This window comes from Clostridioides mangenotii TR (assembly GCF_000498755.1).
GTDB classification, from domain to species: domain Bacteria; phylum Bacillota; class Clostridia; order Peptostreptococcales; family Peptostreptococcaceae; genus Metaclostridioides; species Metaclostridioides mangenotii_A.
On record NZ_AXUS01000004.1, the window covers coordinates 57,672 to 115,342 of the forward strand.

Annotated in this window: 58 protein-coding genes and 2 pseudogenes (2 of these 60 cut by a window edge); 25 read left to right on the plus strand and 35 right to left on the minus strand. The window is 30.7% G+C overall.

Translation table 11 applies throughout. The annotated features are described in order from the left end of the window. On the minus strand, positions 1–380 hold the 5' portion of the coding sequence (locus T473_RS0103095) for a hypothetical protein (protein WP_024620585.1). 253 nt of this gene lie to the left of the window's left edge; the window shows 380 of its 633 coding nt (coding positions 1–380); the start codon lies at positions 378–380; its stop codon lies beyond the left edge, outside the window. 74 nt (positions 381–454) lie between these two features. Beyond that, positions 455–1,054: a ribonuclease H1 domain-containing protein gene (locus T473_RS0103100; RefSeq protein ID WP_024620586.1), complete on the minus strand. Its 600-nt coding sequence runs from the start codon at positions 1,052–1,054 to the stop codon at positions 455–457. Between the two features lie 166 nt (positions 1,055–1,220). Between T473_RS0103100 and T473_RS19580 the strand changes: the two genes are divergently transcribed. Next, positions 1,221–1,445 (plus strand): hypothetical protein, encoded by a 225-nt coding sequence (locus T473_RS19580; RefSeq protein ID WP_330369346.1) that lies wholly within the window; start codon positions 1,221–1,223, stop codon positions 1,443–1,445. Continuing rightward, positions 1,415–2,035: a delta-lactam-biosynthetic de-N-acetylase gene (gene pdaA / locus T473_RS16065; RefSeq protein ID WP_330369358.1), complete on the plus strand. Its 621-nt coding sequence runs from the start codon at positions 1,415–1,417 to the stop codon at positions 2,033–2,035. The genes T473_RS19580 and pdaA overlap by 31 nt, the downstream gene beginning before the upstream one ends. Before the next feature lie 183 nt (positions 2,036–2,218). On the opposite strand, the gene T473_RS0103110 is transcribed toward pdaA, so the two are convergent. Then, complete coding sequence (locus T473_RS0103110; protein ID WP_024620587.1) at positions 2,219–3,034, minus strand: MerR family transcriptional regulator; 816 nt, start codon at positions 3,032–3,034, stop codon at positions 2,219–2,221. Positions 3,035–3,210: 176 nt separating this feature from the next. On the opposite strand from T473_RS0103110, the gene T473_RS19585 reads away from it, so the two are divergent. After that, complete coding sequence (locus T473_RS19585) at positions 3,211–3,474, plus strand: MATE family efflux transporter (RefSeq protein ID WP_330369347.1); 264 nt, start codon at positions 3,211–3,213, stop codon at positions 3,472–3,474. 14 nt (positions 3,475–3,488) lie between these two features. Continuing rightward, entirely contained in the window at positions 3,489–4,565 is a 1,077-nt protein-coding gene (locus T473_RS16070; RefSeq protein WP_334291439.1) for an MATE family efflux transporter, read from the plus strand. Positions 4,566–4,674: 109 nt separating this feature from the next. On the opposite strand, the gene T473_RS0103120 is transcribed toward T473_RS16070, so the two are convergent. The 3 genes from T473_RS0103120 to T473_RS19000 all read right to left on the minus strand — a co-directional run bounded on the left by T473_RS0103120 (position 4,675) and on the right by T473_RS19000 (position 5,829). Beyond that, the gene (locus T473_RS0103120; protein ID WP_024620588.1) at positions 4,675–5,325 is read right to left on the minus strand and encodes a Dph6-related ATP pyrophosphatase; all 651 of its coding nucleotides are present in this window, start codon (positions 5,323–5,325) and stop codon (positions 4,675–4,677) included. 76 nt (positions 5,326–5,401) lie between these two features. Continuing rightward, positions 5,402–5,686, minus strand: coding sequence for a DMT family transporter (locus T473_RS16075; protein WP_024620589.1), 285 nt, complete (start codon positions 5,684–5,686; stop codon positions 5,402–5,404). Beyond that, a complete protein-coding gene (locus tag T473_RS19000; protein WP_242825844.1) occupies positions 5,683–5,829 on the minus strand; it encodes a DMT family transporter in 147 nt (48 codons plus the stop codon). Before T473_RS19000 ends, T473_RS16075 begins: the two co-directional genes overlap by 4 nt. A 191-nt stretch (positions 5,830–6,020) precedes the next feature. Between T473_RS19000 and mnmL the strand changes: the two are divergent. Further along, positions 6,021–6,970, plus strand: a pseudogene (gene mnmL / locus T473_RS16080) (tRNA modification radical SAM protein MnmL/YtqA). 253 nt (positions 6,971–7,223) lie between these two features. Beyond that, a complete protein-coding gene (locus T473_RS0103135; protein WP_024620590.1) occupies positions 7,224–7,808 on the plus strand; it encodes a zinc dependent phospholipase C family protein in 585 nt (194 codons plus the stop codon). Between the two features lie 194 nt (positions 7,809–8,002). On the opposite strand, the gene T473_RS0103140 is transcribed toward T473_RS0103135, so the two are convergent. Together T473_RS0103140 and T473_RS0103145 are read right to left on the minus strand one after the other, a co-directional pair. Then, positions 8,003–8,779: an HAD family hydrolase gene (locus tag T473_RS0103140; RefSeq protein WP_024620591.1), complete on the minus strand. Its 777-nt coding sequence runs from the start codon at positions 8,777–8,779 to the stop codon at positions 8,003–8,005. Positions 8,780–8,795: 16 nt separating this feature from the next. Further along, on the minus strand, positions 8,796–10,055 hold the full coding sequence (locus T473_RS0103145) for a competence/damage-inducible protein A (protein WP_024620592.1): 1,260 nt from the start codon (positions 10,053–10,055) through the stop codon (positions 8,796–8,798). Positions 10,056–10,328: 273 nt separating this feature from the next. Here T473_RS0103145 and T473_RS0103150 point away from each other — a divergent pair, with 273 nt between their 5' ends. Beyond that, positions 10,329–11,228 (plus strand): D-alanine--D-alanine ligase, encoded by a 900-nt coding sequence (locus tag T473_RS0103150; RefSeq protein WP_024620593.1) that lies wholly within the window; start codon positions 10,329–10,331, stop codon positions 11,226–11,228. A gap of 87 nt (positions 11,229–11,315) precedes the next feature. Next, positions 11,316–12,764: an aminotransferase-like domain-containing protein gene (locus tag T473_RS0103155; RefSeq protein WP_024620594.1), complete on the plus strand. Its 1,449-nt coding sequence runs from the start codon at positions 11,316–11,318 to the stop codon at positions 12,762–12,764. Positions 12,765–12,932: 168 nt separating this feature from the next. Here the strand turns inward: T473_RS0103155 and T473_RS0103160 are convergent, their stop codons facing one another. From T473_RS0103160 to T473_RS16085, 3 genes are all read right to left on the minus strand, one after another. Beyond that, positions 12,933–13,460, minus strand: coding sequence for a flavodoxin family protein (locus tag T473_RS0103160; RefSeq protein WP_024620595.1), 528 nt, complete (start codon positions 13,458–13,460; stop codon positions 12,933–12,935). 170 nt (positions 13,461–13,630) lie between these two features. After that, complete coding sequence (locus T473_RS0103165) at positions 13,631–14,218, minus strand: TetR/AcrR family transcriptional regulator (protein ID WP_024620596.1); 588 nt, start codon at positions 14,216–14,218, stop codon at positions 13,631–13,633. A 137-nt stretch (positions 14,219–14,355) separates the two neighbouring features. Continuing rightward, on the minus strand, positions 14,356–14,871 hold the full coding sequence (locus tag T473_RS16085) for a flavodoxin family protein (protein WP_242825845.1): 516 nt from the start codon (positions 14,869–14,871) through the stop codon (positions 14,356–14,358). Between the two features lie 1,032 nt (positions 14,872–15,903). On the opposite strand from T473_RS16085, the gene T473_RS0103175 reads away from it, so the two are divergent. Together T473_RS0103175 and T473_RS0103180 are read left to right on the plus strand one after the other, a co-directional pair. Continuing rightward, positions 15,904–16,674: a M15 family metallopeptidase gene (locus T473_RS0103175; protein ID WP_024620597.1), complete on the plus strand. Its 771-nt coding sequence runs from the start codon at positions 15,904–15,906 to the stop codon at positions 16,672–16,674. A gap of 99 nt (positions 16,675–16,773) precedes the next feature. After that, positions 16,774–18,696 carry an ABC-F family ATP-binding cassette domain-containing protein gene (locus tag T473_RS0103180; protein ID WP_024620598.1) on the plus strand — a complete coding sequence of 641 codons (1,923 nt, stop codon included), beginning with the start codon at positions 16,774–16,776 and terminating at the stop codon, positions 18,694–18,696. 526 nt (positions 18,697–19,222) lie between these two features. On the opposite strand, the gene T473_RS0103185 is transcribed toward T473_RS0103180, so the two are convergent. The 3 genes from T473_RS0103185 to T473_RS0103195 form a co-directional block, all read right to left on the minus strand. Then, positions 19,223–21,412 carry an amino acid adenylation domain-containing protein gene (locus T473_RS0103185; RefSeq protein ID WP_024620599.1) on the minus strand — a complete coding sequence of 730 codons (2,190 nt, stop codon included), beginning with the start codon at positions 21,410–21,412 and terminating at the stop codon, positions 19,223–19,225. Between the two features lie 264 nt (positions 21,413–21,676). Continuing rightward, positions 21,677–22,264, minus strand: a complete 588-nt coding sequence (locus T473_RS0103190) for a DUF3867 domain-containing protein (protein ID WP_024620600.1) — start codon at positions 22,262–22,264, stop codon at positions 21,677–21,679. A gap of 120 nt (positions 22,265–22,384) precedes the next feature. Further along, on the minus strand, positions 22,385–23,278 hold the full coding sequence (locus T473_RS0103195) for a S66 peptidase family protein (protein WP_038300225.1): 894 nt from the start codon (positions 23,276–23,278) through the stop codon (positions 22,385–22,387). A 150-nt stretch (positions 23,279–23,428) separates the two neighbouring features. Here T473_RS0103195 and T473_RS19590 point away from each other — a divergent pair, with 150 nt between their 5' ends. The 5 genes from T473_RS19590 to T473_RS0103210 all read left to right on the plus strand — a co-directional run bounded on the left by T473_RS19590 (position 23,429) and on the right by T473_RS0103210 (position 26,775). Next, positions 23,429–24,142: a M20 metallopeptidase family protein gene (locus tag T473_RS19590; RefSeq protein ID WP_330369349.1), complete on the plus strand. Its 714-nt coding sequence runs from the start codon at positions 23,429–23,431 to the stop codon at positions 24,140–24,142. Positions 24,143–24,276: 134 nt separating this feature from the next. Continuing rightward, the gene (locus T473_RS19595) at positions 24,277–24,603 is read left to right on the plus strand and encodes a M20/M25/M40 family metallo-hydrolase (protein ID WP_330369350.1); all 327 of its coding nucleotides are present in this window, start codon (positions 24,277–24,279) and stop codon (positions 24,601–24,603) included. A gap of 11 nt (positions 24,604–24,614) precedes the next feature. Continuing rightward, the gene (locus T473_RS16095) at positions 24,615–25,340 is read left to right on the plus strand and encodes a M55 family metallopeptidase (protein ID WP_242825846.1); all 726 of its coding nucleotides are present in this window, start codon (positions 24,615–24,617) and stop codon (positions 25,338–25,340) included. A gap of 94 nt (positions 25,341–25,434) precedes the next feature. After that, entirely contained in the window at positions 25,435–26,007 is a 573-nt protein-coding gene (locus T473_RS19970) for a regulatory YrvL family protein (protein ID WP_077173558.1), read from the plus strand. A 141-nt stretch (positions 26,008–26,148) separates the two neighbouring features. Beyond that, positions 26,149–26,775, plus strand: a complete 627-nt coding sequence (locus T473_RS0103210) for a GntR family transcriptional regulator (RefSeq protein WP_024620602.1) — start codon at positions 26,149–26,151, stop codon at positions 26,773–26,775. A 103-nt stretch (positions 26,776–26,878) separates the two neighbouring features. Here T473_RS0103210 and glpK read toward each other — a convergent pair whose 3' ends face one another. From glpK to T473_RS0103225, 3 genes are all read right to left on the minus strand, one after another. Then, positions 26,879–28,405: a glycerol kinase GlpK gene (gene glpK / locus T473_RS0103215; RefSeq protein ID WP_330369360.1), complete on the minus strand. Its 1,527-nt coding sequence runs from the start codon at positions 28,403–28,405 to the stop codon at positions 26,879–26,881. A gap of 186 nt (positions 28,406–28,591) precedes the next feature. Continuing rightward, positions 28,592–29,251: a hypothetical protein gene (locus T473_RS0103220; protein WP_024620604.1), complete on the minus strand. Its 660-nt coding sequence runs from the start codon at positions 29,249–29,251 to the stop codon at positions 28,592–28,594. A 432-nt stretch (positions 29,252–29,683) separates the two neighbouring features. After that, on the minus strand, positions 29,684–29,893 hold the full coding sequence (locus tag T473_RS0103225) for a helix-turn-helix domain-containing protein (RefSeq protein ID WP_024620605.1): 210 nt from the start codon (positions 29,891–29,893) through the stop codon (positions 29,684–29,686). A 328-nt stretch (positions 29,894–30,221) separates the two neighbouring features. Here T473_RS0103225 and T473_RS0103230 point away from each other — a divergent pair, with 328 nt between their 5' ends. Together T473_RS0103230 and T473_RS0103235 are read left to right on the plus strand one after the other, a co-directional pair. Continuing rightward, a complete protein-coding gene (locus T473_RS0103230) occupies positions 30,222–30,647 on the plus strand; it encodes a helix-turn-helix domain-containing protein (RefSeq protein ID WP_024620606.1) in 426 nt (141 codons plus the stop codon). 355 nt (positions 30,648–31,002) lie between these two features. Continuing rightward, positions 31,003–31,458 (plus strand): hypothetical protein, encoded by a 456-nt coding sequence (locus T473_RS0103235; RefSeq protein ID WP_024620607.1) that lies wholly within the window; start codon positions 31,003–31,005, stop codon positions 31,456–31,458. 169 nt (positions 31,459–31,627) lie between these two features. Here the strand turns inward: T473_RS0103235 and T473_RS0103240 are convergent, their stop codons facing one another. Then, the gene (locus tag T473_RS0103240) at positions 31,628–32,179 is read right to left on the minus strand and encodes a cob(I)yrinic acid a,c-diamide adenosyltransferase (RefSeq protein WP_024620608.1); all 552 of its coding nucleotides are present in this window, start codon (positions 32,177–32,179) and stop codon (positions 31,628–31,630) included. Between the two features lie 241 nt (positions 32,180–32,420). Between T473_RS0103240 and T473_RS0103245 the strand changes: the two genes are divergently transcribed. From T473_RS0103245 to T473_RS0103260, 4 genes are all read left to right on the plus strand, one after another. Next, on the plus strand, positions 32,421–32,885 hold the full coding sequence (locus T473_RS0103245; RefSeq protein WP_024620609.1) for a MarR family winged helix-turn-helix transcriptional regulator: 465 nt from the start codon (positions 32,421–32,423) through the stop codon (positions 32,883–32,885). Positions 32,886–32,914: 29 nt separating this feature from the next. Further along, entirely contained in the window at positions 32,915–33,553 is a 639-nt protein-coding gene (locus T473_RS0103250; RefSeq protein WP_024620610.1) for an FMN-dependent NADH-azoreductase, read from the plus strand. Positions 33,554–33,776: 223 nt separating this feature from the next. After that, positions 33,777–34,196: a hypothetical protein gene (locus tag T473_RS0103255; RefSeq protein WP_024620611.1), complete on the plus strand. Its 420-nt coding sequence runs from the start codon at positions 33,777–33,779 to the stop codon at positions 34,194–34,196. Positions 34,197–34,303: 107 nt separating this feature from the next. Beyond that, a complete protein-coding gene (locus T473_RS0103260; protein ID WP_024620612.1) occupies positions 34,304–35,059 on the plus strand; it encodes a peptidylprolyl isomerase in 756 nt (251 codons plus the stop codon). A gap of 258 nt (positions 35,060–35,317) precedes the next feature. Here T473_RS0103260 and T473_RS0103265 read toward each other — a convergent pair whose 3' ends face one another. From T473_RS0103265 to T473_RS0103275, 3 genes are all read right to left on the minus strand, one after another. Continuing rightward, positions 35,318–35,746, minus strand: coding sequence for a CBS domain-containing protein (locus T473_RS0103265; RefSeq protein ID WP_024620613.1), 429 nt, complete (start codon positions 35,744–35,746; stop codon positions 35,318–35,320). A 257-nt stretch (positions 35,747–36,003) separates the two neighbouring features. Further along, a complete protein-coding gene (locus tag T473_RS0103270; protein ID WP_024620614.1) occupies positions 36,004–36,204 on the minus strand; it encodes a cold-shock protein in 201 nt (66 codons plus the stop codon). Positions 36,205–36,336: 132 nt separating this feature from the next. Beyond that, positions 36,337–37,560: an amidase domain-containing protein gene (locus tag T473_RS0103275; protein WP_024620615.1), complete on the minus strand. Its 1,224-nt coding sequence runs from the start codon at positions 37,558–37,560 to the stop codon at positions 36,337–36,339. A 219-nt stretch (positions 37,561–37,779) separates the two neighbouring features. Here T473_RS0103275 and T473_RS0103280 point away from each other — a divergent pair, with 219 nt between their 5' ends. Further along, positions 37,780–38,601, plus strand: coding sequence for a pyridoxamine kinase (locus T473_RS0103280; protein ID WP_024620616.1), 822 nt, complete (start codon positions 37,780–37,782; stop codon positions 38,599–38,601). Between the two features lie 155 nt (positions 38,602–38,756). On the opposite strand, the gene T473_RS0103285 is transcribed toward T473_RS0103280, so the two are convergent. From T473_RS0103285 to T473_RS0103300, 4 genes are read right to left on the minus strand one after another with little or no spacing between them, the layout of a single operon-like run. Then, the gene (locus tag T473_RS0103285; protein ID WP_024620617.1) at positions 38,757–39,440 is read right to left on the minus strand and encodes a hypothetical protein; all 684 of its coding nucleotides are present in this window, start codon (positions 39,438–39,440) and stop codon (positions 38,757–38,759) included. Positions 39,441–39,454: 14 nt separating this feature from the next. Next, positions 39,455–39,793: a hypothetical protein gene (locus T473_RS0103290; RefSeq protein ID WP_024620618.1), complete on the minus strand. Its 339-nt coding sequence runs from the start codon at positions 39,791–39,793 to the stop codon at positions 39,455–39,457. After that, complete coding sequence (locus T473_RS0103295; RefSeq protein WP_024620619.1) at positions 39,786–40,577, minus strand: DUF1700 domain-containing protein; 792 nt, start codon at positions 40,575–40,577, stop codon at positions 39,786–39,788. The genes T473_RS0103290 and T473_RS0103295 overlap by 8 nt, the downstream gene beginning before the upstream one ends. Further along, positions 40,570–40,902, minus strand: a complete 333-nt coding sequence (locus T473_RS0103300; RefSeq protein ID WP_024620620.1) for a PadR family transcriptional regulator — start codon at positions 40,900–40,902, stop codon at positions 40,570–40,572. The genes T473_RS0103295 and T473_RS0103300 overlap by 8 nt, the downstream gene beginning before the upstream one ends. 231 nt (positions 40,903–41,133) lie before the next feature. Here T473_RS0103300 and T473_RS0103305 point away from each other — a divergent pair, with 231 nt between their 5' ends. Then, positions 41,134–42,246 carry an MGDG synthase family glycosyltransferase gene (locus T473_RS0103305; RefSeq protein WP_024620621.1) on the plus strand — a complete coding sequence of 371 codons (1,113 nt, stop codon included), beginning with the start codon at positions 41,134–41,136 and terminating at the stop codon, positions 42,244–42,246. Between the two features lie 189 nt (positions 42,247–42,435). Here T473_RS0103305 and T473_RS0103310 read toward each other — a convergent pair whose 3' ends face one another. From T473_RS0103310 to galT, 3 genes are all read right to left on the minus strand, one after another. Then, complete coding sequence (locus T473_RS0103310) at positions 42,436–44,334, minus strand: type I glutamate--ammonia ligase (RefSeq protein ID WP_024620622.1); 1,899 nt, start codon at positions 44,332–44,334, stop codon at positions 42,436–42,438. Positions 44,335–44,523: 189 nt separating this feature from the next. Then, the gene (xth, locus tag T473_RS0103315; protein WP_024620623.1) at positions 44,524–45,276 is read right to left on the minus strand and encodes an exodeoxyribonuclease III; all 753 of its coding nucleotides are present in this window, start codon (positions 45,274–45,276) and stop codon (positions 44,524–44,526) included. A gap of 153 nt (positions 45,277–45,429) precedes the next feature. After that, positions 45,430–46,380, minus strand: coding sequence for a galactose-1-phosphate uridylyltransferase (gene galT, locus T473_RS0103320; RefSeq protein ID WP_024620624.1), 951 nt, complete (start codon positions 46,378–46,380; stop codon positions 45,430–45,432). Between the two features lie 285 nt (positions 46,381–46,665). Between galT and T473_RS0103325 the strand changes: the two genes are divergently transcribed. After that, a complete protein-coding gene (locus T473_RS0103325) occupies positions 46,666–47,868 on the plus strand; it encodes a pyridoxal phosphate-dependent aminotransferase (protein ID WP_024620625.1) in 1,203 nt (400 codons plus the stop codon). Positions 47,869–48,120: 252 nt separating this feature from the next. Here the strand turns inward: T473_RS0103325 and purB are convergent, their stop codons facing one another. Next, positions 48,121–49,566: an adenylosuccinate lyase gene (gene purB, locus T473_RS0103330; protein WP_024620626.1), complete on the minus strand. Its 1,446-nt coding sequence runs from the start codon at positions 49,564–49,566 to the stop codon at positions 48,121–48,123. Between the two features lie 124 nt (positions 49,567–49,690). Continuing rightward, positions 49,691–50,578, minus strand: coding sequence for a tyrosine-type recombinase/integrase (locus T473_RS0103335; protein WP_024620627.1), 888 nt, complete (start codon positions 50,576–50,578; stop codon positions 49,691–49,693). 179 nt (positions 50,579–50,757) lie between these two features. On the opposite strand from T473_RS0103335, the gene T473_RS0103340 reads away from it, so the two are divergent. Continuing rightward, the gene (locus T473_RS0103340; RefSeq protein ID WP_024620628.1) at positions 50,758–51,585 is read left to right on the plus strand and encodes an undecaprenyl-diphosphate phosphatase; all 828 of its coding nucleotides are present in this window, start codon (positions 50,758–50,760) and stop codon (positions 51,583–51,585) included. Positions 51,586–51,776: 191 nt separating this feature from the next. On the opposite strand, the pseudogene T473_RS19975 reads toward T473_RS0103340, so the two are convergent. The 5 genes and pseudogenes from T473_RS19975 to pgsA all read right to left on the minus strand — a co-directional run. After that, positions 51,777–51,908 (minus strand): annotated as a pseudogene (locus tag T473_RS19975) (helix-turn-helix transcriptional regulator); the annotation flags it as partial. A 231-nt stretch (positions 51,909–52,139) separates the two neighbouring features. Next, complete coding sequence (locus T473_RS0103350) at positions 52,140–53,918, minus strand: UvrD-helicase domain-containing protein (protein ID WP_024620629.1); 1,779 nt, start codon at positions 53,916–53,918, stop codon at positions 52,140–52,142. Between the two features lie 111 nt (positions 53,919–54,029). Then, on the minus strand, positions 54,030–55,568 hold the full coding sequence (rny, locus tag T473_RS0103355; RefSeq protein ID WP_024620630.1) for a ribonuclease Y: 1,539 nt from the start codon (positions 55,566–55,568) through the stop codon (positions 54,030–54,032). Positions 55,569–55,789: 221 nt separating this feature from the next. Then, on the minus strand, positions 55,790–56,854 hold the full coding sequence (recA, locus tag T473_RS0103360; RefSeq protein WP_024620631.1) for a recombinase RecA: 1,065 nt from the start codon (positions 56,852–56,854) through the stop codon (positions 55,790–55,792). Positions 56,855–57,225: 371 nt separating this feature from the next. Next, positions 57,226–57,671, minus strand: partial view of a CDP-diacylglycerol--glycerol-3-phosphate 3-phosphatidyltransferase gene (gene pgsA, locus T473_RS0103365; RefSeq protein WP_024620632.1) — the 3' portion only. Its footprint extends 97 nt past the window's final position; only the last 446 of its 543 coding nucleotides appear in the window; its start codon lies beyond the right edge, outside the window — the gene reads right to left on this strand; it ends in the stop codon at positions 57,226–57,228.

Sequence of the window (57,671 nt, forward strand, 5' to 3'; positions counted from 1 at the left end):
CCCTTTGAATCATAAGAAAAAATCTCTAATACATACACATTAACTTTAACAGTATCTTTATATTTTGTTATACTTTCAAAATCAAACTCAAACTTTCCTTCAAATGGCTTATAACCATTGATATCATTATTTGTTTTCTTTAAATCATTTCTAGCTATTAAATATTGCTTAAATTCATCAGAAGCTACTGTTGAAAAATTATTTTTCCCCCCATTAAAGTTATAATCTTCTTTAACAAAAACCTCTACTACATCTTTAATAGATTTTTTATCATTTACACTTAGATATTTTTTACTTTTATCGTTTACGATATATGCAATTCCAATAATAATTACAATAAGAGAAAAAAATAAAATTATTCTTTTTAACAAAATAGACATACTCTTTACTCCCCTAATAAAAATATAAGGAGTAGTAATTACTACTCCTTCTTAAGCTCTTTTACTTTTACATTTTATTTATCGATTGATTGTTTAGCAAGTCTATCTGCCTCATCATTGTACTTATTGCCACTGTGTGCTTTAACTTTTACAAATTTAACATTTAAATTATCTTTAATGCTATCGTAGTATTTTTTGTAATTGATAGTTCCTACTTTATTTGTCTTCCAAGCTCCTATACACCACTTCTCTATTCCCTCGTAGTCAAAGTACAGTATCAAGTTTTTTAAACCGTTTTCTATACAGTAATTCATAGCTATTTTTGAAGCCTCTATTTCACCTGCTACATTTCTCATATCTACTAAATCTTTATCGTTACCTTTTACACTAAAAGATGTTATTTCTACATCACCTTTTAGTATAACTACACCTGATCCGTACAATTTAATAGAGTGCTCATAACTTCCATCTACATAAGCTTCAACTGTATTTTCATCTATTTCAAATTTTTTCAAATCGCTTCCATATACGTAATCTTTAGCCTCTTCTAATGTCTTAAAGCTCTTGTATTCAGCTCCTTTAAAACCATTTACCTGTTTCTTACACTCATCCCAAGTATTAAATACCCCCGTTTTTTTACCGTTTCTAACGGCATAAACCTTTTTATTTGACAAGAATACGACCTCCAAATATTTTATTATAATTACTTATCTCCTAAAAAATTATAGTTTATGTTGTGTTAAAAGTAAAATTAAATTTTAAAGTTATCTATGAATAATTTTAACCTCAATAATCAAAACTATAACTAATAAATATGTACATTTTATAAGAGGTGATTTTGTGAAGGAGATAAATTATAAGAAATATATTTTCCTTGGGCTATTTGGATTAATTATTTGCGGAATGGTTTTTTTAGATTCTAGTTTTTTAAGCAAGACCAAAACGCAAATATCCGATTTAAGTACTACAGAGTACAATTGGTACTTTAACCCGAGAGAAGATGGTAAACAGCCAACACCGATTAAAGAGGCTGAATTTTTAAGAAATACGACTCATATTACGTAGGTAAAAATAATGAAAAAGTTCTTTATCTATCCTTTGATGCCGGTTATGAAAGCGGAAACACAGAAAAAATACTTGATACGCTAAAGAAACACAATGCCAAAGCTCAATTTTTCGTAGTTGAGAGTTACATTGAAAAAAATCCCGAAATAATTAAAAGAATGGTTAAAGAAGGTCATCTAGTTTGCAATCACTCTAAAACTCACCCTTCTATGGCTGGTATAACAGATTTCGAAAAATTTAAAGAAGAGATTACCAGCGTTGAGAAAGCTTATAAAAAAGTTACTGGTAAGGTTATGCCAAAGTACTTTAGACCTCCGATGGGTAAATTTAGTGAACGTTCACTTAAATACACTCAAGATCTCGGATATAAATCTATTTTTTGGAGCTTTGCATATGTAGATTGGTATGAAGATAATCAACCTACTCATGAATTTGCAAAAGAAAAGATTTATTCAAGGACTCATCCCGGCGCAATAGTTTTACTTCATCCTAATTCTAAAACTAATACGGAGATTCTTGATGAGGTCATCACACATTGGGAAAAAGAAGGTTACAAATTAAAAACTTTAGATAATTTATCTAAAAACTAGTAAATAAAGAAGGCTTAAAAGCCTTCTTTATTTATTTCTAATACCTTTCAAGATATGATTAAATTAAAATATATTTAATTCTGGACAATTTCCAAGAAAGATTTAAAAATAAATATATTTAGCTTTAAAAGATATCTTTCGAATAAATTAAAATATAAATACTTTTAACAACTACCAAATTATTTATAAAAGCTTTTGAACTGGTACTTGAATCTCTGTTATAAATTCTCCTTCTTCTCCCGTTTCATGAATATCAATCTTATATATTTCAATTGCACTTCCTATAATTTTGCAATCATTCTCTTTTACAAACTTGTAAATTTTATCTATACATTCTTTATTATTTGTATAATTTCCAGTGTAGTTAAGTGTTGCGTAATAACCTTCTTCGAACACTATATCATAGGCATCTTCTCTATCTTCTAAAAAACATATTGCCGATTTGAATTCGTTATAGATATTACTTGCTATTGAGCCGTCAGAAAATATTGCTCCTAAATTATTATTTCCAATTATATCGAATTTTCCCTCATGCTCTTTTCGTAGTTTCTGAATTAGGATATCAAAGTCTTCATCTTTTTTTATGTCTGCATTTAGTATAAATGCCTTCCTGTTTTTAATATACTTTACTTCTACATTTTCTGTTACTACATTTCCAAGTGCATTTTCTATTGATATTAATCTCTTTTTTATATTTTTTTTATGCTTTATTAATTCATCTAATTTTTGGTCTATTAATCCTAATTCTTCATTTAAAATCTGTTTTGTAGAATCTATCGTTCTGTCATCTAAGTACTCTTTTACTCTTTTCATAGGAAAATCTAATAGCCTAAATTCCTTTATCATATTAAGTTTCCATATATCTGACAAGCTGTACATTCTATAACCATTTGTATCTCTTAGAGGTTTTAGTATCCCGATCTCTTCGTAGTACATTAATGAGTCTCTTCCTATATTATATATCTTTGAAATTTCACCAATCTTATAGTACTCTTTCATATTTTCTCCTCATTTATATTTTATAAAAGCATTTTACAACTATACTTGAATTAAATTTGAAATTTATTTGAAAATTCCATTGACCTTGGTATTATACCATAGTTTATTATCTAATATAGCTATAAGATGTATTATCTCAATTTTACGTTAAATTAATTAGCACAAGGAGTGATAATATGGACTCAAATATTTTGTCAAATGAAAATATTAGTCTTAAGAAAAAATTTATAAGGTATCTCGGACCATCTGTGGTATCAATGTGGGTGTTTTCACTCTACACTATGGTCGATGGTATCTTCGTAAGCAAAGGAGTTGGAGAACTGGCACTGGCATCTGTAAATATTTCTATGCCTTTTATAAACTTTATTTTTGCAGTCTCCCTTCTCTTCTCTACAGGAGCATCTACTGTCATAGCAGTTTTACTCGGTAAAAAGATATAAAGCCTGCTAATGAAGTGTTTACTTTTAATATAGTCTTTATAACAGCTCTCTCGGCAATTATTCTTATATTAGCATATTTTAATCTCGACAGGCTTGCTATGTTTTTAGGTGCAACAGATTCTACTGTAGATATGGTCAAAGACTACCTTGGAATTGTAATGTTTTTCAATGGATTTTTTATAGTATCTTATTCTTTAGAGGTTATTATTAAAACAGATGGTTTTCCAATACTAGCAACTGTTGGAGTTGTTATTTCGGCCATTACAAATATAATCTTAGATTATTTCTTCGTACTGGAATTTGGATGGGGTGTTAAAGGAGCTGCATATGCAACTGGTATATCACAAGTCATGGCTACTGCTTTCTTTTTAGTTCACTTTTTCAGAAAAAATTCTACTTTAAATTTTACTAGATTTAAAGTCGATTTTAAAGCTATTGGTAAAATAGCAGCTATAGGATTTCCAGATTCTTTAACTGAGCTAAGTGCTGGAGTAGTAATTCTTTTATTTAATTTAAATATCCAAAGATATATCGGCGAGTCTGGCTTAATATACTACAGCGTCATAAATTACATAAATATACTTGTACTTATGACGATGATCGGTATCGCTCAAGGTATGCAACCACTTTCAAGCTACTATTTTGGAGCCAAAAATTTCAAAAATGTAAAGACGCTGTTTAAGATGGGATCAAAGTCTATAATCACAGCATCCGTAGTAGTATTTTTAGCTTGTATAGTCTTTAGTGAACCTATAGTATCTCTATTTATACATCGAAGTGAAACTGCTCTATTTAATGAAGCTGTTAGAGTATTTAGGATATACTCGGTATCATTCTTATTTTTAGGAGTGAATGTCATAGTATCCGCTTTCTTCGTTTCAGTTGAAAGCCCACTTATATCAACTATAATATCTCTTGGTAGAGGATTGGTAATAGTAACCGTATCTCTATTTACGATGATATTCTTATTCGGAGGAGAGGGAATCTGGTATTCAACAATAGTTTCTGAATTTATTTGTATGATAATATCATTAATTCTTTTAAAGAGAAACTATAAACTTATAAGTGTACCTGAAACAGAATATAATTAGAACTTTATAATTAAAACTGATAAAAAGTTTGAACAACAGTAAAATAACTGTTGTTCAAACTTTTTTATACTACTTATACACAATATTTTTTATATAAATCAATTCATTTCTATTCTATTACAAGATTTCCATATCCATGATCTACAGAAATTTCTTTTTTATTTAGTTCTATCCTTTTATTAAAAATAGGTCCATCCACAACCACTGTATGGTATTCCCCATTTTCTCCGCAGCAGTCAGATCCTGTATCTTTGATTTTTAATAAGACTTCTTTTGTCAGTTCTTTTCCTAAAAAACTTTCATCCAGATATTCTAAATTTACTTTTTTAATAATAGCAGTAAAACCAGAATCTATAAAATCATTTACAATAGATTCTCTATCCTCATTCCAAAGTGGAAACACAGGTTTTAGATCGACTGATTTACATCTTTCTTCATCCCATTTTCTATGATCTGCTATATCTATATCACCGAACACACACATAGTAGCTCCTAAGTCCTTTGCCTTATTTAAAGCTTCTTCAAAACTCACTTCATAGTCTTCTACACTACACTCGGCATACAAAATCTGAATATCTAGGCTTTTACTAATTCTATGTAATATATTATCTTCTAAACTATGTGTCCAAGAATTTCCCTCAGCTTTATTTACAGTTGTAAGAAGTGCTACAGGCTTATTGCCATCTTTAATCATTCTATATAGCGAAAGAATACTGTCTTTTCCTCCGCTAAAAGATAAAACAAACTTATTATTATCCAATTTGATTCCTCCTATAAATTGTATAAAATAAGTATACCAAATCATGCACTATCCTGTCCTAAAAACTTATTGTATTTTAGTTTAATATAAAAAACGCCCCGATAGCCATAAGCACTATTCCTATATATTTATAAATGTGCATAGTCACCTCACCTAGCAAAATAGAATCTATAAAAAATCCAAGCACAATCTGAGATACTAGGATTATTACCAAGGTATTAGACACCCCCAATGATGGAATTGCCATAATTGTAAAGTAAATAATAAATCCACCAAATATACCTCCAAGTAGAAATTTTGGATTTACGTCTTTAATAAATACCAGTTCCTTTACATCTCCAGCTAGTACAATACTTATCAAAAAAATACAGCTCCAACTAGCAAACTAAAAAAAGTAGCTACAAGAGCTGTTGTGTTTTTTCCTAATTCCCCATTGATAAAAGCCTCTAGCGCCGTTGAACCCCCTGCTAGCAAAGCAAATATTATAGAAGCGAATTTGTACACGAAATCACCTCCCAAAGTTTGTATAATATTAATTCTATGGTTAATAAAATAGGATAAGTACTATATACTCTTTTAAATTTTACTTTTAACTAATAAAATTTACTTTACTTCGTTTGTACCACGAGCTAATTTGTGATAACATATCTTTGTTGGAATTTAACTATTATTTATAAATTGAAAAGGTGAATGATTTGAAAAAATTTGAATACGCATTTGATAATAAAAGATACCACACTTGGAATTATCATCTAAAGAAGACTTTTGGAGAGAAAGTCTTTAAGGTATCTATAAACGCTGGCTTTACATGCCCAAACATAGATGGAACAATCAGCCATGGGGGTTGTACGTATTGTAGTAAGGAAGGGTCTGGAGACTTTGCTGGAAATCCAAAAGATGATCTAATAGATCAATTTTATAAAATAAGAGAAATGATGCACAAGAAATGGCATAACGCTAAGTATATAGGCTATTTCCAAGCTTTCACTAATACATATGCTAACTTAGATGTTTTAAAAGAAAAGTATGAAACGATACTTGAACTTGACGATGTAATTGGTTTATCAATATCAACTAGACCTGACTGTTTGCCTGATGATGTAGTAGAATACCTTGGAGAATTAAACAAAAGGACAAACCTTTGGGTAGAATTAGGACTTCAAACTATACACGACGAGACATCTAAAATAATAAACAGAGGCCACGACTACAAAGAATTCCTCGAAGGTGTAGAAAAATTAAAATCAAGGAACATAAAAACCGTAGTCCACATAATAAATGGACTTCCTGGCGAAGATTACAACATGATGATGGAAACTGCAAAAGCAGTAGGACAAATGGGCGTAGATGGCATCAAAATACACCTACTCCATGTGATAAACGACACTCCTATGGAAAAAATGTTGAAAAATGGATCATTAAGACTTATGGAAAAAGATGAATATATAAATTTAGTGTGCGATCAATTGGAAATTTTACCTAAAGAGATGATCATACACAGACTTACAGGTGACGGAAAAAGGGATGAATTAGTTGGACCACTTTGGAGCCTAAAAAATGGGAAGTACTAAACCAAATAGACGATACTTTGAAGTCTAGGGATTCGTATCAAGGAAAGAAATTGGAACATACACAGCATATATAAATCGTTTATAAAAAATCCTAATAATCGATTGTTTTATCGAAAAGTACAACCAAGGATATCGATTAAAAATGTTAATAGATATTTATTATTTTATCAAAAATACAACTAATAATTACACTATTTTCATATTGTAAAAAACCATATTAACTGCTATTATTGAAAGAGTTGAGAGTTTTATGGTTAAACTTTTACAAACACAGCCATACTATATAATGTATGTATTAAAAATCTTATGAATCTAAGGGGTGTAACTATGTTAATGAATACCCATTTTACTATAGCAAGATCAATACTAGAAAATATGGATGATAATAAAAACTTTTTTTTAAGTGATAAAAATTTTATTTATGGAAATATTAAACCAGATGCTTTTTCTAAATATAAATTGAAAAAACACTACATGGAAGAATCTCTAGATATGGTTGTTGAAAAGATCAAACACCTTAGTTCACTGACTTTAGACTACATGACTAAGTATTTTTCTATAAGTAGACTTAGCCAAGAGCTAGGGGTTATATGTCACTTTCTGTGCGATTTTTTCTGTATAGCTCACAATGAACGTTGGGAGTTTAAACACAGTATGAATAGACATGTTGTATACGAAAGAGAACTTTCATCTGTTGCTAAGGAAATTGACTTCTCTATTTTTAAACCTATGGAAATAAAAAGCAATTTCGAAACATTCTTCAATAACTTGTATAAAGAATACGAAGCAAATAAAAATCATTATAATGATTTAAGGTTTTCTACTTATATGTGTAAAAGTGTAGTAAATTACATATTAGATAATATTCTATCTAATACTGTAGCTTCATACAACATCGCAAATTGTGGTTAAGGATTATAAATATACTAAATAAAAAAATATAGGAGATTTAAATTTGATGTAGTAAAGCTCAAATTTAAATCTCCTTTTTATATCTTCATTTTATTATTTTTCAATTGTATATATTATCTAATTTTTTTAATACTCTAGTTTACAACTTCTTAGAAAATTACAAACTTGCCATGGGCTTCTAACACAACTAAATTTTAGTACTCTTTCATTATTATATCTATCGCCTCGGCAACGCTATCAGTAGTGTATTTTGCACAGCTTTTAACATCTTCTCTCGATGATGACATCGCTACACTATTTTTAAATCCATCTAACATACAAATATCATTTGGAGAGTCTCCAATAGTCATAACTTCATCCATATCAATATTTGACAAGCTACATACATATTCTATTGCAGCTCTTTTAGAAACCTTTTTAGGTACAATATTTAGAGTTATATCACTTGATAGATAGATATCCAGTACTTCACCAAACTCACTAGTTAAGTAAAGCTCTAATCTAGCTAGCTCTTCAGGGTTTTTAGACGCTATGCCTATATTCCCTACCATATTTTCATAGCTATCTCTATTTATAAAGTCTGGATCTACAGTAAAATTTCTTGAAAAAAATTTAAAATCTGAATCATCATCTAAAACAATCGCTTTTCCTTTATATTTAAAGTACATATCAGCCTCTTTTGATTCAAACCTATTTATAACTTTTTTTACAAGTCTATCATCTATAGTACCCTTAAAGACTAGTTCTTCTTTGTTATTGTATACAAATGCTCCATTTTCGCAGATGAAATATCCTTCTATTTCTAGATTATCTTTTACTATCTTTTTCGCTTGGCTAAACATTCTTCCAGTTGCTACATTAAAAATAACGCCTTTTTCTTCTATTTTTTTGATGGCTTCTATGTCTTCTGTGCTTATCTTATCGTCATTGTATAGAGTGCCATCTAAATCACAAAAAATCTGTTTAATCATAACTTCGCCCCCTAATTTAACTAAACTTTAAAAGTTCTATTCTTAAGTTGTTCAATATATCTCTAGTAGCTCTTGCTCTTATTTTTTGTCTATCACCACTATAAATATTTTTAAACACTTTGGTTTCTCCTTTTATGTGTAAAGCTGTATACACGAGCCCTACAGGTTTTTCAGTTGATCCACCATCAGGCCCAGCAATCCCTGTCGTAGAGATTCCTATATCTGTATTAAATCCTCTAGAAACTCCTTCTGCCATTTCTATTGCAGTTTCTTCGCTTACTGCACCAAATTTATTTAATGTTTCTTTTTTTACCCCCAGTCTCTTCATCTTTGCTTCATTTGAATAAGTTACACAACCCTCGACAAACACCGATGAAATTCCCGGGTAATCTATTAACGCAGAAGATACCATACCTCCTGTACACGACTCTGCTACAGCTATTTTCAAGTTTTTATCGACAAGAAGTTTTGCAGCTACCTCTTCAAGTACATTTATGCTTTCTCCACTGTAGTTATCATCATTAGTATAAACAAACTTTCCTACTCTTTTCTTTATCTTGTCCTCTACTGGTTTAATTAATCCCTCAGCTTCTTCTTCATCTTTTGCCTTTGCAGTAATTCTTATTGTTACTTCCATCTCTTTTGCATAAAGCGCGACTGTTGGATTATTTTGTTCATTTATTATATCGATTATCTCTAACTCAAGATCCGACTCTCCTATTCCATAAAGTCTTAGAGTTTTTGATATCAACTTATCATCTGTAAATTGTTTTAAATACGGCATAACATTTTCATTAAACATAGCAACCATCTCTCTTGGTGGCCCAGGAAGCACTATTATTGCCTTATCTTCTTTTCTCAAAACAGCGCCTGGCGCAGTTCCGTTGTTATTTTTAAGAACTAATGCACTTTCTGGGAAATACGCCTGCTTTTTATTGTTTGGGGCAGCTTTTCTACCTCTTCTCTCTATAAGAGATTTAATATATTCCCATGAAGGTTCGTGAAGCTCAAGCTCTTGTCCAAAATATTTTGCAGCTACTTCTTTTGTTAAATCATCAGTCGTAGGCCCAAGCCCTCCAGTTGTGATGACAACATCGCTTCTCTCTAGACTCTCTTTAAAACACTCGTATAGCCTTTCTATGTTGTCTCCTACTGTACTTTGGTGGTAGACCTCTATTCCAATAGATGCCAATTCTTTAGCAATATACTGAGAATTTGTATTTACTATATCCCCTAGCAAAAGCTCTGTTCCAACGCTTATTATTTCTGCTTTCACATTCAACACTCCTTTTAGCCCAACACTTATATGCTGCATAATTTGTATATCTTTGATTTTAGCAAATTTGCATCTACATATCAATTGAGCAAATAATCAGTTAATGTATTTTCAACTTTTTCACATTATTAATATACCTAAAAATTAAATATTAAACCACTACTCACTAAAACTTACATCTCAGTGGTACTTTCAAATAAAACTATAAAAACATATACTCTATTAAGACGATCAAATAAGAAAACTTTAAATTAAAATAGTTGGAGGTAAATTATGAAAATAGCAGTTATAATGGGTGGTATTTCTTCTGAAAGAGAAGTATCTCTAAATTCAGGAAATGAAGTTTACAATAATTTAAATAGAGATAAATACGATGTTGTAAAAATAATAATAGACGATAAAAAAGATGTATTCAATAAAATTACAGGTGATATAGATTTTGCACTTTTAGCACTACACGGAAAATTCGGTGAAGATGGGTGCGTTCAACACCTTCTAGAAACTATGGATATACCTTACTCAGGATGTGGATCACTTTGCAGTGGGATGTGCATGGATAAAAACGTAAGTAAAAAAATGCTTAGAGATTCAAATTTGCCTACTGCTCCATGGACAGTTGTAAAATCAGTTGACGAGATTGACTACGATTTTATAGAAAAAATAGGTTATCCTGTATTTATAAAACCAAACTCTGGTGGATCAAGTGTAGCTACATTCTTTGTAAAACATAAAGATGATGTCGAAAATGCAGTAAAAGAAGGACTTGAGGTCGATGAATTTGTAATGATAGAAAAATATATACCAGGAGGAGAATTTACTTCATTTGTACTAAATGGAGAGGTCTTCCCTACAATATCTATAAAATCTGATTCTGAGTTTTTCGACTATGAATCAAAGTACTCTCTAGATAACGGCGCTACTGAAGAAGTTGTATACCTAGAGAAGGATCTTCAAAAGAAATTAAACAAAATATCTGAAGAGTGTTGGAAAATATTTAACTGCAAGGCTTATGTAAGAATAGATGTAATCATTGAAGGAGATAATATATATGTGCTAGAACTTAATACTCTTCCTGGAATGACTAAAACTAGCTTGATACCAAGAAGTGCAGCAGCTAGAGGAATTGACTATTCTCAACTTTTAGATAAGATTATAGAATACTCTTTACAGTAATTTATTAAAGCTATCAGAAAGATTTGAAAATTATCTGTATTAGTAGTAATATTAATTCATTACAGTAAATTAATTTGAGGTGATAACTTGTTATTTTCAAATCTAAAACTAAACGACGATGAACCTGTTTACATACAGGTTAAAACATATATAAGGGATATGATCTCGAAAGGTCTTATCCCAAACAACAGCAAGCTCCCTTCAACGAGGGAGCTAAGCTTATTTCTTAATGTAAGTAGAAATTCAATTATAGCTACATACGACGAACTAAAAGCTGAAGGTTTAATTTATTCAGTGTCTGGAAAAGGAACTTTTGTTAACTCTGAAAACTTTATTTCCACTACTCCATGGTCAATAAATTGGAGTAACTTAGAAAATGACTATTCAAAATCTGCAAATGAGCTTGATATAGTAAAAAATGAAATTCCATGGAGCTCTGATTTAATATCATTTAAAAGTATCTCACCAGATGGAGAACTATTCGATATAGAAGAACTAAAAAAATCCTTTTTAAACAGAATTTCACTTGAGAGCCATAAACTCTTAAACTATGGTTATGCCAAAGGATATAAACCTCTTATTGACTATTTATTGAATTATATGAAAGAAAAAGGTGTCGATACAACGAATAAAGATATACTAATTACAAATGGATTTACAGAAGGGTTTGATATGATTCTATCTTCCTTTACCGACCCAGGTGACACGATTATCTGTGAAAACCCTACTCACAATACATCAATTAAACTTATGAAAACACATGGTTTAAAGATGCTCGGGGTAGATATAGACGAAAATGGACTAAATTTTGACTTGTTAGAATCGAAAATCTCTTCTAACAGTAAAAAAATTAAATTTGCTTATATAACGCCATCATACCATAATCCTACTGGAACTGTTATGATGCCTGAAGACAGATACAATTTTTACAAAATAATGCGAAAACACAACGTAGCTATAATAGAAGATGGATTTAATGAAGAGCTTCTCTACAACAGCTCTCATATATTCCCTATCTGCTCTCTAGACAATAAAAATAACGGTGTCTTATATATCGGAAGTTTTTCAAAAATACTTTTCCCAGGGCTTAGAATTGGTTGGATTTTTGCGGATAAAAACGCAATAGATAAGCTTGAGAGCGTTAAAAGATGTAGAAGCATACATACATCATTTTTAGATCAAGCGATACTATTTGACTATCTTAAAAACGATGCTTTCGAAAAGTATATTAAAAAGATAAGAAAAGTTTATGGGGATAAATTCAATCTTGCATATGAATGTGCTAAAGAACATATATTGCATGAGTACATCCTAGGAGATGGTGGACTTCATCTTTTTATAAAACTTAAAAATATAGATTCCAGAAAACTACTGGATAGGTGTTACAAGAAAAAAGTTATCTTTATGCCGGGTGATCTGTTCTCAGTCGACGGAAAAGGAAACGATACACTTAGACTTGGGTTTTCAAGGCTGACACATGATGAAATAGAAAAAGGAATAAAAATTATAGGAGAAACTATCCGAGAAATGGACTAAGCTAACTACTAAAACAGTTAGCCTAGTTCGTTTATTAATACAATCAAGATAAAGCTATATAATTAAACAGTAATTGTTAAAAATAGTTTTTGTATAATAGAAGAAAAATCAAAATTCTTTTACTTATTTTAGCAATTATTATCATTCAACCTCATCTGGCTTTCACTACTAATTCAAATTTATTTCTCGCAAGATTTTGACAATTATATTAGTTAATTTTTTAACATCTTCATCATTTAATTTATAAGTTGATGTATCTTTACGAACAGGTTTCGGGTCTGAAGGTAATAAATTAACGATATGCTTATCGATAAGTGCAATGGGTCCTTTCCCTGCTCTTTTTCTCAATTCACCTGCTAGTTTTGTGTTTACACCATCGGCACCACCGCTTATTGAAATGAAAGCATATCTACATAGATTTGTTTCGAGGTGCTTTAAGTATGCGCGTAGTGGTGTCGCCACCTGCCCCATCCAAATCGGCCCAAAAAAGAGAATCAAATCATAATTTTCTAATCTATCAGGAGTTGGTTGTACTTGTGGCGTTCTGTTAATGATTAGATCTAGGATAATTGAACCCATAGTCCGAGGTTTGGATTCCTTAATCTTGATGTGCTCCACTGCAAATTCTTTAGCTATACTGTTAGCTAAAGCTTCGTTGTTACCTGTTAATGAGTACGAAATAACTACAATCTTCATAGAAAACTCTCCATTCTAAATATCTAATATATTCATTCTTATTCCTTCAGCCACCTAAAAGTAGCCTTTAAGACCTTGTGTTACATAAATAATAATGTACTCATCCCATAATTTTGACTAACAATCATGATTTTTTCAAACGTAATCCTACCTCCTCCACCCTCAGTAGATTATTGTTTTCTTGAGCAATCCATCAAGCCCTTCATTGTAAATTCCGCCAAGTATTCTAAAACTTGTGGAAAATATTTAAGCCCAATCTCTTCCTTGTGTGTTTCTACATTGACCAAAGTAGAAAAAATTGCCATTATCATCTCAGCGTCAATATCATTTCTCACTTTTCCTTCAATTTGCCACTTCTTTACTATCTCTATAAAACTGTCGTATAGAAAATCAACACTTTCAATCCCATTTTCTTCACAAAAGCTTTGCTCTATTCTAATAAAAACATCTCTATTATACCATTCCTTTAAGATGGGATTTGAAGTCATTCCCTTAAGATTCAGAGACATAATTTCCTTCATGATATTAATGGGGCTGGATTCTAAATTAACTGAATCCATAATATCTTTTTTCAGTTTCACGTTTTCTTCCAAATAAATCTCCATAAATAGCTTATCTTTTGAAGTATAATAATTATAAAAAGTACCCGTAGCTATACCAGCCATCCTCGCTATTTCAGCAACATTTGTATCTTTAAACCCTTTGGAACTAAATAACTCTCTTCCATATTTTATAATCTCCGCTTTTCTATCGATCAAATCAGTTACCTCTTCTCTTTATTAATGTTTACCATTTTACGTCCTATAAAATCAAAAAAACATCCTGCAAACTTTTTTATTGGTCCTAAGGCTGTTTCATAATAATAGTCAGACTCAAACCAGCCTTTATCCTTATATTAGAAATAATCAAAGTACCTCACGTCAATAGACTGAAGACTTGTTCGCGTCATTCTGAACAACATCAGTCTAAAGAATGAAGGCTCTGATAGTGTAGGTCGAATAAGTCCATTATAAAATTTCACAGAGGATTTTTTGATTTTCTGTTTTAATTTTTTTTGCTGAAGTTCAGTCATTGGTTCCAGTGTAGATAAACAGCTACCTTTTGTCACATTAAAACCAAAGTTCTCTCCCATACCTTCTAGGTATTTAAGAATGTCATATCCGCCAAAAATACCCTGCGTAACTATTGCTGTAAAAGTCTTGCCAAAGAATCTTGGTCTGTGAAATATATATGCAAATCGGTCAAAAAAGTTCTTTATACGAGCTGATACCTGAAAAGCATAATTCGGAGTGGCAAAAATTACACCGTCCGAATGTTCCATCTTCTCAAGCAGTACATTCCTATCATCTTTAAGAGGACAAAATTCTTCTCCTTTATCAAAGCATAACTTACAGCCTAGACAAAACTCCAAATTATACTCACTCAAAAAACATATTCAAAATTGAATTCATCATATTGTTTTAAATATTTTTCAAATTCTTGAATTGCCTGATAGGTTGTTTTTTTGCGTGCACTTCCTATAAAAGCAGTTATTTTTTTCATTTTCAGCATCACCTCACAATTTATATATAATTTTTACATTTTTATGAATGAATATTTTTTTATTCATTCATTTATATTCATATCGTAGCATGAATATATAATTCTGTCAATTCTAATTTTTATATCACTTGTTTGTATTTCAAATGTAACAAAGGTTAATTGATATGAACAATAAAATTGTTAAAAAGACTCTTACGATCCTACACTTGATTAATAAAGAGCCCATTAAAAAATTTTTTTCTCTAAAGTGCTAACTGAAAGTAGGATTTAGATATAACTGAAAGAAAATAAAGATGTGATGTGATAATAATATTCAAAACAAAGAAAGAACTGAGAAAGCTCTTAATGATGGTATGATCGAGTATGAATTGAAGTGCAATTTATAGATAAAACAAATCTTAGTTTTGCAGATTATTTATACTATTGGTATAATGAATATGTAAGTATAAACTGTAAACATAACATAAAAAGGCTATATAATTTTATAGTAGAAAAATATTTTTTAAAAGTGATATGATATACTGTATAACTAAGGTAGCAAAAGAAAAGCTATATATACACTTTACTTTTCACATGTGGAGACATACATACTCTACAATATAAATGAAAACATGGGGCAACGCTAAAGATGTCCGATGCAGATCAGGTAATTCAATTAAAGTGTAACACTTAATACACACTCACATCACTCAGATGTTACTAAAGAATAATAAAATAAAATGTTTAAAATGTTTGAAAACTATCTAATTTAGTATTGGTCACCCTTAACTTCTCTAGGGTAGCAAAGCGGTGTTAAATATCTAATAATTATATATAGCTTTATACTAGTTGAAAGTACATAACATTTAATATATTTTTGAGTTATAATATAAATAGTTTGTATGTAATCAGGGAGTTAAAAATGGATAAGAAAAATAAAAAACGAAAAACGATCAATAAAGCAAAATTATTGCTTACTCTATTAGTACTAATTACTATAATATCAGGTTTGGCATTTGGAGGATTTAAGATATACACAATGTTAAGACTCAAAGAGGTTCCTAAGACACCCTCTAAAGTAGTTGCGCCACAAAGCGCTAAACCAGAAATCAAAGAAGAGGAAAATAAAGAAGTAATCTTCACTCATTCTGAAATACCTTATGAAGTTAGGCTCAGAATGGTAGGTAAATCTATGCCTAAGGAAGATAGTTTAATAAAATTTAGCGATCTTTCATATTTAAAATTAACTTACTACGGATTTGACAACAAGATACATAACGGAGAAATGGTTGTAAGTAAAGAAGTCGCACCAGAAGCTGTGAGTATATTTAAAGAACTTTACGAAAAAAAATATCCTATAGAAAAAATGAAGTTAATCGACGAATACGACGGAGATGATGAGGCTTCTATGGAAGATAACAATACCTCTGCATTTTGTTACAGAGTAATTTCTGGAACTGATACTCTTTCAAACCATGCTAAAGGACTTGCAATAGACATCAATCCCAAACAAAATCCTCATGTAACAGAAACTGCTGTGCTACCACAGGGTTCTGAATCATTTGCAAATAGAGATGATATTAAAAGAGGAATGATAAAAAAATACGACCTGTGTTATAAAGCTTTCACTAAGAGGGGTTGGGGCTGGGGTGGCCACTGGAAAAATCCAGACTATCAGCATTTCGAAAAATAAATAATCGATTTAGTAAGTTTATAAGATATTATATTAAAATCTAAAAATAAATTTATTATATTGTATATTGAATGAAAATAAAACTTAAAGGTGAAATTTATGAATTTAATGACTTTAGAAAATATAAGCAAGAATTATTCAGAAAAACCGTTACTTAACAACATCTCACTTGGAATAAATTCAGGTGAGAAAATTGGTATGATCGGAGTTAACGGTACTGGTAAATCTACCCTACTTAAAATAATAGTAGGAACAGAAATTAGCGATTCTGGTTCAATAATCAAAACTAACGGACTTCGAATCAAGTACCTACCTCAAAACCCAGACTACGACGAAAATTCAAGTGTACTAGAGCAAGTATTTAACAGTTCTTCAAAAGAACTTAAAATAATAGGTGAATACAATGACTTACTTGAAAAATCCAGTAAAAAACAGAGCGATGAACTCAACAAAAAAATATTAAAAGTACAGGAAAGTATCGACGATTTAAACCTATGGGATTTAGAAAGTGAAGCGAAATCAATACTTACAAAACTTGGAATAAATGATTTCTCTCAAAAAATACAAGAATTATCAGGAGGTCAGAAAAAGAGAATTTCTCTAGCATCTGCATTAATTACTCCGTGTGATTTGTTGGTATTAGATGAGCCTACCAACCATCTTGATAACGACACTATAGATTGGCTCGAAGAGTATCTTAACACTAGAAAAGGCTCTTTACTAATGATAACTCACGATAGATATTTCCTAGATGCAGTAACAAATAGGATAATAGAGTTAGATAAAGGTAGACTATTTAGCTATGATGGCAACTACTCTATTTACTTAGAGCGTAAATCAGAGAGACTTGCAATGGAAGCAAGTATAGAAGACAAAAGACAAAACCTAATAAGAACAGAATTAAAATGGGTAAGAAGAGGTGCACTAGCACGTAGTACAAAGCAAAAGGCCAGACTTCAAAGATTTGACGATCTAGTTAATAATGAAGCTTCAAAGAAAGATGAAAACATAGATATTTCAGTATCTTCAAGTAGACTTGGCAAAAAGATAATTGAAATAAACAATATTTCAAAATCATTTGGATATAAAAAAGTAATAGATAATTTAGACTACACAATTGCCCGTAATGACAGAATTGGAATAATCGGAAAAAATGGATTAGGTAAATCTACTCTTATTAACTTAATAAACAGAACAATCGAACCAGACAGCGGAACAATAGAAATTGGAGAAACCGTAAGAATTGGATTCTTCTCACAAGATGACAGTCATATGAACCCAGATCAGAGAGCAATCGATTATGTAAAAGAAGCCAGTGACTATATAGAAACAGCTGACGGAACCAGAATCACAGCATCTCAAATGTGTGAAAAATTCTTATTTAGCTCCACAATGCAGTACACTCAAATAAACAGACTATCTGGTGGTGAAAGAAGAAGACTTCACCTTCTCAGAGTCCTTATGATGGCTCCTAATGTGCTTCTACTCGATGAGCCTACCAATGACTTAGACATAGCTACTCTAAATATCTTAGAGGACTATTTAGATGGTTTTGACGGTGTTATAATAACTGTTTCACACGATAGATACTTCTTAAACAGAGTTTGTAGTAAAATATTCGCTTACGAAGGAAATGGAAAAATCTATATATACACAGGAAACTACTCTGACTACATTATTTACAGGGAAATACAAAATATCGAATTTGAAGAAGATATTAAATCAAGCTCAACCCTTGAAAAAAATACTGAAAAACAAAGCTCAGAAAAACCAAAAGAAAAGAAAAAAGTAAAGCTTTCATACAATGAACAGCGAGAGTACGACAACATAGATCAAGACATAGAAACTCTTGAGAAAAAAATAGAAGCTCTTGAAAACAGCACATCAGAATTTGCTACAGATTTTACAAAGCTACAGGAAATACTAGATGAGAAAGCTGAATTGGAGGGCGAACTTGAACATAAGTATGAAAGATGGGAATATCTGAATAATCTTGTAGAAGAGATAAATGAAGGAAGATAATAAAAAATAGCGATAAATATAAAGGATGGAGATGTCCAGCACCACAGATTGGGAAAAAGTCTGTAACTGTGCTGGACATCTCCATCCTTCACATTTATCGCTATTTTTTATTATTTTCCTCCCATTTTGGTGGAAAAAAGTTCAAACCTAAGATCTGAAAGCATTGCTTTAAGGGCGATTTAGCCCTATTTAAAATAAATATCTATACTTAATAATACTGAATATTAAACGATTAATATATTCAGCTCCTCAAATTGGAAAGTTCTGTAATTGTGAGATATCTCCAACCTTCACAATTTACACTACCCAAATAAATAGAATTTCAGACAAAGCCGCATACTCTTACATTTCTATATACTGTGACTTTTAGCCCTTCCGCTCTTAACGCATCTATTATAAGGAAGGCTATTTAAATCCGGGAAATGTAAACAAAGAGGATATCTTGCACAGTTACAGACTTTTTCCCAATCTGTTGTGCAAGATATCCTCTTTGATTGCATTTCCCGGATTTAAATAGCCAACCATACTACATAGGAAGTGCCCTTTTATTGACCTTACCGATAGGAGTAACCGGAATTTTATCAATCCTAACAATTATCTTAGGAATCATATAACTCGGTAATTGTCTTTCCAAATAATACCTTATAGACCTTGAGTTCACCTCGTCGTAGTCATGATCGTCAACTACATAGTAAGCTATTAAATACATTTCACCTTCTTCATCTTCTCTAGATACACATACTGAACTCTTTATTTCTTTAATTCTGTTTATTGTATTTTCTATTTCGTACAAGTCTATTCTAAACTCGCCTATTCTAACTTGGTTGTCTAGTCTTCCAATGTAATCTAGGCTCCCATCTTCAAGCCATCTTACAAGATCTCCTGTTCTGTACATCTTTTCTGTATACTCATCTTTTTTAAATGGATTTGGTACAAAACTTTTCTTTGTAAGTTCTTCGTCTCTTAGGTATCCCCTTGAAATTTGAATTCCTGATAAACATAGTTCTCCTGGTACACCTATCGGACAGACTTTTTCTGTTTTATCTAATACATATGCGTAAGTGTTATATATTGGCTTTCCAATTGGAACTCTATCGTATTCCCTATCTACTAGAAATGAAGTCGATATAACTGTGAATTCTGCCGGTCCATATTCGTTGTAGAGTTTATAGTTCCTGTGTTTGTATCCCTTTAGACGCTCTCCTCCTGTTTGTAGAACTCTTATAGAGAAATTGTTACAGTTCTTTATAAAAAGTTTTGCAATGGCTGTAGGTAGAGCCAAGACTGTTATATCTTCTTCCTCACAGTATTCATTTACTGTGTATTCGTTGAATTTTGATTCTTCGGGCATTATATCTACCGATGCCCCTACTAATAAGTAAGGGAATATCTGTTTCATAACTGCATCAAAACTAAAGCTCAAATATACGCCGCATATGTCTTCTTCTGTTATTTCAATAGATTCTATACTATGGAAACACATATTTATTAGGCTTTTGTGTTCGATTGTCATAGTCTTTGGTCTTCCTGTAGATCCTGAAGTGGATATTGTGTACACTCCATTATCCGGAGTTATAGTCTCTGTAAGTTTGTAAACCATATCTAAGTAACAGTTGCTATCTATATCTATTATCGTTGTATCTATGGATTTAACCTTGTATTTAAGCTCATCAGATGTTATTACAACCTTTGCATTGCTATCTTCAAGTAAGTATTCTATTCTCTCTTTTGGGTTATTTATATCTATAGGAAAAAATATTCCTCCAGCCTTCATTATTGAAATTGCTGCAACCACTATATTTAAATTTCTAGGCAACATAACAGCTACTATATCTTCAGCATGAATTCCTATATGATTTAAGTATCCTCCGAGTTTATCAGTTAATTTATCTAATTCTTTATAATTGATACATTTGTATTCATCTCTTACTGCTATATTTTCGGGATACTTGTCTACACACTCTCTAAAGATAGATATGTAGTCTCTATCTAGAGGGATATCTCTTAGAGTGTTGTTAAAATTATATAAAACAACATCTTTTTCAGATTTTGATATAAATTCTATATCATCAACTAATATATTTTCATCTGTTAGAATTTGTTTAATTATATCTCTAAATTCCCCAAGTACTCTATTTACTGTATCTGATTTGTATACTGCACTATTGTATCCTATCTGGATTTCTAGACAATCTCTTGCAGACAATATCACAAAAAATTCGTATAGTTTATCAAACCTCTCGATACAATCTTGTATATCCATCTCCTTATAAAAAAAGACTGTATTAATAAGTTTGTCTTTTAAAAGGCTTTCATTTTCTATATATATAAATGGATTATTTGCGTATTCAAGTGATCTAATCCACTGATGCTGTACCTTCTTTAACAATTTCATAAAACTGCAATTATTTTTATAGTATATTCTTAAAGGGACAAAATCTAGTGTCTTTCCAAAGACGACATCTTCTTCGTAAGTATATTTTTGAAGTATTAAACCGTATATAGTTTCAATTATGATCTCTATTGAAATTCCATTTCTGCTCGAAAAATCAATAAGCTTTTTATATATATTTTCTTCTAATATAATCGATTTAAACAATAGCTCTTCATCAGACTCTTTATTAAAATAATCGTTAGGTATTTTTGCTACATTTGTGTAACTGTCTAATAAATCACTCCAATACTTCGTCTCTAAATTTAATTTAAATTCACTCACTTTCGTCCCCTCCTCTCTTCAAAATCAAAATTACGCTTTTATGTAATAAGCTGCTTAATCTCTATGTATATTCGCTATACTCCATATTGTTTACATATATTTTATTTATACACACAAAGTTACTCTGAGATAACGATTTCTTTATTTAGTAAAAGCTATGTATAATTTGATATAAAATTTTAAATAAATTTCCAGTATATTTATATAAGACGATAGCTGATAAAAATCAAACTACCGTCTTGTATAATCTACTTTTATAATATTTTAGTAATCGTATTTATTCGTTGTCTCACACATAACTACTCTAATTTTTTTATCAAACATCTTTTTATATGCCAATAAAAACTCGTTTAACTCAGAATCCATAAGATTTATTTTTTTATCACTACATAACATAATTTTTTCTTGATCTATTATAACTTCTATGTCGTTTGTGTCATTCTTTATAGTAGTAAATATACAACTCTTAGGTTCTATTTTGCTCCCGTATATTTCGTAAAACCCAATGCTATTATTTAAAGCATCTATATTTTCTTCAGTAAAATTATTTCCATCATTACTAAGACCTAAGTTTGCTGGATCTATACCAAAACCCTTAAGCTGACTCTCTATTTCATTGGTGTCCATGCCATATCTCTCCATAAACTGCTTTTGGATATTCATAAACTTCTTCTCAGAAATATTGTTGTCTTTCATATAATCAACTATCTTATTTGAAAACTCCGACATAGTAATATTTCCATCCATTACTGAGAAATAAAGGTTATATATATATTGTTCAAATTTATCTACATCGCTATCTTTAACTTTATTCTTTAATTCATTAAAATCTATAATTCTGTCATCAGACATATTTATTCCTCCTTGCCATAAAAATCTACTTTGTAAAGATTATAACATATTTTATCATCATAATTTGAAAAACATTGACTTTTTAGGATATATATTATCATAAAATAATTTTTTAATTATTTAAATTTTTCTTGAAATCTTGATAATTTTTTCGTTTGCATCTAAAGCACATCTTTCACCTAGCGGAATTGTAAGCATAGGCATACAGTGCCCAGATTTCAAATTAAATATTGATGGCTTCTTACAATCTTTTAATGTCTCTTTTATAAGATTGTATATATCCTTATCATCAGCACAATCTTTAAAGTCCCCGAAAATGATTCCATTACAATCATCTAATTTTTTACACATTTTAAGTTGGGTCATCATTCTATCCAGTTTATAAAGTGGTTCTCCAATGTCCTCAATAAAAAGTATTTTGCCCTTTGTATCTATTTCATATTCTGTTCCAAGTGTAGATACAATTAGTGCCAAATTTCCTCCTATAATTTCACCTTCAGCAACTCCACCAAAAATCTTATGTATTTTTTGATGTTTAGGATTTTTTAAAACCAGCTCATTTTTGAAATTAATAGCATCTACCAATGACTTATAAGAAAACTTATCCCATCTCGGAGAACTTGCTCCCATTATTCCATGAAAGGTCTTAAGACCACACTTTTTATAAAATGCTAAGTGAAGAGCTGTAATATCTGAAAAGCCTATAAATATCTTAGGATTAGATCTAATTATATCGTAATTGATCATGTCGAGAATCCTCATTGCACCATATCCACCTCTGAGACACATAACAACATCCACTTCATCATCCAGAAACATCGCCTCTAAATCTCTACATCTAGTGAAGTCATCGCCCGCTAAGTATCCTTTGTAATTTAGATAACAGCTTCTACTAAATTTTACTTTATGTCCATAGCTTTCTATACATTTCTTTATATCTTCTAAGTCTCCATCCCTTAAAGGGCCTGATGGAGCAACTATTCCTATCATTATTATCACCTCATAATTATTCATATGTATATCTCTAGTTACAAGATATGATACTTAGAGCATTCTTATAATATATTTAACCAATACTCATGCATATCTGGTCAATATTTTATCTTTATATAATATAGTTTAGTATAGGTAGATAAAAAAATATACTCATAGAGAGGAAATGTTATGTTAAATATCAAAGATATATGTACTAAAATTGAAAAGTGGATTATAGATGCTAGAAGAGATATACACAAAACTCCAGAGCTTGGCTTAGAAGAATTTGTTACAAAAGAAAAAATAATAAAGTATCTAGATGAGATAGGTATCGATTACGAAATTTACGATGATCATACTGGTGTAACTGCATATATAGATTCAGGTAAGGAAAAAACTGTAGCCATAAGAGCAGATATAGATGCGCTTCCAATAAACGAGAATCTAAATCTTTCATATAGTTCCACAAATTCAGGAAAAATGCACGCTTGTGGACACGATGCTCATACTGCAATCCTACTGGGAACATGCAAGATTTTACACAACTTAAGAGATCAGTTAAATGTAAACGTAAAGTTCTTTTTTCAACCAGCAGAAGAAACGGTAGGTGGAGCTCAACTTATGATAAATAATGGATGTATGGATAACCCAAAAGTCGACTGTATTTTTGGTCTACATGTAGATCCAAGACTTGATACAGGTTTGCTAGAGCTAAAGTATAATACACTCAATGCTTCTACAGATACAATTGATATAACAGTTATAGGAGAAAAATGCCATGCAGCCTACCCTCATTTAGGAACTGATGCAATAGTGATTGCAGCAAATGTAATCACATCTTTGCAGACTATATCAAGTAGAAATGTGGATCCACTAGATTCAGTAGCCCTTTCTCTGGTATAATTAATGGAGGTATAAAGGAAAATATCTTATGTGACAAAGTAAATATTAGAGGAACTCTTAGAACTTTAAACGAAGATGTTAGATGTTTAGCAAAGAAAAGAATCATTGAGATAGCACAACTATCCTCAAAGAGTTTGGGCGGAAATGCTTATATAAATATAGAGAAAGGTTACCCTGTCCTAAAAAACACTAGTAAAATTATTGATTATGTTAAAAAAAACGCTACAGAACTGTTTGAACATGATAGAATAATAATTAGAGAAAGTGGTTGTCTTGGAGCAGAAGACTTTTCTTATTATTTGGAAAGATGCGATGGTGCATTTTATCATATTGGTTGCAAAAACACTGATAAAAATATAGGGGCTCCTCTACACTCTTCTACTTTCAATATAGACGAAGATTGTTTAAAATACGGAGTCATGATACATGTTAAAAATGTCTTATCTTACACTAATGAATAGGGGGCTATTATATGAAAATATACTTAAGTGCTGATATTGAAGGCACATGCGGTATTGTCGACTGGTCAGAAACAATTCTAGAAAACGAATTCTCAAGTCAATGTAGAAATCAAATGAGTAAAGAAGTATCATCAGCTTGTACTGGTGCCAACGAAGCTGGAGCTAAAGAGGTACTTGTAAAAGATGCACATGACAGTGCAAGAAATATAGATCCTGCTATGCTTCCTGAATGTTCAAAAATATTTAGAGGTTGGTCAAAGGATCCACAAGTTATGGTGTCTGGTCTTGATAGTAGTTTTGATGCCTGCCTATTTACAGGATATCACTCTGCTGCATTTACCGATGGAAATCCTTTGGCGCATACAATGGATATTGATTTCAGCTTCATAAAAATAAACGATAAAATCGCTTCAGAATTCACTTTTAACGCTTATGCTTGCGCTTACCACAAAGTACCTGTGGCCTTTTTAAGTGGCGATGAAGAACTTTGCAAAACTGCAAAAGAATTAAATCCAAATATAATTACAATACCTGTACTAAAGGGATATGGAAATGGATCGATATCAATTCATCCTAACTTAGCTGTAGAACAAATTAAAAACGGAGTCAAAGAATCTCTTCAAGGTGATTTATCAAGACATTTAATAGAACTACCTAAACACTTTAAAGTTGAACTTAGATATAAAGAGCACTACAAAGCATTTAAGGCATCATTTTATCCAAATATGAAAAAATAGATGCTTATACTGTACTATTTGAAACTGATGATTACTATGAGGTACTTAGAATGCTATTGTTTGTATAATCAAATACAAATCTTATTGTAATGGGGTGATTAAAATAGGCAACAAGAGAAAAATTCCTTTTTCAGAGTTTCTTTACTTAATTATGGTATTTGCCATTTTCTTCGGACTGTCCTTTATTGTATTCACATTTGTAGGTATAGGATTTTTATCATTCCTTGGTTTTGAGTATGAATCAATTTTTTCTGTAATTATTTTCTTTTTAATATACTTCTGTATCACAGGACCTATCGATTTTGCTTGTACTACTTTCTTAGATGTATTTAGATATGCAAATAGACTTCCTTACTGGCTTTATAAACTTAGCGATTTCGTATTGGATTTCACACTTACATTTTTAACTATGAATATATTGGATGAAATAATGACTTCAATAAGTATTCCATTTAGAACTGAAGTATTATTCGCCATACTATCTCATCTATTATCAGAGTGTAGTCAATACTTCAATAAAGATGGCAAGAAAAAAAACAAAAGAAAGATAGTTTTCAATAAATATAAGAGACTGAGTTGCATCTTGGTCTTTTTTTATTCTAACATAATAATACGATTTTCATTAAAATACATTACTTTATTTCAAAAGCATCTATACTTTCTTTAAATTATAAAAATATTAATATATATCTTTATAAAATTAACAATCATAAAACTAGACATATAAAATATTACATTATACAATGGAAATAAGGACATTTAAATTAAGCCAAATTTAAGTGTTAGATTATAATGCAAGGAGGATGTTATGGACAACAATTATACCATGCCAATATACCAAAAAATAGCTTTGGATGTTGCAAACAAGATTTATACTGGTGAGATTAAAGAAGATACGATTTTATATGGTCGTTCTATACTTGCTGGAAAATACAACGTCTCTCCTGAAACTATCAGAAGGGCAGTAAAAATATTAGAAGATATTGATGTCGTTAAAAGTGTGAAAGGTAAGGGTGTTATAGTTTTATCTTCTGAAAAGGCTTACTCATTTATAAAGAAATACCAAGATATAACTAATATTTCTTCGTATAAGTCTACTCTTAGAAATTTAATTGATAGTAAAGCTGACATAGATGTGAAAATTATTGATACTATTGGAAAAATCATAGACTATTCTAATAGACTCGAAATAATTAACCCTCTAGTCCCTATTCAATTTGAAATTAAGAGTGATTGCAAATATATAGGCGACACTGCGGCAAACACAAATTTCTGGCAGAATACAGGCGCTACTATAGTAGCAATTAAAAGAGGTGAAGAGCTTATAATTTCACCAGGACCTTACATAGAGTTCTTGGAGGGTGATATAGTTCTTGCCGTTGGAGACCAACACATATACAATTCAGTTCCTATGTTTTTATATGACAAAAAATAGTCATACGCTGGAGGGTGTACGAGTTTATTGATAATTAGACATAAGTCTATATATCATTCAATCTGTTCGTATGCTCTCCAGCTTTTTATATTTAAAGTAAGTCTTATCCCAACGATCTCGAGATAGCCTTCTTCCATCCCTCATACTTTTCATCTCTTACACAGTCATTCATCTGAGGGTTAAATTCTCTCTTAATCCTCCAATTAGAGCTTATCTCATCTTTATCATTGTAAAAACCTACAGCAAGACCAGCAAGATACGCTGCCCCCAAAGCCGTCGTCTCTACAATTTCAGGCCTAAATATTTTTACATCCAAGATATCTGATTGAAACTGCATTAAAAAATTATTATTACTAGCTCCACCATCTACTTTTAAAGCTTTAAGATCTATACCTGAGTCATCCTGCATAGCTTGAAGTACATCCTTAGTTTGATAAGCTATAGACTCTAAAGTAGCCCTTATAAGATGTTCTTTCTTAGCCCCTCTAGTTAATCCACTGATAGTTCCCCTAGCGTACATATCCCAATATGGTGCACCAAGCCCAGTAAAAGCTGGCACCACATACACTCCATTTGTATCCTCTACTCTACTTGCATACTCTTCGCTCTCTTCAGCAGTATTAATAAGATTTAATTCATCTCTAAGCCACTGAATTGATGCCCCAGCAACAAAAATACTTCCCTCAAGTGCGTAGTTAATTTTTCCGTTAATTCCCCATGCTATAGTAGTTAGAAGTCCATTTTTAGATCTAACTGGTTTTTCTCCAGTGTTCATTAGTAAGAAACATCCTGTGCCATAGGTATTTTTAGCTGTTCCTTCTTCAAAGCAAGTCTGCCCAAATAGAGCTGCTTGTTGATCCCCAGCACATGCCGATATAGGTATTTCTGCACCTGCAAGCATATGATCATCAGTATACCCATAAAGATAACTCGATGGCTTTACTACAGGCAGCATACACTCAGGTATGTCTAGCTCATCTAAAATTTCTTCATCCCACTCTAAAGTATTTATATTAAACATCATAGTTCTGGATGCGTTTGAATAATCAGTTACGTGCACCTTGCCACGCGTCAAATTCCATATAAGCCAAGTGTCTATAGTTCCAAATAACAAATCACCCTTTTTCGCTCTTTCTCTAGCTCCATCTACTTTATCTAATATCCACTTTAATTTAGTAGCAGAAAAATAAGCATCTATTAAAAGTCCTGTTTTTTCTTTTATTTTATCTTCTAGACCTCTATTTTTTAAATCATCACATATCTTAGAAGTCCTTCTACACTGCCATACAATAGCGTTGTACACAGGTTTCCCAGTGTGCTTATCCCACACTACAGTAGTCTCCCTTTGATTTGTAATTCCAATAGAAGCTATTTCATCAGGTCTAATGCCTGCAGTCTCTATTACCTCTCTTAGAACACCACTCTGTGATCCCCAGATCTCCATTGCATCGTGCTCGACCCAACCTGGCTTGGAAAATATTTGAGAGAATTCTTTCTGCGCTACTCTTACTATTTCGCCTTCTCTATTAAAAATTATGGCTCTAGAGCTCGTAGTTCCTTGGTCAAGAGCATGATATAGTTTTTTTCCATAACAACTCTCCTTTGATTTTATCTTAAGAATAAAGTTTATCTATGTTTATTTTACACTAATTTATAGTAAAAACAAAAATTATCTTAAGATAGTAATTTTCTACTTAAGATAATTTTTCATTCATTCATTTATTTATTCGTAATGTATTAAAAATTATTTGTAATTTTTTCATTCATTTTATTTGTTTACGCGATTTTTATTTCTCATGCTTAGATTCTATTAACCTTACTCTGCAGTAACCTTAGAGCTATTTGCAAGTGCTAAGATAAGCCCAAGTGCAATTGAAGCAAATGCAGAGGCTATTACCCTGTACTCTGCTGGGAATAAAAATACTATTGTATGACATGGAATCCAGAAAAACGGAATAGTTTTGAACAAACTAAAGTTTACATAAGTAAACCAATCTATCCTATCAACAATCTCCCTTAAAGTTATTTTATGGACTTCAGTTGTATATTTAGTATCTATATATTTATCTGTAAATTTGTGGAACATAAATATTACTGGTGATAGTATTATATTCATCACCATGCTTGTAAACAGAGCCTTAAAGAATATACTTCCCTCTAGAGGCAACATTCCCTTACCTTGTGCAAATGCAACACCCGCTGGAAATATTGAAAGCGCCAAAGTTGTCACTACCCCTATAAATCCCCAGACTATTGCTCTTTGTACAAACCCAACTGGCTTTTTATAATAACCTGACGAAACCCTAGCTCCCAATAAGTCTCCCATTGTAGCTAGAACAGCAAACTTAAAAAATCCACCAATATACGGATGTGCTTCTGTTACATTAATAAATCCTTCTCTACTGCTAGGAATTGCTAATATAGCTATAAATACAAGTAAAACGCTTAACCATATAATATCCCCTTTTCTTAACAATACATCACTTCTCCTTCTAATTTACGAATTTAATAATTTATATAAAACTAACTATTCTATAGCTTTATACGATGTAAATACATTATTTGAATATTGATATGCTAAGACTGAAGATGTCGTTTTGACATCTTTGTATCTTTTTATAAAAAAGCTGCTTACAATATTAGTAACCAGCTTTTTTTAATGAACTATAAATATATTATAGCTCAATTAATTTTACATAGATAGAACTATTTTTCTTAATATTCCGACAAATACTCCAAATCAATCTATTTCCATATAGGTACGAAGAACATCTGTAATTTTCTACATACTTTTCACTGTAAAAACATAGTACTATTTTTTATACATTAAATTCCCCCTCTAAAAAGTTTCCTCTTATTAATACTTTTTTAAGGGGGAATAAAATATATTCTGTATGTAATTGTCTATTTATAGCAAATCAGGATCTTCTAGTCCTATTTTTTTGTAAATTAAATGTCTGTACTTCTTACCAGATCTTCTGCCACTAAGTATGTCCGTCAAATAGTTTTCGCTCACTCCTATATCTTTCGCAAGTTCGCGCTGTGTCATTCTCAATTCGATAAGTCTTTTTTTCACGTTTATCCCAAACATAGGGATATCTTTTTTTCTAGCCGCCAATAACAAGACCTCCTAAAATACAATTCATATAAAAACTAGTGTAAATTTTTTATAGTATTTAAATAAAGCCCTTCCGTGCATAATTCTGCCAACTGAATATTAATATATGCTTTAGTAAATATTATAAAAAACATCAAAATAAAACTTTCCCTATTTGATGCAGATATATGCTAAAATTATGATATGAATTCGTATCAATAACTACATTATAATGTCAAATCGACTTTAAGTCAATACTTTTTTAGTCATTTAGACTTTATTTTGTAAAAAATACTATATTCAGAAATTATATTAAAGTCAAATTGACTATTAGAAGAAAGGGGTTACTATGGATACATTAGGAAAAAGAATTGCTAAACTGAGAAAAGACAATAACCTAACTCAGGATAAATTAATGAAGATTCTAGATTTTGACAATCTAAGTAAATATGAAAAGGATTTAAGAGAACCTAATTTCACAATTCTGAAATCTATTGCTAAGTATTTCGATGTAACTACTGACTACCTGTTGTGTTTAGATTCAGAACCAAAGAGAGTTAGCTTTGTGAGAGAGGATAATGAAGAATATCCATCAATAAAAATTAATCATGATGAGGAAAATCTTTTAAAACTATATAGACAACTTAGCGAAAAGGATCAAATAAAAATCGAAGGTATGATTGAGCTAAAAATTTTTGAAAGCCAAGAATTAGAAAATACTATCACCGAGGATATATGTGATAATGAAAATACTTGTGAGATCGATGAATTATAAAGTTTCAATCCTATTTTTCGCCTTATATGACACGATTTCACCTCAAATACAAACTACATAAAATTACTATATCAGTTATTTTAAATATAAATTTAGTTGTAATATTTACTTAAATCATATTAAAATTGCATATTCAGCTAATATAACAGTATTTATTCTATCAATAAATACTTTAAATTATATATTTGTTCTTCGATCATTTTCTTTTCTGCAAATATATGTTAAAATATCTATTATGTTTTGCTTTACATCGATATAATTTTAAGTGCATGTTAAAAAAAATAGTACATGCGTTAAGAGAATAAATATCGTCATTATAACTAAATTATTTTTTAATTGGATTAGGAGGATTTACATGGGCTTTAAGGACAAATTCGCACAGTCATTTGCTAGATCTAAGACTATGAGCGGCCCTGAAAAAAAGGCTAACGAAATTATCGGGAAATTACTTATGAAAAAAGCTATTATCCCTATTGTTTTAATGTTTATAGTGCTCTTAGGAGGTAATTTCCTAAAGATTAACGGATGGATTTTACTTGGGGTAAATATCTTAGTGGCTGTTGGAGCATTCTTCTACATAAGAAGTTCTAGCAAGAAGTACCAAAACTTCAAACCTTACGCAGGCAATCTGATAAGTCTTGATAAAAAAGGAAAGAAAGATTTTGTCGCGATAATTAAACAAGGTAAACAACCTATTAAGCTACAAATATCTTACGGCGGTGAGGATCTTCAAAATCTTAAGAAGAATCAAATCGTTCAGATTAGCTACAACCCAGAAGCTAAAATAGCTATTTTAGTTAATAAAATGTAATTTAAGAGCTGTAATCAAGCGATAGTAATCGATTTTGATACAGCTCTTTTTATTTGATTCAAGCTTATTTTATTTAATTAAAGTTTATTTTATTTGTTTAAGTTAACAACAATTTTAAATTGTATTATAACTTTAAATTAACTACAGTATTTTGGTTGTATACAAGGCCTTAAAGTTTTCTATTGTCTTCTGTATTAGAACTTCTATACTCTTCTAATCTCGCTAATGCGTATATTGTATCTGATAATCTATTTATATACTTCACAACTTCCGGTCTTACATCTTCAGTCCTCTTTAGTTTAACTACACATCTTTCAGCTCTTCTAACTACAGTTCTAGCTACGTGCAAAGCAGACGAAGATAAGTTAACTCCTGGAATTACGAAATAAGTCTGTACTCCAACTATTTCAGTACATTCATCAACTATTTTTTCCAAAGCTGTAACATCTTCTTCTGTTACTTTGTCGCTATCCTTTAGCATCTTAAATCCCCTATCATCACTTGCAAGCTCTGCACCAACGCTAAATATTTTTCTTTGAATTTTATCTATATATTCTTTAATTTTTTCATCTGTAATTTGTGAGTACGCAAGACCTAACATTGAATTTGCCTCATCTAAAGTTCCATAACTCTCAACCTTTAAACTATCTTTTTTAACCCTATTTCCACCAAACAAACTTGTCTGACCTTTATCTCCTGTTTTTGTATATAAATTAGCCACTACTATCACTCCTGTCATTTTTCTTTAATTTATCACTTTTACTATTAATTATTTTATACCCACTCAGGTCAATTGTATAGATTTTTTTGATACAAATTTATTCCATTGTAAGTAAAGCTTGAAATTTCAATGTTTTTTATTGTGGTTTAAGCGAAAATACATTAGTTGATAATTTTTATCATTTAATATTGACTTTCGTTCATTTGAATAGTAAAATAGTTTCCAGGAAACAATATTTGAGGTGATTAATATCAATACTGAAAGAGTTTTAGCCAGTCTATTTAAATTTCTTAGAAGAAGAGAGAAAACTAAGGAAGAAACGAAAAAAGTTATACAAGAAATTTCAAAGAGAATTGACTTGGAGAACAACTTAACTTTATCTGAAATTCAATCTGTTTACCATATAGGTGCAAATAATGGAATCAATCAAAGTGAATTATCACATCTAATGCTTATGACTAGAGGTGCTACATCAAAGATTTGCAAAAAGCTACAATCAAAAGATCTGATCGCTCTAAACTGTAAACGAGACAATCTTAAAGAATTTGAATTAACATTAACTTGTAGAGGTAAAAACCTTTTCGAGCTTGCCGCAAAAAGACATGAAGATGAGGTTCGTCACAAGACTCAACTCTTTGATAAATATACGGAAGAAGAACTTGAGTTTATATACAAATTATTTGAAGATTTAGCTGAAAGATATTAAACTTAATTAAACGAGAGGAAGTAAATAATATGTCAAAATTATTATATGTAACTGTAAGTCCGCTATCAGGCGAAAAATCAAAATCAATGAATGTTGGAGATCATTTCATAAAAGAATGGAAAGCTAATCATCCTAATGATACTGTAGAAACATTAGATTTATTTAACGGCGATATCCCATTTTTAAGCCAAGATATATTTGATGCTTGGTCAGTATTAAAAAGTGGAGAATCAATATATACTTTGCCAAAAAAAGATCGAGAAAAAGTTAGAAGAAATGATGAATTATTAAACCAATTTATGGAGGCTGATAAAATAGTATTTGTAAATCCTATGTGGAACCTATTCTTCCCTCCAGTTTTAAAAGCTTATATAGATATTTTATGTGTTGCTAGAAAGACATTTGCGTACACTGCTGAAGGTCCAGTTGGGCTTTTAAAGGACAAGAAAGTTCTTCACATACAATCTAGTGGTGGAGTTTACGACCGTTCTGAAGGTGCTCCTATTGTTGATTTTGGCGACGCTTATTTAAAACATATGATGGGATTCTTCGGTATATTCGATTACGAAGCTATTCATATTGATGGGATTGATGCTGCACCTGATAAGAAAGATGAGATTATGGGTGTTGCTAAGGGTAAGGCTTCTGAAATTGCTAAGAAGTTTTAGTTTATAAATATAAAATTTAACTACTAAATCTAAAGGAATCGTATTTTAATGGTACCTTTTTTGATTCTTCAATATTCCTTAATACTTTAATATTTACACATTTTAGTGAATTTAAGAGAATCTTGTAAACTTATTTTTTATCGATATCTTAAATATTTTGTTATAATGATATTAATTACATAAAACAAATATTATTATAATACTACATAGAAAGGGAATTACAATGAAAGATACAAAATACATTGATAACTATTTCAAAATATTATCCCTAGCGTTTTGGCCGATAATATGGTACAAATGGATAGTTATTTCAAATGAGATTATCGAAATATCGCTAGTTACAATCTACTCTATTCTTTGTGTTATATATACATTTCACTTTATATATTTAAAAACTAAGTGTAATTATGAAATCGATAAAATAGAAGTTTACTACAATTTTAGCACTATACTTGCATTTATTAGCACCTTATACAGTTTTTTAATTTTTCCAAAAAACTTAACCTTTTTATACTTAAAAATAGCTTTAATTTGTGCTTACTTCTACTTTTCAGTATTGAAAGCAATTAGATACAAAAGAGAAGAAGGAATTGTAGGGATAATGGGATCGCTACTTCTTGCCGTGATTACAGTATTTTATTAAAAATCAAATTAATTACTGGATTTTTATGTTAGACATAAGGAGACTTTTCTGATATCATTTTAATTAGTGGTTTGACACAATACAAGAATAAAAAGGAGTAAATAATTATGGAAATAAAAGTACTTGCAACAGTTGGAGAAAAAGAAATTACTAATTTAGATATCGACAGTGCGCTTAGAACAATGGATCAATACCAAGCGATGCATTTTGGAACTGATGAAGGTAAAAAACAATTACTAGATGACTTAATAAACCAAGAACTATTCTATTTAGAATCAGTAGAAAATGGATTAGATAAAGAAGAAGCTTTCTTAGTTGAACTTGAAAAAGTTAAAGCAAACTTATTAAAGCAAGTTGCAATAAGCAAAGTGTTATCAGGAGTAAGCTTAACTCAAGAAGAGAAATTAGCTTTCTTTGAAGAAAATAAAGCTAATTTTGCAAAACCTGAAAACGCTTCAGCTAAACATATATTAGTAGAATCAGAAGATAAAGCTAAAGAAATACTTTCTCAAATAAAAGCTGAAGATGTAACTTTCGAAGATGCTGCTAAACAACACTCTACTTGTCCTTCTAACGAAGCTGGTGGGGATTTAGGAACTTTCTCTAGAGGACAAATGGTTCCAGAATTTGAAGAAGTTGTATTCAGCATGAATAAAGGTGAAGTAAGCGAACCTGTTAAAACTCAATTTGGATACCATATAATAAAATTAGATGATGTTCAACCTGGTGGAGAATCAACTTTTGAAGAAGTTGAAGGAGAAATCGAAAAGAACTTAATGTACCAAAAACAAAACCAAGTTTACGGTGAAAAAATTGCTTCTTTAAAAGCTAAATACGAAAATCTTGTAAGTCACAAAGAATAATATGTTAATATAAAATAAGAGGTGATAGCAATGCTATCGCCTTTTTTTATATTTTAATATGCTTAAGATTAGCGTTTAAATACAATTCATTCCTACTTAATTAATCTCAATTTATATAACTATACTCAAACTATTATCCACATTAAAAAGCTTATAACAAAAAAGGAACATTATTATAGTGCACATCTTTAATGATGTACTTATATAATAATATTCCTACTTTTTACTTTGATACTTCTTTAATCAATTTTATATTAACTATCTATCTAGTACAATTTCTTCTTGAAGGCTCATACGCTCAAAACAATAACCTATTATTTCTCTTCTTTTAATGATCCCAATAAATATATTTTGATCATCGATTACAGGTACAAAATTCTGATTTAGAGATTTTATTACTAAATCCTCGATCTTAGCATCTATCGCTACTGGTGCATTATCTTTTTTTCTTTTAATTTCAGTAACAGGCATTTTTTCTAATTCTTTCAGATTAAGAGTATATTTGTTTTTTAATGACCATAAGAAGTCTCCTTCTGTAATAGTTCCTATATACTCGCCATCTCTATTAATTATCGGAATTGAAGAATATCTATAGTGCTCCATCGTCTCTATAGCTTGTTTTATAGTGTAGTCTTCATATATATATGCTACCTCACTCTTTGGAGTAAGAAAAAACAATATATTCATTACACTATACACCCCCAAACTTATTAAAATACTTAAATTTATTATTCTAAACCTAAGTTTCTTACTACTTCACTTAATTTTAACACATTTATAGGTTAATTAACGCTTTTATTGTTATTTTTTATGATTTTTTTGGTAATGTACTATTAATTAAATTTTTGATTGATTTGTTTGATTTTTCCAAAAAAATAGAAAAAACCGCTAAAAAGCGGTTAATCTCTCATATTACTAGAATACTAATATATATGAATTTTTAATTATAATCTAACAACATTAGCAGCTTGAGGTCCTTTAGCACCATCAACTACTTCGAATTCTACGCTTTGTCCTTCTTCTAATGACTTGTATCCGTCACCTTGTATTGCTGAGAAGTGTACGAATACATCGTCTTCACCTTCTACAGATATGAATCCAAAACCTTTTTCATTGTTAAACCATTTAACTACACCAGTTTTCATTAATAAATCCTCCTAAAAACAAACAAATTTAGCTACTTTATCTGTAACCTTAGTATTACTTTATCACATTGACTTACCTTTGTCAATTAATATTAAACTATACTTTGTTAAAATCTTTATTTTTTTAATAATTTAATAATTTACTTTAATAATATGAAATTTAATGTCTTTATCGCTCCATCCTAAATCCCACGGAACTAAAAGTCTGTCTGTATTATGACATGTCACCAAAGGATATCCCTTTGAGTCAAGACCGGTAACAGTCGATACATGTGTTATCCTTCCACCTTTTTCATATCCCACAATATCACCAGGTCTTAAAAAATATGCTTCTTTGTAGACTTCTTCAAAAGTTCCCTTTGTTAAAAGCGATCCTCTTCCACTATAAAGCAAATAATTTTTGAACGCCTGTGCATTTACCCATGCTTTTGTGCCTGCACTTTCACTGTAATTCCAAGTCGCATTTTTTTCAAAACGTCCACTCTCAAACATTATTTGTGAGGCAAAATTTGCACAATCCCCACCTTCAGGGTTGTAATTTCTGTAGTTATCATTGAACTTAAGTCCATCTTCTTCATCAGCTGCTGATCCAGCGTATTTGTGAGCATAAGAAACACATTTTTTCTGTTCGGGTGTTAAGTTTAGTTTGATTTCTTTTTTAGAGTCTATAAAGTTTCTAATGTCATCAGATTTTATATTCTCTAAATTTAAAGAATCCGCAAAAGGGTCCGTATACCACTCTTTAGTAATAATATATTTATTTTTTACTTTCTTTACATGTAGATAGTGCTCTGTCCCAATTCTAAACGTATTTACTTTATCTTTTTGATTTGCATATGTGTATTTATACTCTGTAGATACAGAGCAAATTACGCCGTAGAGATTCTTCTCTCTTTCCCTAACTTTTCTAACATTTACTTTAGTCTTTATATTCTTAAATTTAACACCTTGCTTACTAGACCAGTTTTCTAGATACTTCATTTTTTTGATTTCATGTTCATATGCCCAAAGTCCGAATTTTTTATCTGTATCAAATATACCTTTTAGTATATCTTCATTCTTATTCAAAATAGCCTTATTTCTAAAATCAAATAAATCTTCGAGTAAAATTTTATATTCTTCTCTTTCTTCTCTAGCCTTTCTCTCTTCTTTAGTTTCCTTTAGTTTATTTTTGTTATCTCCCTCTACATCTTTTTCTTTATCATCCTTTGTATCGATAAGTTTACTTGATTCTAAACTTTCCTCAGTTAAATAAGTATTGCTTAATGTATAAAATCCTGCTCCAAAGAAAACTACTAAAAGTACAAGTCCAACTACTCCTTTGATGTACTTATTTTTTAAATTAAGCTTTTTCAAAACTACACCTCCAAACAGTACATCTTTTCTTATTTTTGACGTTCATATATTCTATTATGTCCAGTTTTAACAATAAATTGTATCAAAACACTTTATTTTTTAGATAATTTTAATTAATAAACTACTTTTTTTATTCTATTAGTAGTAATATAGTTATATTAGTATTTGTGCATAAAATTTTAGGCACACTGATTAATTTATAGCAATGGAGGGAATATTATGCAAAAAAAGGTTGCTGCTATACACGATATTTCGGGTGTAGGGAAATGTTCATTGACAGTAGCTTTACCTGTTCTTTCAGCACTAAAGGTACAATGTTGTCCTTTTCCAACAGCAGTATTATCTAATCAAGTAGGTTATCCAGAATACTCTTTTTTAGATTTAACTGATGAGATGCCAAAATACACAAAAGTCTGGGATAAATTAGGGTTTGAGTTCAACTCTATATACACTGGATTTCTAGGTTCAATACAGCAGGTCGATATTGTTTCAGATTTTATAGTAAAGCATCCAAATTCTTTTGTGGTTGTGGATCCAGTTATGGGAGATAATGGAGAAATGTATTCTTGTTTTAGTGAAGATATGAGAATTGAGCTAAGAAAATTAGTCTGTCATTCACATTTAACAACTCCAAATCTAACTGAAGCGTGTTATTTAGCTGGTGAAGATTATTCAAAACTCGATTATACAAATGAGGAAATTATGAAAATTGCTCATGAAGTATCAGATCTAGGTCCAGAAAAGGTAGTTATTACTGGAATTGTAAGAAATGGAAATGTTCTTAATTTTGCTTACGATAGAAGCACTGATATGACATTTTTTACAACTTCTAAGTATAATGATAAGTCTTACAGTGGAACTGGCGATATATTTGCATCTATCTTATGCGGTATGTTAACCAATGATTTCAATTTTGAATTAGCAGTAAATACTGCAAATGAGTTTATATATAAAACTATTACATATACTTCTAAATTCGACACTGACCGAAACGAAGGAGTTATGTTTGAGAATTTTTTAAGTGATCTCGCATCTTTGTAGGTTCCTAAAAAGCTAAATGGGATGTAATTAAAGTGATCTCCGTCCACTTTAATTACATCCCATTCTCTACTTGTTTTATTTAATGATTATTATAATATATTATCTTCGTGTTTACTTTAATTGTCTTCTTTATCTTAAAATAATGGTATTCAATTTTATTTTTTCTTAAGATACCCTACATTTGCTTTTACGTTATACTGAGTCTCTAATTTTTCTAACGCTTTATCTACAAGTCCGTTTATATCTATTATATCTTCTTTTATTTCATTACCATCTTCATCATATTTAAGATCTTCATGGTTGAGATCATTTCTTTGCTCTGAGTGGACATTGTAATTAAATTTATATTTATTAGTAGGTAGATTTAAAGTTAATACTGAGTTTGGAGCTTCAATATTTAAATTCTTGGCAACTGGCACTTGTGATTCTATTCCGACTGACCCTGTTAGATTTTCGCCAATATCTTGCTCTAGTATAGTTATATTCTCTGGCAATTTAGATTCTATATCCTCTATTATGTTTTCATCATCATTTGAGTAGATATCAACTGAATTTGATGTAAGTATTATGTCTTTTATTCCAATTATACTTGTTACAGGCATTGATATATCATTATATGACTTTATATCTAAAGTTTTTAAATTCTGAATTTCTTTAGGCATCGAATCTCCTCTAAAGGTACCATCAGAAGTTAATTTAAACTCATTTAAAAAGATATCATCTTTTATATTTAAATCGCCACTACCTATAGCTAGATTTAAGTCAACTTTATTTGGTAAATATATTATTATAGAGATATCCTCATAAACAAATATTTCATCTATGAAAGTTCTTACCATTGAATCTATATCTGTTATTTTTTACCGTAAATTCTATTTTTATCTTCTTCTACGATCAAAGTCTTATCTTTGTTTGAAATACTGTAATTTAAATTATTAGTAACACCTTTTTTAGTAACTAGCACGCTATCTTTATTGTGGTGTTTTATAGTTATATTTGTTGAGTATGAGTTAATTGCCAACTTATTTATATCTTCTTTTTCCTCATAAATATTGTACTCTTGATTCGCCTGGTACTCTTTTTCAGCTCTAAAATCAGATATACTTGGAGTAGCATATAGAAAAGACCAAACAGTTCCAATTATACCTACAACTAACATAACTATTGCTACTATCGATATTTTTTTATTCACGCTCTCCATCTCCTTTGCTTAAATCAACAGACTTGTATTGTATATCTTTTTTCTTTGAGGCTCTTATATATATTCCTCTTGTCTTAATCCAATGGATATATTTTCTAACTAGCCCTTTACTAAATTTCACTACATATAGTATGATTTGCCATGCCAATATTTGAAACCCTATAAAGGCTACATATACAAATACAAATACTAGCCATGTATCTGGAATTATGCTAATAAATTTAAATACAAATGGAATCATAATAATAGAAGTTATTGCAGATGCTGCTAAACCAGCTAACGTCGATAGTATAAATAATATTAAACTACCAAAAGGTAGTAACATAAACATAGTAAGTATTATTAAAGCACTAAAAACTAAAGCTCTGCTTATGCCTCCAGAATTTCTTTTCCTTTCTTTTTCAATATTTAAAGTCAACAGTTCTGTGAACCATTTCTGTGATTTTTTTAGAAAATCACTTATCTTTGTACCAACTTGTTTTATACCTTTACCTGTCTTATGCTTAGCTTCGTTAATCTTGCAATTTAATACTCTTTTGTTTACTATCTGATCATTATCTTCTGAAATTTTATCTCCTTTAATTTGAGATACAAATTCCTCGGAAATGGTCTTTGGAGATCCAAGCTGAGATATTATCTCCATATCGCTTTTTCCTTCAATTATCCCGTCGACAAAATATTCTTCATAGTCCCTTATAATATCGTTTACTTCATCATAGGAAAAATCTTTCTTTAAATAATCTCGTAAAATTTCTAGAAATTCTTCTTTACTCAAAGCCACTACCCCCTTCATCATTGCTAATAAGCACATCAACTGCTTTTACAAATGCTCTCCATTCGTGTAACATTTCTTTTAAATTATTTTTTCCAATCTCTGTTATCCTGTAGTACTTTCGTGCAGGACCTTCTGAAGATTCTAAAATGTATGTATCAAAGTATGAATCTTTTGTAAGCCTTCTAAGTATCGGGTAAATTGTACCTTCATTTACATCTATGACCTTAGAAATGTTTTGCACAATTTCATATCCATACATATCTCTGTTGTCAATCAACGCCAGTACGCAAATCTCAAGTACTCCCTTTTTGAATTGTGTATTCATACGTTTCCTCCTTGCTATAAAATTTATCATACATAGTAGTATGCAATACACAGTAGTATATTAAAAATTTTTACACATTTAATCAGTATGCCTACTTGTTTATGTTTTTATAATAACATAGTACTGTGTAACGCACAATAGAGATTGATATATTTTTGTATAAATGTTGAATAAAAACTCTCTGAAATGTATAATTACACTAACATCTTTAATTTACGGAGGTGCCTAAAATTGAAAGATAACAACAAAACCATACTAATTCTTACTGCCCAATTTGGTGCTGGACACACGAGTGCTGCTAATGCAATTAAAGATTATTTACTTGATGAAAATCCAGATTACAATATTATCATTAGAAACTTTATAACAATCAGCATACCTCAAATGAATAAGCCTATGGTCACACTTTACGAAAACAATACCAAGTATACTCCTGTTTTATACAATTCATATTACTATTTTAGGAAATCAGTTGATACAAAACACGATATATCACACATGCTGTATGCTCCAAAGGTTTCAGAGTACATATCAAAAATTAAACCCGATATTATAGTCTCTACATTTCCAGTTGCATGTGGCTGTGTTAATGAGTTTAAGCTCAAAAATCCAGACGCAGATATTCCAAGTGTAACAGTTGTAACGGATGTTGTAGACAGTAATGAATGGATCTATGAAAAAACAGATATGTACTTTGTCCCAACAAATGAAATAAAGAATAGATTTGTTCACAAAGGTATATCTCCTGACTCTATAAAGGTCACTGGAGTTCCTGTAGGTAAGAGATTTAGCTCAAAGGAAAAAACCGAATCACAATATAGATATAGACTTCTACTTCTCGGAGGTGGAAGGGGTCTCTTTGAATTTGATGAAGACTTTATATACTGGATGGACAGTTTTGTCTCTAGATACAAATACCTTATGAAGATCACAATAGTAACTGGTAAAAACCATAAATTGTACAAGACTCTTACAGAGAAATATCCTCTAAAAAATATAGAGGTACTTGGGTTTGTTGAAAATATGTATGAATTGATACTTAATCATGACCTTATGTTGACTAAACCTGGAGGTGCAACTTTATTTGAAGCTATCAATTCTAAAACACCTGTTATTTTAAAGTATCCAAAGGTCGGTCAGGAAATTGAAAACGCTAAATTTATTATTGATAAGGGGATAGGTTCTGTATATAAAACTGATAAAGATCTTCAAGTACTCCTAGAAAAACTTGTAAAAGGTGAATTAGATTCTTTTATAGACTATGCAAAAGGAAACCTAGATGATTTTATGCAATTAATACATCCAGATAAAATTCCCGATTACTTAGGTGAATTACTAAAATAAAAAGATCGATTGTTGGCTAGAATATTATTTATAAACTAATATTTCTATTCATCAATCGATCTTAATTTTATTATTAAGCTATACCGTAGCTTTATATGGTAAAGTTAAAATTTTCAGCATATTATTTCAAGTGTTTAATTTTCACTGTATTTTTTATTACACTTAAATATATATTCTGAAATACATTTACTAGAATATATTTTTCTTATAAACTAAGTAAAGCTCTTGTATTTCATCTATCTTATCTTTAAGCTCTAATTGTAAATTAGAAGCTGCTTCGTAATCCTTTTCGTTTATTGCATCCTTAATTCTCGTAAAAAGAGATTTTTTTGTTAAAGTATCCTTCATTATATCGTATTTAAGATCAGATATTGCATTCCAGTTTACTTCATCGAGTGCATCCATATTGTCATTTGTATGTCTCTTTTCTATGCCTCTGATTATCTTTACATCATTTCTTATTATTCTAGAAGTAAGTTGCTTTTGCCATTTATCTAATGCTCCAACTTTAAAAGAGTTTATTATTATATCTGTAAAAACTCCACCTTGCTTTAAAGATTCTAGCTTATCTTTATGTATATCTAAATTTTTCATATTTTCAAATACAGTTCTAGGCGGAACTCCAAATCTTTTTACTCTCTCTTCTTCTGTATAGTAATTAAATATATTATTCTCATCTCTATACGCTCTGTCTTTTTCTAAGTAGAAACTCTCTTCTCCTACATCTTTAGATATTTCTTTTTCGAGAGCCTTAGTATCTAATCCGCTCTTTGCAACAACTTTAATCCCTTCAAGCATCATTTGGTAGCATCCAGCAGCTACAAGGTATGTATTTGAAAGTGGACTTGGAGATCTAAGCTCAAATCTCATATTTCTAGGGCTCTTTAAATCTCTAATTACCCCTATTAATACTGATCTATTTCTAGAAGGAATCTCATATGCGTGCCCTAGTGTAGCAACAGTACAAACTGGAGCTTCAAACCCCGGAACTAATCTATTGAACTCATCGCTAGTAGATGTAACTATAGGGCTTAATACCTCATAGTTTTTAAGTATTCCCATTAGTGCTCCATATCCTATTTCACTAAGGTAATCATCTTCTAGTTTTGTAGGCGCAAGTAAGTTTATACCTCTACCGTCTTTTAGATTCGCACTTACTCCTATATGTGTATGTCCTCCGCTGCCTGCAACCTTTTCAATTGGCTTAGCTTTGAATGTAACTTCTAGTCCATGTGAAGAAAATACATCATCAATTACATTTCTAACTAAAAGTTCGTTGTCACATGCTTGCAATGGTCGAGCAAACTTCCAAGAAATTTCTAATTGCTCCATAGCGTGATTTATTTTACCATCTATACTTATTGAACTTGGAATTCCTCCAACTTCTTTATGTGCCAACTCCGGCTCTATTCCCAATTTTTTAAGCTCCGTAAGAGTCTTTTCAAGACAAGTTCTAATTACTCCATGTGTTCTCTTCCAATATTGCTCTTTTAAACTTTGCGAAACATAAAGTTTTTCTAAGTTTGCCTTATCTTCTGGAGTATTTACCCAAAACTCTAATTCTGTTGCTGTAGTAAGCGATATGTCTACAATGTCTTCTACAGAGTCTATTCCCAAATTATTAATCATATGAGGATGCTCCCTAAAGATTTTTAGTAGAGATTCTTTAAAATACTCATCAGCCTTCTCAATAATTCCTCTAGAACAAACTTTTTCATTATCATGAATTAAATATGCTGGTATTATCAACGTTCCAACTGGAAGCCCAGTATTTTCATCGATATTCTCTTTGTTGTAATCAATATACCATCTTGCTTCGGAGTCTGGCATTAGATCAACTTTTGCATTGTTTAAAGTAGCTATTTCATATAGCTCAACGCTAGATCCATCAGTCTGAATAGCAGAAGATAAAAACTTTTTAATATCTTTTAAAAATAAGTTTATTGGTATTTTTACATCTGTTGCATTGCCCCCAAGATCGACACCCATAAGTGATACAAACTTAATATTTGAATTCTCACTTAATACAGTTTTAAGCTCATCGTCAGTGTAGTTTTCTTTTTCAATAAAATACAGTAATTCCTTCATTCATTCTCTCTCCCATTTTTATGAATTTATTCACTTAGCTATATATACAATATCACCTATATTAACAAACATTGAACATTTTTTTCTTAACAATATTCGTGTTTTGTTTCTTTGTTATTAATTATTATATAATAGTTTGGCCAAATTCTCAATATTTTTATTATTAAAAGAACACTATCAAAAATTGCATTATTTGAGAACAAGTTCTACAGGACAATGGTCTGAACCTAATACATCTGTATGAATACTTGCACCTTCAAGTCTATCCTCTAACTTTTTAGATACGCAGAAATAGTCAATTCTCCATCCTGCGTTGTTCTTTCTAGCATTGAATCTATAAGACCACCAAGAATACGCACCTTCAAGCTCTGGATTGAAGTATCTAAAACTATCTATAAAACCTCTATCTAGTAAATTTGTAAGCTTTGCTCTTTCTTCATCTGTAAATCCAGGATTTTTTCTGTTATTTTTTGGATTTTTTAAATCTATATCTTGATGGGCTACATTTAAATCTCCACAAACTATTACTGGTTTTTTATTGTCCAATCTAATAAGATAGTCTGTAAAGTCATCCTCCCACTTCATTCTGTAATCAAGTCTTTTTAATTCATTTTGAGAGTTTGGAGTGTAAACTGTAACCATATAAAAATCTTCAAATTCTAAAGTAATAACTCTACCCTCTTTATCATGTTCTTCAACCTCCAGTCCGTAAGTAACATTTAGAGGCTCTTGTTTAGTGAATATAGCAGTCCCTGAATATCCCTTTTTTTCAGCGTAATTCCAGTACTGATGGTAACCCTCTAACTCTAAATCTATCTGACCTTCTTGAAGTTTACTTTCTTGTATACAAAATATATCTGCGTCTACCTCATTAAAAAAATCTACAAATCCTTTACCGACACACGCTCTTATACCATTAACATTCCACGATATTAATTTCATTTTATCCTCCTGATTGCTTTAGTTATAACCACATTAATTATAACCAACTAGTTTATTTAATTAATTAAATTTTATTTATATCTTATAATTCTCATCATACAATTATTTATTGTTTACTTTATCTTAAATTTATTTTAGCACTAAGTTTTATTACTAAATTCTTAAAGCAAGTGTTAGTTCTTCAGCGTCTATCGATGATACATGCACATCTGCGCCCAACTCAAATCCTCCGAAATTAAACCTTCTTGGTATGATATGAATGTGTGCATTGAAGTAAGCTTCTGTATCTATATTTTTAGGATGAGTATGAAAGCATAAATTAAACGGCATATATCCATTCATCTCATATATATTTACAAATAATTTTTTAAATGTATCAGAAAGCTCTTTTATATCTCCATCAGTCAAGTTTTCAAATTTAATATTATCTTTAAATATAACTCTAACCTCTCCACTGTATTTAGTAGCATATGGAACTATTACCAAAAATGAATTTCCGTTATATACAACCCTATTCTCAAGCTCTAACTCCTCTTTTATAATATCGCTGTAAAGAGATCTTGCATTTTCTTTATAGTATTTAAGCGCTATATTTAATTCATTTTGCACTTCTGGCGGCACTAAAGACATCGACATTATCTGAGAATGTGGATGCATAAGTGATGCTCCAGCTTTTCTTAAGAAGTTTTTAAATATATTTACATACTCTACTTTTTCTTCCTGTATTAATGATTTATACCTATTTTTAAACATGATAAACATATCTTCAAACTCTTCTTCTGTCATGTCGTAAAAGCTCCCATTATGTCTATATGTATCGACCATAACCTCATGCTTTCCAAATATCTGAGATGATGATTCATCTATTATAGGAAACTTGTTGTACACTGATTTTACATACCACTCCAAATCTCTGCTTATTTCGAAAGTAGGCTCAGTAGTATACTTCTCATTTCCCCTACAAAATGGGCACCATTCATTGTGAATTCCCATTTCTTCTGTCTCTTCTATTTGATGTGAACTTTTGTCGTGCGGTCTTTTAATTCGATCGGCTGCAAAAATTATTAAATCATCAGTAATTTTATCTCTCCTTAATTCTTTCATAAATACACCTCGCCAATATAATTGTTTTTACATATATCTCTATTATATGTTATTTAGGATATTGGTTAAATAGATTTGTTCTATTTTACAATAACGACAATTCCCAATGTTCTGTAAATTTCGCACTAATTTGTATAAATAATCTGAAAAATTTAAAATAATATTTTAATTTATGCTGATTTTTAAATTATTCTGTGATATCATAAAGTTGTATTTAAATATTTTTATGTTCGTTACATAGAAAACTTTATTACATTTTAATATTTTTATTGGGAGGTATTTATTATGAAATATTCTAAAAGATTAACATCTATGCAATCTTCACCAATTAGAAGACTTGCACCTTACGCTACAGCTGCTAAGGAAAGAGGAACAAAAGTTTATCACCTTAATATAGGTCAACCTGATATCAAAACTCCTCAAGGATTTTTTGATGCAGTAAAAGATTTTAAAAGCGAAGTTCTAGAGTATGCTGGTTCAGAAGGTATTCCCGAATTAATAGAAGCACTACAAAATTACTACAAGACATATAATATTGATTTTGATAAAGATGAAATACTAGTAACAAACGGAGGTAGTGAGGCATTAATGTTCACTATGATGGCTGTTTGTGATCCAGGCGAAAATATCCTAGTTCCAGAGCCATTCTACACTAACTACAATGGATTTGGTCAGGCAGTTAACGTAGAAATGAACCCTGTTACTACAACAGCAGAAAACGGATTCCACTTACCACCTAAAGAAGAGATAGTTTCTAAATTGAACGATAAAACTAGAGCTATATTAATATCTAATCCAGGTAATCCAACTGGAGCTATATATACAACAGATGAACTTCATATGTTGGCTGATATAGCTAAAGAAAACAATCTTTGGTTAATAGCTGACGAAGTGTACAGAGAGTTCGTTTACGATGGGCTTGAGTATACAAGTTGCGGAAACTTAAAAGATATTAAAGATAGAGTTATAATAATAGACAGTGTTTCTAAGAGATACAGTGCTTGTGGAGCTAGAATTGGTTCTGTAGCATCTAAAAATAAAGGACTTATAGCTGAAATACTTAAATTATGCCAAGGAAGACTTTGTGTCCCAACACTAGATCAAGTAGGTGCTGTTGCACTTTACAAAACTCCAACTTCATACTTCAAAGAAGTTAACGAAGAGTACAGAAAAAGAAGAGATGTTTTATACAACGAATTAATCAAAGTTAACGGAGTAATCTGTGAAAAACCAACTGGTGCATTCTACATAGTTGCAAAACTTCCAGTTGACAATGCAGAAGATTTCGCTATATGGATGTTAAATGAATTCTGTAAAAATGATTCTACAGTAATGTTTACTCCAGCTGAAGGATTCTATGCAACTCCAGGTTTAGGAAGAAATGAGATAAGACTTGCTTACATCCTTAACCAAACAGATCTTCAAAATGCAGCTACTCTACTTAAAGAAGGTTTAGAGCAATACGTTGCATTAAAAGCTAAAGCTTAATATATAAAGATAAATTAATTAAAATAAAAAGAGCAGCTCTTAAAACTAAAATATGTTTTAAGAGCTGTTCTTTTTTTACATATACGCCAATTTATACGAGCTAATATTGATTATGATAAATAACCAAACTTATAAATATAACTGACCTTTCCCCATAATCACTGAAGTCCCTGCAATTGAAACACTTTCAAAATCGTCCGATTATTTTGCCATGGAGCGAACTTTGAAAGTCCGCTTTTTGTAAGACCTCTTCTATACACGTAAATCAACATCTACCTTATCAAGTTCATCTTCATAGTCTTTCAGAGCAGGATCTATTACATCTTTAACAAAGTCATCTACTTGTTCACTAGATCTTCCTGTAAAGTTCTTTGGATCCATTATAGATAATATCTCTTCTTTGCTCATTTTAAATGAATCATCTTCAACTATTAGAGAAATAAGGTTATTATCTAATCCTTCATGCTTAACTCTATATGCCGCTTTCATTGAGTACTCTCTTATAATTTCATGAAGTTCTTGTCTATCTCCACCTCTTTTTACAGCTTCCATAAGAATTGTTTCAGTAGCCATAAAAGGTAATTCTTCATTTACATGTTTGTTTATCATATTTTCATAAACAACCATACCATCAGTTACATTGATACCTATATCTAAGATTGCATCTGCTGCCATAAACGCTTGAGGTATAGAAAGTCTCTTATTTGCAGAATCATCTAGTGTTCTTTCTAGCCACTGAGTTGATTGAACCATAGCAGGGCTTAGAGATTCAGATATAATAAACTTGCTCAGCGAAGATATTCTTTCACTTCTCATTGGATTTCTCTTATATGCCATAGCTGATGATCCTATTTGATTTTTTTCAAATGGCTCTTCTAATTCTTTTAAATGTTGTAAAAGTCTTATATCATTAGTCATCTTGTGCATACTTTGTGCAATTCCTGAAAGTATACTTATAACTTGGTAGTCAAGTTTTCTAGTATAAGTTTGTCCACTTACAGCGTATGATGATTCAAATCCCATCTTAGCGCAAACTATTTTATCTAATTCTTTAACTTTATCGTGGTCACCATCGAATAAACTTAAAAAGCTTGCTTGAGTTCCAGTAGTACCCTTAACTCCTCTAAGCTTCATATTATCAAGTCTATAGTTTAAATCCTCTAAATCAAGCAATAAATCTTGTGCCCAAAGACAAGCTCTCTTTCCTACAGTAGTCAACTGTGCCGCTTGGAAATGTGTAAATCCAAGAGTTGGAACATCTTTATATTTCAAAGAGAATTTCTTTAAGTTATTTATTAAATTAGCCAATTTTATTCTTAAAAGTCTTAGACCTTCTGTCATCTGAATAACATCGGTATTGTCTCCAACATAAGCTGAAGTAGCCCCAAGATGGATTATCCCCTTCGCTTTTGGGCACTGTAACCCATAAGCTTTAACGTGAGACATAACGTCGTGTCTGACTTCCTTCTCTATTTTTCTAGCTTCATCAAAATTTATATTATCTATATTTTCTCTAAGCTCATCAAGCTGCTCTTCAGTTATATTTAAACCTAAATCATGTTCTCCTTCAGATAATGCAACCCATAATTTTCTCCATGTTGAGAATTTAAATTGCGGTGAAAATATATAACTCATATCTTTACTGCAATATCTATCTGTCAACGGGTTTGTGTACGTAATATATTTATTGTCTACCATTAATAAGTCCTCCTAATATATTTAAATAATTATATCAACATAATAATTATATGAAATTTCACGAACAATAACAAGTATTATAAAGCTTTTATTCATATTTTATAACTTTTTCTTTTAATTATCGCTATCTAAACTCTATAATGTTATCGACCTTTCCATTAGACATAAAGTTTAAAACATACTTGTATCTCTGAGCATAGTGTTTATCGCTCCATCCGAGTTTATTTTTTAGGACCTCTTCATCAAGCCCAAACATCAAATTTATAGCAGCATATGAATGCCTAAAATCTCTAGCTGAGTACTGTGGTAATTCAGCCATATCGAGAGCTTTTCTTACAATAATTCTGACATTTCTATCAGTTATAAAATCGCTCTTTTGAGTTGTAAAAATAAAACTATCACAGTTATCTATATTTTCTCCAAGACCCAAAGAAGCTCTATACTCTTCTAATGTAAATAAAAGATATGGATGAATTAACATCGATCTCTCTTTTCTTCCCTTTCCTAATTTAATATATACCTCTCCATCTGGATCTTTATAGATATCTTTCCATTTCAGATTTACAAGCTCATTTAACAAGCATCCAGTTGTTATTAAGCAAACTATAATAGCGCCATCTCTTACTTTTAATTTTGGAACTATACTTAAAAGATTATTTATTTCCTCTATATTTAATACATCATCTTTATTTTTAATCCTAGTAACAGTCGGTTTTTCAATACTTCTAAAAGGATTAATCTTAATATACTTCTCTTTATTTAAGTAATTGAAATAGCTATGTAAATAACTGTATACTTTTTCTGAAGTAGATTTAGCATAAGTTTTCTTTACAAACTCCATAAACTTCTCGCAATCGTATTTATCTACATCTACAAAATTTTTACCACCTATAAATTTTTTAAATTGCACAAGCTTTGAAAAATAATCGTACTTTGTATTGGGACTCATCTTTACAGAAAAATTATTAAAAACCTCATACTCAAAATCTTCTAATATTTTCACATTGTTCATCTAATCACCCCTACCATTACTTTCATGTATAACATTACTATATCATATCTTAAATATACTTAAAATGAAAATTACTTACTATTGTCTACTTATCAACCCTATGATATTATAAATTAGTAAACTTAGCATATAATAACTATTAAAAAAGAGATTAAAATTAGTATTGGAGGTAGTAAAATTTGGAAGGATTCAGTTTAATTGAAATACTTAAAGCTGTCGTTTTAGGTATTGTTCAGGGAATAACAGAGTGGTTACCAGTAAGTAGTACAGGGCATATGATATTAGTCGATGAGTTTATTAAACTAAACTTCTCTGCGAGTTTTATAAATACATTTTTAGTTGTAATACAATTCGGTTCAATTCTTGCAGTATTATTGATATTCTTTAAGAAGTTAAATCCATTTGACAAAGATAAAACTTCTATACAGAAAAATGAAACTATCGATTTATGGATAAAAGTAATAATAGCTATAATTCCATCAGGAGTAATAGGAGTATTATTCGAAGACAAAATAGATGAATTGTTCTTCAACTCTACCGTAGTTGCTATAGCTCTTATAGTATACGGTATAATAATGATAATGTTAGAAAACAGAAATAAAAAACCTAAGTTTAACAGCTTCAAAGACGTTACATATAAATTAGCTTTTGCGATAGGGATATTTCAATGTTTAGCTCTTATACCAGGAACATCTAGATCTGGTTCTACAATTATCGGTGCTGTTTTACTTGGAACATCAAGATTTGTGGCTGCTGAGTTTTCATTCTTTATGGCGATCCCTACAATGTTAGGTGCCAGTGCATTAAAACTTTTAAAAGCAGGATTTGCATTTTCAGGCTTTGAATGGCTTGTACTACTTATCGGATCAGTAGTTGCATTCCTAGTTTCTGTAGTAGTTATAAAATTATTTATGGATTATATCAAAAAACACGACTTCAAACCATTCGGTTACTACCGTATAGTATTAGGTATAATTGTTTTGGCTTATTTCTTTGTTTTAAAATAATGAGGTAAAAGAATTGTAAATAAGGCAAAATATAAAGTTTGCAGATGTCTAGCACCGCAGATTGGGAAAAAGTCTGTAACTGTGCTGGACATCTCCATATTTCCCCACCACTCAAAGTTGTCATTTCTCTGTATAAAGTGAGGTGTCGTAAACGAGATTTTATTAAATTTTCGCCCTTTTGATAACGACCTTCAAAGATGGTTGATATCCGCTATTTGATAACCATTCACCGTACATAAAATCCCAAGTGTTTCATTTACAATTCCCTTGAAAACTCTATGAAAATGAAACTTAGAAAAACCTGCAACATCAGCAAGATCTTCAAGAGAAAGAGAATCCTACAAATGAGTTTCTATAAAATCTTGCACCTTGATCTTGATCTTGGTCCTGATCTTCCGCACTTCGCTCATACCAAAAGGAAGCGAAAAGGGATGTTGATGGAGATAGATTTTATATAGGTAATGAGGGAGTTGTCTGGCGAGACTTCTTAGCCAGCCGACCTCAGAACCTATATAAAATCTGTCTCCATTAACATCCCTTTTCTCAACCTCCCCTTATTTAGAATCCACTATAAGTTTCACAAGGTCACTACCATCCTCATTAAAAGTCGTAACGATTTTAAGGCAATTGGAAGCCCTGCTCAAAGAAAGATAAATCTTATTTAAATCTCCAACAAAATCATTAACTTGATAGTCCTGATCCGTATCAGCTATAGTTTGGTTGTACAACATCTCCAATTCACATACAATAACAGCCTTGTACTCCAAGCTCTTTATTGTGTATATATTAGATAGCGTAACTCCCATCTTCTTGCTTAGGTTAGTCAAGTTTTCGTCAGCATATATATATGGTATACTTGATGATTCAAATGCTTTTTTCAACATGTACTGAAAGTAAATTGTATTTCCATTTTTCAGTCTTTTCTTGTTATACGGATATATTACAGCTATTTCTTCATGCTTTATTCCTAATTTGCTTGTAAGATACTCTATTTCCCAAATAACGGAGCTTATTTGATCATCTAGGTCGCTTACCTTAATTATATCCACTGAGCTATCCAAACTCCTTATAGCATCCATTTTGTAGAAAATATCGTGTTCTACATTGCTCTTTAGATTTCTTATAAATTTGTTTGAGTTCTCTGCAAACTTATTTACAAACGCCGCAAGTTCTTTAGTCTGTCTGTAGTTGCAATTAAGAAAAAGATTTTCGTCAAACTCTATATATTCATACGGAGTCTTAAATATATTTAGGTTGTTCGAAATATTTAAAGATCCACACGAGTAAATGTTGAAGATATATTTAGCCTTGTACAAAAACTCTTGTATAAATCTTATATCATCGTCTGCAAAACACTCAGCTTCATCTATAAATATACCTTTGAACATATTTTTATTTTTTATAATATTTTCTGCTTGTTTAACCAGATTTTTAAATGTCTTCTCATAATCATTTTTTAACATAGCGTAGTCAAGTATCAGACTGTATTTTTTAGCTAGTTTAAAAATAAACGACCCAAATGTATGCACTTCTAAATTATTATTGTCTTTATATAGTATCTCAAGTAGCTCTCTTAATTCATTGCATGACTGTTTATTGTGGGTAAAGATCAGAAAATTATGATGTGGGTATACTTTCGCCAATTTTATTGCTCTAGAAAGCATTATTGATGTCTTACCAGTACCTGAAGCTCCTTCGATTAAAGAGTTTCCATAATTTATAGATATAACCTCTTTTATCTGAGATTCCTCCATCATTGTCGCTGTATATTCATAGTCATCATTGAAAAAAGAAATTTTTTTAAAGTTTTCATTTAGATGCAGAGAATCATTTATCAAATAATACTCCGAACAAACATCTAGCAGATATAAATTTAGACTCACTTCATCGTTCTCATTTTGTAAATATTCATCTAAATATATTTTTCCACCGACTATATCTGAAAGTTTATTTTTATCTATAACGTGATTTTTTATAAATTCATCAAAACCAAAACTATCATCAATCTCTACATAAGGCATGATGAAAATGTAGTTGTAACTTATATTTCTAAAGTTAAGGTTCATTTTATTTTTTAAAAGACCAAACTCTTCATCCATTACTTCTATTAGCTCTTCTTCTAGTATTGAAAATAAATCTTCAGTAGTATCCACAAATTTTATAAATAACGGCTTATTGTCTTTTATATACAGCAAGTCTGTATTTATTCCTTTAAAAGGAGTAACCTTTGGAATAATCTTAGTATTTTTGTCTAACTTTTCATAGAAAGTTCTTTCAATCTCTTTTATTTTTAGGGCATCTAGTTGGGATCTTATATCTACATATTGAATCACTTATAACTACCTCCTTATGTTATAAATAATTATAACATTTAAAACCAAGCTTTTATATAAAAAACCACAATAAATAGAATGATATCTATTAATTGTGGCCTTTACTTCTAATTATTTAGCATATTCTATTGCTCTAGTTTCCCTTATTATGCTTACTTTTATTTGTCCAGGATACTCAAGTTCCTCTTCAATTTTCTTAGTCATATCTCTCGCTAGTAAGTGTAATTCCTCATCGTTTACATCTTCTGGTTTAACCATGATTCTTATTTCTCTACCAGCTTGTATTGCATATGACTTCTCTACACCATCGTAAGAACTAGCTATTTCTTCAAGTTTTTCTAGTCTCTTAATATAAGCTTCTAGAGTTTCTCTTCTAGCTCCAGGTCTAGCTGCTGATATAGCATCTGCTGCTGTTACTAAAACAGCTTCAACTGATTGAGGCTCGTAATCACCGTGATGTGTACTCATAGCGTGAATTACATCCTTAGATTCTTTATATCTTCTAAGTAAATCCATTCCTATTTCTACGTGTGTACCCTCCATCTCGTGGTCAACAGCCTTACCTATATCGTGAACTAATCCTGCTCTTTTAGCTAATCTAACATCTGCACCTATTTCTGCAGCCATGATACCAGCTAAATGAGCTACTTCTATAGAGTGTTTAAGTACATTTTGTCCATAACTTGTTCTGTAGTTAAGTCTACCAAGAAGTCTGATAAGCTCTGGGTGAAGTCCGTGAACACCTGTCTCAAATGCAGCTTGCTCACCGTACTCTTTGATGATATTGTCGACTTCTTTTTTAGCTTTTTCTACCATTTCTTCTATTCTAGCAGGGTGGATTCTACCATCTGCTATAAGTTTTTCAAGGGCAATTCTTGCAATTTCTCTTCTTATTGGATCAAATCCTGATAAAATTACTGCTTCTGGAGTATCGTCTATTATAAGATCTATACCAGTTAGAGTTTCTAAGGTTCTTATATTTCTACCTTCTCTACCAATTATTCTACCTTTCATTTCATCATTAGGAAGATTTACTACTGTAACTGTAGTCTCTGCTACATGATCAGCAGCACATTTTTGAATTGCATATCCAATAATCTCTCGAGATTTTTTCTCTGCATCTTCTTTTGCTTGTGTTTCAACTTCTTTAATCATCATAGACATTTCACGTCTAACATCTCTTTCAGCATTGCTCAAGATTATCTCTTTTGCTCTGTCAGATGTTATACCTGAAATACCTTCTAATTTAGATAGTTGTTGTGCTTTAATCTCTTCTATTTCTGTTTCTTTTGCCTCTGCTAATTTAACCTTTTCTGCTAAATTAGATTCTTTGTTTTCTAATCCTTGTATTTTCTTATCTAAAACTTCTTCTTTTTGTATAACTCTTTTTTCATATCTTTGTACTTCGCTTCTTCTTTCTTTATTCTCTCTTTCAGCTTCAGATCTCCATTTGTGGATCTCTTCTTTTGCTTCTAATAATTTTTCCTTTTGTACCGTTTCGGAGTCTCGATGTGCTTTATCTATTATTTCTATAGCTAAGTTTTCAGCTTGGCCAACTTTTGCTTCAGATACGTTTTTTCTAACAATATATCCTGCTAAAATACCAATAATTGCACATATAATACCTATTACAATCTCTATGACATCCACCTCCTTTTCATTAGTTATTAAACTAAAACGTCATTTAGTATACCAAAACGTCGTAAATATGATAAAAATATCCTCATTAATTATAGTCAAACAGTTCTATCTAATTAAATTTATATATTTTACCCTCTTTTAATTTTATAATCTTTTCTATATTGTGTCAAGCTAATCAGGAGTGTGGAATGCCTTTTATTACTTATTAATTATATATAATCTTCTTAAGTCTATTGATCAATTTTAACTTGTTCTACTTCTGCTTTTTTCTTTTTATCTTCGCCATCTGCTTCATCAGTGGCATCTAGCTCATAATACACTCTAACTTTTTTGTTTATTTCTTCAGTTAAATCTGGATTATCTTCTAAAAATTTTTTAACATTTTCTCTACCTTGTCCAAGTTTTGTATCTTCATAATTGTACCAAGAACCAGATTTCTTAACTATATCTACATTTGCAGCTATATCAAGTAAATCTCCTGACTTAGATATACCTTCTCCATACATTATGTCGAACTCTGATTGTTTAAATGGAGGTGCAACCTTATTTTTAACAACTTTTACTCTAGTTCTATTACCTACAATTTTATCACCTTGTTTGATACTGTCTATTCTTCTTACATCAAGTCTCACTGATGAATAGAACTTAAGAGCACGACCACCTGTTGTAGTCTCGGGGTTACCAAACATGATTCCAACTTTTTCTCTAAGTTGATTTATAAATATAGCTACACAGTTAGATTTTTTGATAGATCCAGTTAATTTTCTAAGAGCTTGTGACATAAGTCTAGCCTGTAGACCTACGTGAGAATCTCCCATGTCTCCATCTATCTCTGCTTTTGGAACAAGAGCTGCAACTGAATCGACTACGATTATATCTATAGCACCACTTCTTATAAGTGCCTCAGCTATCTCTAGTGCCTGCTCTCCAGTGTCAGGTTGTGAAATTATAAGGTTGTCTACATCAACGCCAAGCGCCTTTGCATAAACAGGGTCAAGCGCATGCTCTGCATCTATGAATGCTGCAATTCCACCTGCTCTTTGAGCCTCTGCAACACAGTGAAGTGCAACAGTTGTTTTACCTGATGATTCTGGTCCGTATATCTCAACTATTCTTCCCCTTGGAAGTCCACCAATACCTACAGCTATATCAAGTCCTAATGCTCCTGTTGATATTACATCTATAGACATAGAAGTAGCTTCTCCAAGTTTCATTACAGATCCTTTTCCAAAGTCTTTTTCAATTTTCCCCAGTGCCTCGTTTAAGGCTTTTAATTTTTCTTGATCAACGCTCATCTCAATACCATCCCTTCATATATATAAAATCAAACATTTGTTCTTTGTTGTACATTAATTATATATCATAATATTAATAGAGTCAATTTAAAAAACACATTACTCCTAATTTTTTATTTTTTATTTTCCCTATCTTATTTATTAACATTTTTGCCCTTCATTAAACATAAAAATTCTTTCCAGAAAATAAAAATCTTAGTACAACACAATCAATATATAAATAGAAAATAGGCATGAAATCGAATGTAAATATCCCAAGCATTGGCTCTAGCTACTGCTTAACCATACACTTAATATATTGTATCCAATTACATACCTATCAATTCTTAACTATTGTATCTAAATATTTTTAATTTCTATTTTTAAAACTACTATTTGCTCTCCATAAATAGTTCTTTATTCTTGTGTAGATACTCCCATCCAGAATAAAGAGTAAGAAGTGTAGCTATAAGTATTAGACCTGTACCAAAATTAAGCAAATAGGCATTGTAAAAATGCGCTCCTAAAAATAATACCACTATAGAAACCATCTGCGTTATCGTCTTCAGCTTCCCACTTCCTCCAGCTGCTATAACTTTTCCATCAGCAGCAGCAATAGCTCTTAGTATACTTACTGTAAGCTCTCTTGCAACTATTATAATGACCATCCAGCTGCTTACAAGATCTACTTCAACCATACATATAAGAACCGAAATAACCAACAGCTTATCAGCAAGTGGGTCCATAAATTTTCCAAAATCGGTTATTAAGTTATCTCTTCTGGCTATATAACCGTCTAGAGCATCTGTAATAGATGCAATTATAAATATAACACATG

What these genes read in the sequence shown, in the direction of transcription:
- T473_RS0103110 (WP_024620587.1), bottom strand. Translation starts at nt 3,034, where the DNA reads ATGAAAGAGTACTATAAGATTGGTGAAATTTCAAAGATATATAATATA.
- T473_RS19585 (WP_330369347.1), top strand. Translation starts at nt 3,211, where the DNA reads ATGGACTCAAATATTTTGTCAAATGAAAATATTAGTCTTAAGAAAAAA.
- T473_RS0103135 (WP_024620590.1), top strand. Translation starts at nt 7,224, where the DNA reads ATGTTAATGAATACCCATTTTACTATAGCAAGATCAATACTAGAAAAT.
- T473_RS0103140 (WP_024620591.1), bottom strand. Translation starts at nt 8,779, where the DNA reads ATGATTAAACAGATTTTTTGTGATTTAGATGGCACTCTATACAATGAC.
- T473_RS0103150 (WP_024620593.1), top strand. Translation starts at nt 10,329, where the DNA reads ATGAAAATAGCAGTTATAATGGGTGGTATTTCTTCTGAAAGAGAAGTA.
- T473_RS0103160 (WP_024620595.1), bottom strand. Translation starts at nt 13,460, where the DNA reads ATGAAGATTGTAGTTATTTCGTACTCATTAACAGGTAACAACGAAGCT.
- T473_RS0103175 (WP_024620597.1), top strand. Translation starts at nt 15,904, where the DNA reads ATGGATAAGAAAAATAAAAAACGAAAAACGATCAATAAAGCAAAATTA.
- T473_RS0103180 (WP_024620598.1), top strand. Translation starts at nt 16,774, where the DNA reads ATGAATTTAATGACTTTAGAAAATATAAGCAAGAATTATTCAGAAAAA.
- T473_RS0103190 (WP_024620600.1), bottom strand. Translation starts at nt 22,264, where the DNA reads ATGTCTGATGACAGAATTATAGATTTTAATGAATTAAAGAATAAAGTT.
- T473_RS0103195 (WP_038300225.1), bottom strand. Translation starts at nt 23,278, where the DNA reads ATGAATAATTATGAGGTGATAATAATGATAGGAATAGTTGCTCCATCA.
- T473_RS19590 (WP_330369349.1), top strand. Translation starts at nt 23,429, where the DNA reads ATGTTAAATATCAAAGATATATGTACTAAAATTGAAAAGTGGATTATA.
- T473_RS16095 (WP_242825846.1), top strand. Translation starts at nt 24,615, where the DNA reads ATGAAAATATACTTAAGTGCTGATATTGAAGGCACATGCGGTATTGTC.
- T473_RS0103210 (WP_024620602.1), top strand. Translation starts at nt 26,149, where the DNA reads ATGGACAACAATTATACCATGCCAATATACCAAAAAATAGCTTTGGAT.
- T473_RS0103230 (WP_024620606.1), top strand. Translation starts at nt 30,222, where the DNA reads ATGGATACATTAGGAAAAAGAATTGCTAAACTGAGAAAAGACAATAAC.
- T473_RS0103235 (WP_024620607.1), top strand. Translation starts at nt 31,003, where the DNA reads ATGGGCTTTAAGGACAAATTCGCACAGTCATTTGCTAGATCTAAGACT.
- T473_RS0103250 (WP_024620610.1), top strand. Translation starts at nt 32,915, where the DNA reads ATGTCAAAATTATTATATGTAACTGTAAGTCCGCTATCAGGCGAAAAA.
- T473_RS0103255 (WP_024620611.1), top strand. Translation starts at nt 33,777, where the DNA reads ATGAAAGATACAAAATACATTGATAACTATTTCAAAATATTATCCCTA.
- T473_RS0103260 (WP_024620612.1), top strand. Translation starts at nt 34,304, where the DNA reads ATGGAAATAAAAGTACTTGCAACAGTTGGAGAAAAAGAAATTACTAAT.
- T473_RS0103265 (WP_024620613.1), bottom strand. Translation starts at nt 35,746, where the DNA reads ATGAATATATTGTTTTTTCTTACTCCAAAGAGTGAGGTAGCATATATA.
- T473_RS0103270 (WP_024620614.1), bottom strand. Translation starts at nt 36,204, where the DNA reads ATGAAAACTGGTGTAGTTAAATGGTTTAACAATGAAAAAGGTTTTGGA.
- T473_RS0103280 (WP_024620616.1), top strand. Translation starts at nt 37,780, where the DNA reads ATGCAAAAAAAGGTTGCTGCTATACACGATATTTCGGGTGTAGGGAAA.
- T473_RS0103285 (WP_024620617.1), bottom strand. Translation starts at nt 39,440, where the DNA reads ATGGTAAGAACTTTCATAGATGAAATATTTGTTTATGAGGATATCTCT.
- T473_RS0103300 (WP_024620620.1), bottom strand. Translation starts at nt 40,902, where the DNA reads ATGAATACACAATTCAAAAAGGGAGTACTTGAGATTTGCGTACTGGCG.
- T473_RS0103310 (WP_024620622.1), bottom strand. Translation starts at nt 44,334, where the DNA reads ATGAAGGAATTACTGTATTTTATTGAAAAAGAAAACTACACTGACGAT.
- xth (WP_024620623.1), bottom strand. Translation starts at nt 45,276, where the DNA reads ATGAAATTAATATCGTGGAATGTTAATGGTATAAGAGCGTGTGTCGGT.
- galT (WP_024620624.1), bottom strand. Translation starts at nt 46,380, where the DNA reads ATGAAAGAATTAAGGAGAGATAAAATTACTGATGATTTAATAATTTTT.
- T473_RS0103325 (WP_024620625.1), top strand. Translation starts at nt 46,666, where the DNA reads ATGAAATATTCTAAAAGATTAACATCTATGCAATCTTCACCAATTAGA.
- purB (WP_024620626.1), bottom strand. Translation starts at nt 49,566, where the DNA reads ATGGTAGACAATAAATATATTACGTACACAAACCCGTTGACAGATAGA.
- T473_RS0103335 (WP_024620627.1), bottom strand. Translation starts at nt 50,578, where the DNA reads ATGAACAATGTGAAAATATTAGAAGATTTTGAGTATGAGGTTTTTAAT.
- recA (WP_024620631.1), bottom strand. Translation starts at nt 56,854, where the DNA reads ATGAGCGTTGATCAAGAAAAATTAAAAGCCTTAAACGAGGCACTGGGG.